At 44.5% G+C, this 57,671-nt stretch carries 58 protein-coding genes and 1 other annotated feature (2 of these 59 only partly in view); of the genes, 51 read left to right on the top strand and 7 right to left on the bottom strand.

The features are described 5' to 3' along the window. The 5 genes from AC6I1H_RS04995 to AC6I1H_RS04975 all read left to right on the top strand — a co-directional run. Positions 1–137, top strand: partial view of a type II toxin-antitoxin system VapB family antitoxin gene (locus AC6I1H_RS04995; RefSeq protein WP_497739875.1) — the 3' portion only. Its footprint begins 70 nt before the window's first position; 137 of the gene's 207 nt are visible here — the last part of the coding sequence; its start codon lies off the left edge, out of view; its stop codon occupies positions 135–137. Then, a complete protein-coding gene (gene vapC, locus AC6I1H_RS04990; protein WP_497739874.1) occupies positions 127–534 on the top strand; it encodes a type II toxin-antitoxin system VapC family toxin in 408 nt (135 codons plus the stop codon). Before AC6I1H_RS04995 ends, vapC begins: the two co-directional genes overlap by 11 nt. A gap of 155 nt (positions 535–689) precedes the next feature. Continuing rightward, on the top strand, positions 690–1,517 hold the full coding sequence (locus tag AC6I1H_RS04985) for a L,D-transpeptidase family protein (protein WP_497739873.1): 828 nt from the start codon (positions 690–692) through the stop codon (positions 1,515–1,517). A gap of 151 nt (positions 1,518–1,668) precedes the next feature. Next, a complete protein-coding gene (locus AC6I1H_RS04980; protein WP_497739872.1) occupies positions 1,669–2,259 on the top strand; it encodes a nucleoside recognition domain-containing protein in 591 nt (196 codons plus the stop codon). 20 nt (positions 2,260–2,279) lie between these two features. Further along, complete coding sequence (locus AC6I1H_RS04975) at positions 2,280–2,816, top strand: spore maturation protein (protein WP_497739871.1); 537 nt, start codon at positions 2,280–2,282, stop codon at positions 2,814–2,816. On the opposite strand, the gene AC6I1H_RS04970 is transcribed toward AC6I1H_RS04975, so the two are convergent. Further along, positions 2,809–3,522, bottom strand: a complete 714-nt coding sequence (locus AC6I1H_RS04970) for a tRNA lysidine(34) synthetase (RefSeq protein WP_497739870.1) — start codon at positions 3,520–3,522, stop codon at positions 2,809–2,811. The genes AC6I1H_RS04975 and AC6I1H_RS04970 overlap by 8 nt on opposite strands. 17 nt (positions 3,523–3,539) lie before the next feature. Then, positions 3,540–4,583, bottom strand: a complete 1,044-nt coding sequence (gene ltaE / locus AC6I1H_RS04965; RefSeq protein ID WP_497739869.1) for a low-specificity L-threonine aldolase — start codon at positions 4,581–4,583, stop codon at positions 3,540–3,542. A gap of 228 nt (positions 4,584–4,811) precedes the next feature. On the opposite strand from ltaE, the gene AC6I1H_RS04960 reads away from it, so the two are divergent. The 32 genes from AC6I1H_RS04960 to AC6I1H_RS04805 all read left to right on the top strand — a co-directional run bounded on the left by AC6I1H_RS04960 (position 4,812) and on the right by AC6I1H_RS04805 (position 37,473). Further along, positions 4,812–5,378 carry a Uma2 family endonuclease gene (locus AC6I1H_RS04960; protein WP_497739868.1) on the top strand — a complete coding sequence of 189 codons (567 nt, stop codon included), beginning with the start codon at positions 4,812–4,814 and terminating at the stop codon, positions 5,376–5,378. A 71-nt stretch (positions 5,379–5,449) separates the two neighbouring features. Next, the gene (locus AC6I1H_RS04955; protein ID WP_497739867.1) at positions 5,450–5,725 is read left to right on the top strand and encodes an acylphosphatase; all 276 of its coding nucleotides are present in this window, start codon (positions 5,450–5,452) and stop codon (positions 5,723–5,725) included. 32 nt (positions 5,726–5,757) lie between these two features. Further along, positions 5,758–7,092: a replication-associated recombination protein A gene (locus tag AC6I1H_RS04950; RefSeq protein WP_497739866.1), complete on the top strand. Its 1,335-nt coding sequence runs from the start codon at positions 5,758–5,760 to the stop codon at positions 7,090–7,092. Positions 7,093–7,099: 7 nt separating this feature from the next. Next, positions 7,100–7,282, top strand: coding sequence for a hypothetical protein (locus AC6I1H_RS04945; RefSeq protein ID WP_497739865.1), 183 nt, complete (start codon positions 7,100–7,102; stop codon positions 7,280–7,282). 122 nt (positions 7,283–7,404) lie between these two features. Continuing rightward, positions 7,405–8,541, top strand: coding sequence for a protein-glutamate methylesterase/protein-glutamine glutaminase (locus AC6I1H_RS04940; protein ID WP_497739864.1), 1,137 nt, complete (start codon positions 7,405–7,407; stop codon positions 8,539–8,541). Between the two features lie 17 nt (positions 8,542–8,558). Beyond that, a complete protein-coding gene (locus AC6I1H_RS04935) occupies positions 8,559–9,521 on the top strand; it encodes a P1 family peptidase (protein WP_497739863.1) in 963 nt (320 codons plus the stop codon). After that, positions 9,518–12,277 (top strand): sigma-54-dependent transcriptional regulator, encoded by a 2,760-nt coding sequence (locus AC6I1H_RS04930; RefSeq protein ID WP_497739862.1) that lies wholly within the window; start codon positions 9,518–9,520, stop codon positions 12,275–12,277. Before AC6I1H_RS04935 ends, AC6I1H_RS04930 begins: the two co-directional genes overlap by 4 nt. A gap of 146 nt (positions 12,278–12,423) precedes the next feature. Then, entirely contained in the window at positions 12,424–13,671 is a 1,248-nt protein-coding gene (locus tag AC6I1H_RS04925; protein WP_497739861.1) for a PTS sugar transporter subunit IIC, read from the top strand. 12 nt (positions 13,672–13,683) lie between these two features. Continuing rightward, positions 13,684–13,989: a PTS sugar transporter subunit IIB gene (locus tag AC6I1H_RS04920; protein WP_497739860.1), complete on the top strand. Its 306-nt coding sequence runs from the start codon at positions 13,684–13,686 to the stop codon at positions 13,987–13,989. A gap of 13 nt (positions 13,990–14,002) precedes the next feature. Continuing rightward, a complete protein-coding gene (locus AC6I1H_RS04915) occupies positions 14,003–14,326 on the top strand; it encodes a PTS lactose/cellobiose transporter subunit IIA (RefSeq protein WP_497739859.1) in 324 nt (107 codons plus the stop codon). A 21-nt stretch (positions 14,327–14,347) separates the two neighbouring features. Then, a complete protein-coding gene (locus AC6I1H_RS04910) occupies positions 14,348–15,304 on the top strand; it encodes a DUF7916 family protein (RefSeq protein ID WP_497739858.1) in 957 nt (318 codons plus the stop codon). Between the two features lie 320 nt (positions 15,305–15,624). Next, entirely contained in the window at positions 15,625–16,374 is a 750-nt protein-coding gene (locus AC6I1H_RS04905; protein WP_497739857.1) for a hypothetical protein, read from the top strand. Positions 16,375–16,797: 423 nt separating this feature from the next. Further along, positions 16,798–18,045, top strand: a complete 1,248-nt coding sequence (locus AC6I1H_RS04900; RefSeq protein WP_497739856.1) for an enolase C-terminal domain-like protein — start codon at positions 16,798–16,800, stop codon at positions 18,043–18,045. 61 nt (positions 18,046–18,106) lie between these two features. Continuing rightward, the gene (locus tag AC6I1H_RS04895; RefSeq protein WP_497739855.1) at positions 18,107–19,138 is read left to right on the top strand and encodes a TRAP transporter substrate-binding protein; all 1,032 of its coding nucleotides are present in this window, start codon (positions 18,107–18,109) and stop codon (positions 19,136–19,138) included. A 75-nt stretch (positions 19,139–19,213) separates the two neighbouring features. Next, on the top strand, positions 19,214–19,687 hold the full coding sequence (locus AC6I1H_RS04890) for a TRAP transporter small permease (RefSeq protein ID WP_497739854.1): 474 nt from the start codon (positions 19,214–19,216) through the stop codon (positions 19,685–19,687). 18 nt (positions 19,688–19,705) lie between these two features. Continuing rightward, positions 19,706–20,992 (top strand): TRAP transporter large permease, encoded by a 1,287-nt coding sequence (locus tag AC6I1H_RS04885; protein WP_497739853.1) that lies wholly within the window; start codon positions 19,706–19,708, stop codon positions 20,990–20,992. Positions 20,993–21,051: 59 nt separating this feature from the next. Further along, positions 21,052–22,074, top strand: a complete 1,023-nt coding sequence (locus AC6I1H_RS04880; protein WP_497739852.1) for an alcohol dehydrogenase catalytic domain-containing protein — start codon at positions 21,052–21,054, stop codon at positions 22,072–22,074. A 46-nt stretch (positions 22,075–22,120) separates the two neighbouring features. Then, positions 22,121–22,885 carry an SDR family oxidoreductase gene (locus AC6I1H_RS04875; RefSeq protein WP_497739851.1) on the top strand — a complete coding sequence of 255 codons (765 nt, stop codon included), beginning with the start codon at positions 22,121–22,123 and terminating at the stop codon, positions 22,883–22,885. Between the two features lie 122 nt (positions 22,886–23,007). Beyond that, positions 23,008–23,691 carry a GntR family transcriptional regulator gene (locus tag AC6I1H_RS04870; protein WP_497739850.1) on the top strand — a complete coding sequence of 228 codons (684 nt, stop codon included), beginning with the start codon at positions 23,008–23,010 and terminating at the stop codon, positions 23,689–23,691. 269 nt (positions 23,692–23,960) lie between these two features. After that, positions 23,961–24,815, top strand: coding sequence for a VIT1/CCC1 transporter family protein (locus AC6I1H_RS04865; protein WP_497740712.1), 855 nt, complete (start codon positions 23,961–23,963; stop codon positions 24,813–24,815). A gap of 143 nt (positions 24,816–24,958) precedes the next feature. Then, positions 24,959–25,248 (top strand) — a binding site (T-box leader). A gap of 42 nt (positions 25,249–25,290) precedes the next feature. Continuing rightward, on the top strand, positions 25,291–28,428 hold the full coding sequence (ileS, locus tag AC6I1H_RS04860) for an isoleucine--tRNA ligase (RefSeq protein ID WP_497739849.1): 3,138 nt from the start codon (positions 25,291–25,293) through the stop codon (positions 28,426–28,428). 150 nt (positions 28,429–28,578) lie between these two features. After that, positions 28,579–29,451, top strand: coding sequence for a DNA-3-methyladenine glycosylase family protein (locus tag AC6I1H_RS04855; RefSeq protein ID WP_497739848.1), 873 nt, complete (start codon positions 28,579–28,581; stop codon positions 29,449–29,451). A 143-nt stretch (positions 29,452–29,594) separates the two neighbouring features. Further along, the gene (locus AC6I1H_RS04850) at positions 29,595–29,768 is read left to right on the top strand and encodes a hypothetical protein (RefSeq protein ID WP_497739847.1); all 174 of its coding nucleotides are present in this window, start codon (positions 29,595–29,597) and stop codon (positions 29,766–29,768) included. A 310-nt stretch (positions 29,769–30,078) separates the two neighbouring features. Then, positions 30,079–30,744, top strand: a complete 666-nt coding sequence (locus AC6I1H_RS04845; RefSeq protein ID WP_497739846.1) for an SdpI family protein — start codon at positions 30,079–30,081, stop codon at positions 30,742–30,744. A 26-nt stretch (positions 30,745–30,770) separates the two neighbouring features. Next, a complete protein-coding gene (locus AC6I1H_RS04840) occupies positions 30,771–31,037 on the top strand; it encodes an autorepressor SdpR family transcription factor (protein ID WP_497739845.1) in 267 nt (88 codons plus the stop codon). Positions 31,038–31,207: 170 nt separating this feature from the next. Continuing rightward, positions 31,208–31,399: a hypothetical protein gene (locus AC6I1H_RS04835; RefSeq protein WP_497739844.1), complete on the top strand. Its 192-nt coding sequence runs from the start codon at positions 31,208–31,210 to the stop codon at positions 31,397–31,399. 222 nt (positions 31,400–31,621) lie between these two features. Further along, the gene (locus AC6I1H_RS04830) at positions 31,622–32,740 is read left to right on the top strand and encodes an ABC transporter substrate-binding protein (protein ID WP_497739843.1); all 1,119 of its coding nucleotides are present in this window, start codon (positions 31,622–31,624) and stop codon (positions 32,738–32,740) included. Between the two features lie 70 nt (positions 32,741–32,810). After that, on the top strand, positions 32,811–33,662 hold the full coding sequence (locus AC6I1H_RS04825) for an ABC transporter permease (protein ID WP_497739842.1): 852 nt from the start codon (positions 32,811–32,813) through the stop codon (positions 33,660–33,662). Continuing rightward, positions 33,641–34,462, top strand: a complete 822-nt coding sequence (locus AC6I1H_RS04820) for an ABC transporter ATP-binding protein (protein ID WP_497739841.1) — start codon at positions 33,641–33,643, stop codon at positions 34,460–34,462. Before AC6I1H_RS04825 ends, AC6I1H_RS04820 begins: the two co-directional genes overlap by 22 nt. Positions 34,463–34,478: 16 nt before the next feature. After that, positions 34,479–35,117: a sporulation membrane protein YtaF gene (gene ytaF / locus AC6I1H_RS04815; protein WP_497739840.1), complete on the top strand. Its 639-nt coding sequence runs from the start codon at positions 34,479–34,481 to the stop codon at positions 35,115–35,117. Between the two features lie 160 nt (positions 35,118–35,277). Next, positions 35,278–36,570 carry a sensor histidine kinase gene (locus AC6I1H_RS04810; protein ID WP_497739839.1) on the top strand — a complete coding sequence of 431 codons (1,293 nt, stop codon included), beginning with the start codon at positions 35,278–35,280 and terminating at the stop codon, positions 36,568–36,570. A gap of 33 nt (positions 36,571–36,603) precedes the next feature. Then, positions 36,604–37,473 carry a response regulator gene (locus AC6I1H_RS04805; RefSeq protein ID WP_497739838.1) on the top strand — a complete coding sequence of 290 codons (870 nt, stop codon included), beginning with the start codon at positions 36,604–36,606 and terminating at the stop codon, positions 37,471–37,473. A 44-nt stretch (positions 37,474–37,517) separates the two neighbouring features. On the opposite strand, the gene AC6I1H_RS04800 is transcribed toward AC6I1H_RS04805, so the two are convergent. Genes AC6I1H_RS04800 through AC6I1H_RS04790 form a run of 3 tightly spaced genes read right to left on the bottom strand, consistent with a single transcriptional unit; the run spans position 37,518 to position 41,046 of the window. Then, on the bottom strand, positions 37,518–39,464 hold the full coding sequence (locus AC6I1H_RS04800; RefSeq protein WP_497739837.1) for a TRAP transporter permease: 1,947 nt from the start codon (positions 39,462–39,464) through the stop codon (positions 37,518–37,520). After that, positions 39,445–40,017, bottom strand: a complete 573-nt coding sequence (locus AC6I1H_RS04795; protein WP_497739836.1) for a DUF1850 domain-containing protein — start codon at positions 40,015–40,017, stop codon at positions 39,445–39,447. The genes AC6I1H_RS04800 and AC6I1H_RS04795 overlap by 20 nt, the downstream gene beginning before the upstream one ends. Before the next feature lie 21 nt (positions 40,018–40,038). Next, complete coding sequence (locus AC6I1H_RS04790; RefSeq protein ID WP_497739835.1) at positions 40,039–41,046, bottom strand: TAXI family TRAP transporter solute-binding subunit; 1,008 nt, start codon at positions 41,044–41,046, stop codon at positions 40,039–40,041. 282 nt (positions 41,047–41,328) lie between these two features. Here AC6I1H_RS04790 and AC6I1H_RS04785 point away from each other — a divergent pair, with 282 nt between their 5' ends. The 5 genes from AC6I1H_RS04785 (at position 41,329) to AC6I1H_RS04765 (ending at position 45,672) form a co-directional block, all read left to right on the top strand. Beyond that, entirely contained in the window at positions 41,329–41,904 is a 576-nt protein-coding gene (locus tag AC6I1H_RS04785; RefSeq protein WP_497740711.1) for a LemA family protein, read from the top strand. Between the two features lie 108 nt (positions 41,905–42,012). Next, positions 42,013–42,882 (top strand): TPM domain-containing protein, encoded by an 870-nt coding sequence (locus AC6I1H_RS04780; protein ID WP_497739834.1) that lies wholly within the window; start codon positions 42,013–42,015, stop codon positions 42,880–42,882. Positions 42,883–43,293: 411 nt separating this feature from the next. Beyond that, positions 43,294–44,952 (top strand): FAD-dependent oxidoreductase, encoded by a 1,659-nt coding sequence (locus AC6I1H_RS04775; protein ID WP_497739833.1) that lies wholly within the window; start codon positions 43,294–43,296, stop codon positions 44,950–44,952. A 13-nt stretch (positions 44,953–44,965) separates the two neighbouring features. Continuing rightward, positions 44,966–45,187 (top strand): sulfurtransferase TusA family protein, encoded by a 222-nt coding sequence (locus AC6I1H_RS04770; protein ID WP_497739832.1) that lies wholly within the window; start codon positions 44,966–44,968, stop codon positions 45,185–45,187. A gap of 11 nt (positions 45,188–45,198) precedes the next feature. Further along, a complete protein-coding gene (locus AC6I1H_RS04765; RefSeq protein WP_497739831.1) occupies positions 45,199–45,672 on the top strand; it encodes a DsrE/DsrF/DrsH-like family protein in 474 nt (157 codons plus the stop codon). Positions 45,673–45,768: 96 nt separating this feature from the next. On the opposite strand, the gene AC6I1H_RS04760 is transcribed toward AC6I1H_RS04765, so the two are convergent. Continuing rightward, a complete protein-coding gene (locus AC6I1H_RS04760) occupies positions 45,769–47,160 on the bottom strand; it encodes an IS4 family transposase (protein WP_497739830.1) in 1,392 nt (463 codons plus the stop codon). Positions 47,161–47,401: 241 nt separating this feature from the next. Here AC6I1H_RS04760 and AC6I1H_RS04755 point away from each other — a divergent pair, with 241 nt between their 5' ends. After that, on the top strand, positions 47,402–49,057 hold the full coding sequence (locus tag AC6I1H_RS04755; protein ID WP_497739829.1) for a uridine kinase family protein: 1,656 nt from the start codon (positions 47,402–47,404) through the stop codon (positions 49,055–49,057). Here AC6I1H_RS04755 and AC6I1H_RS04750 read toward each other — a convergent pair. Beyond that, a complete protein-coding gene (locus tag AC6I1H_RS04750; protein ID WP_497739828.1) occupies positions 49,045–49,365 on the bottom strand; it encodes a hypothetical protein in 321 nt (106 codons plus the stop codon). The genes AC6I1H_RS04755 and AC6I1H_RS04750 overlap by 13 nt on opposite strands. A 245-nt stretch (positions 49,366–49,610) precedes the next feature. Between AC6I1H_RS04750 and AC6I1H_RS04745 the strand changes: the two genes are divergently transcribed. The 8 genes from AC6I1H_RS04745 to AC6I1H_RS04710 form a co-directional block, all read left to right on the top strand. Continuing rightward, positions 49,611–49,811: a cold shock domain-containing protein gene (locus AC6I1H_RS04745; RefSeq protein ID WP_497739827.1), complete on the top strand. Its 201-nt coding sequence runs from the start codon at positions 49,611–49,613 to the stop codon at positions 49,809–49,811. A gap of 154 nt (positions 49,812–49,965) precedes the next feature. Next, positions 49,966–50,505 (top strand): ribosome hibernation-promoting factor, HPF/YfiA family, encoded by a 540-nt coding sequence (gene hpf / locus AC6I1H_RS04740; protein ID WP_497739826.1) that lies wholly within the window; start codon positions 49,966–49,968, stop codon positions 50,503–50,505. Positions 50,506–50,679: 174 nt separating this feature from the next. Next, positions 50,680–51,342 (top strand): hypothetical protein, encoded by a 663-nt coding sequence (locus AC6I1H_RS04735; protein WP_497739825.1) that lies wholly within the window; start codon positions 50,680–50,682, stop codon positions 51,340–51,342. A gap of 236 nt (positions 51,343–51,578) precedes the next feature. Continuing rightward, positions 51,579–52,838, top strand: a complete 1,260-nt coding sequence (locus tag AC6I1H_RS04730; RefSeq protein WP_497739824.1) for an HD-GYP domain-containing protein — start codon at positions 51,579–51,581, stop codon at positions 52,836–52,838. Then, positions 52,828–53,397 (top strand): DUF5317 domain-containing protein, encoded by a 570-nt coding sequence (locus AC6I1H_RS04725; protein ID WP_497739823.1) that lies wholly within the window; start codon positions 52,828–52,830, stop codon positions 53,395–53,397. Before AC6I1H_RS04730 ends, AC6I1H_RS04725 begins: the two co-directional genes overlap by 11 nt. Positions 53,398–53,512: 115 nt before the next feature. Continuing rightward, positions 53,513–56,026 carry a preprotein translocase subunit SecA gene (gene secA / locus AC6I1H_RS04720; RefSeq protein WP_497739822.1) on the top strand — a complete coding sequence of 838 codons (2,514 nt, stop codon included), beginning with the start codon at positions 53,513–53,515 and terminating at the stop codon, positions 56,024–56,026. A gap of 26 nt (positions 56,027–56,052) precedes the next feature. After that, positions 56,053–57,157, top strand: a protein-coding gene (prfB, locus tag AC6I1H_RS04715) for a peptide chain release factor 2 (RefSeq protein WP_497740710.1) whose coding sequence is annotated in 2 segments (ribosomal slippage) — positions 56,053–56,127 and positions 56,129–57,157 — 1,104 coding nt in all. Because the reading frame shifts where the segments join, the coding sequence is not laid out codon by codon here. A 144-nt stretch (positions 57,158–57,301) separates the two neighbouring features. Then, positions 57,302–57,671: the start of an ISLre2 family transposase gene (locus AC6I1H_RS04710; RefSeq protein WP_497739052.1), read on the top strand. Its footprint extends 1,040 nt past the window's final position; 370 of the gene's 1,410 nt are visible here — the first part of the coding sequence; the start codon lies at positions 57,302–57,304; its stop codon lies beyond the right edge, outside the window.

The following is a 57,671-nucleotide window of genomic DNA, read 5'->3' as shown; positions in this document are numbered from 1 at the left end:
TGACTGAAGCAGTAAATAAAGCACTGGAAGATTTTATTCGCCGGAGCAAACTTGAGAGGCTGGCCAACCGTATAGGCAATACCGACCTGGCTTTAAATCAGTCTGAACTGGAGGAAATGCGGAAAGATGAGTTTTAAGTATCTAGTTGACACTTCTATATGGATCGAAACTTTAAAAAAAGATGGTGATTCAAAAGCACAAGGATGGATGAAAATGGCATTGTTAGAGGAAAAAGTTGTAATTACTCCTATTATAAAAGCCGAGATATTATCCGGTGCAATAAATGAAAAACAATTTGCTCAGCTTAAAGAAGAACTTGACTCATTGATTGTCCTGGATAAGGAATCCGCTGTATGGGATAAAACCGCATTTCTAAATTTTACTCTACACCGGAAGGGGATAAATATACCACTGACCGATGTCTTGATTGCAACATGGGCTTTAATATACGATTGCATTTTAGTCCATCAGGATAAGCATTATGAAATGATAAAAGATGTTGAAAAGAGTTTAAAAACACTTTGTTTTTGTTAAAATTCTCAAAAACTTTTTAATTTTGAAGTGGGAAGAAAAAGTGGAAAAGCAGAATATAGTTTTAAAAAAGGCGCTTGAATACAGCGCTTTTTTTTAATATTCCAGTCAAGTTCCGGAATTTTTCTCATAAAAATAATAAGGGTGAGGTGTGAGAAATGAGAAGATGCCATGTCTTATTTGGCCTTTTGTTGATCCTATGCGGCTGGATTATATTATCAAACATGGAAAAGCAAGAAGAGGCAGAGGCTGCAGGCACGATTATCGAAAATCTGATTGAAAGATCCAAAAAACTGGCTTTTTTCAGGTATTTCGAGAAAGATTCAGCGCCCGAGGTGGTCTCCACAGACCCTATGAGGGGCAGCAAGGCAGTACCTGTCTATGTTCACGTGATTATCAATTTCAATCAGGATATGAAAGAAGTGCACATAATAGTTTCGGGGATGGCAGGAGATGTTGAAGTAACTGGGAGGACTGCTACATACAAGCCCCATACGGTATTTATGCCGGGGAAAAATTATGAAGTAACCGTGCACGGCAAATCCGTGACAGGAGAGGAGATGAAACCATATAGTTTTAACTTTTCTACAGCCGATATAGGAGATAAATTGTGGGTAGAAGTGAATCTCCGGCTTCTCCAGAAGGTTGTTGTCTACCGGGGAGACAGAGCGATAAAATCCATGCTGGCATCGGGAGGCTTGCCAGGGCCCGAAAACGAGACGCCACTTGGCTTTTTTACCATAAAGAACAGGGGAGAGAGTTTCTGGTCGGAGAAGTTCAAGGAAGGCGCTCTGTACTGGGTCAGGATAAAAGATGATTACCTTTTTCATTCAGTGCCCCGTGACGCCGAAGGCAATATTATAGAAGAAGAACACAGAAAACTGGGCATTCCCGCCAGCCACGGATGCATAAGATTGAAGGATGAGGACGCAAAATGGTTTTATGAAAATGTTCCCGACGGGACAATGGTTGTCATTCATGAGTAGAATTCGGGTACCCACCGAAGGTGGGTGTTGTTCTAAACTCAAGAGCGGCGACGGCACAGCTTTTCGGTGCTCTTGGCCATCTCCGACAGCGGACTTGGTTTCTACATAAAATCAAATTTATACACATAAAAAGAAAGAAGGTATTTTGCTTATGAACCTGATTTTTACTTTTCTTATTCTGAGCGGCATACTGGTGTCTTTTATGAACGGCAGGATTGATGTGGTGGTGAGTGCGGCGGCGTCATCGGCAGAAGCCGCAGTGGAAAGGGCCATTAGCCTGATCGCGGTGGTCAGCCTGTGGCTGGGAATAGCACGGGTGGCAGAAAAAGCAGGACTCATTGATGTCATGAGCAGAGCCATAGCCCCCTTTTTCCGATGGCTTTTTCCGTCAATACCTGAAGGCCATCCGGCGCTTGGATGCATTTTAATGAACCTTTCGGCCAATATGCTGGGCTTTGGCAGCGCCGCCACGCCTTTCGGGCTCAAGGCCATGCAGGAATTGCAGTCGTTAAACGAAAAACCCGATACCGCCTCGGAAGCCATGTGCACTTTCCTTGCCATAAATACTTCAAGCGTCACACTCGTTCCTGCCACGCTGGTTGCATTGAGGGCTTCGGCCGGATCCAGAAATCCGTCGGAAATAGTGGGCGCCGTGCTGTTTGCCACCACATGTTCTACTCTGGCGGCCATAGCGGGCGATTATGTTATGAGAATCATAAACAAAAAAATCGTACTGAAATAAAATTACGAAGGGGTGATAATTTGACGGCCGAAATGATGGGGTCCGGCGTATCCTGGGTCATACCCGTTTTAATTTTTGTGGTTTTTGTATACGCCAATGTTAAAAATATAAGGATTTTCGAAACCTTTGTGGAAGGAGCCAGAGACGGATTTTTTATGGCTGTAAGGCTTATACCCTATTTGATAGGCATATATGTGGCCGTCGGGATTTTCAGGGAATCGGGAGCCATTGATATTCTTGTGAATTTGCTTTCACCTATTCTTTCTCTGGTAAAAGCCCCTGCAGAAGTGCTGTTTTTATCCATAGTCAGGAGCCTGTCGGGGCCAGCAGCCCTGGGAATGATGCTGGAAATATTCGACACTCACGGGCCTGATTCCTTTATCGGCAGGCTGGCTTCCACTCTTATTGGCAGTACAGATACCACTTTTTATATCATTGCGGTGTACTTCGGATCGGTAGGAGTGCGAAAAACCCGCTACTCCATACCGGTGGGACTTTTTGCGGATTTTGTAAGCTTCTTGGCATCGGTCTACATAGTAAGAAAAATGTTTAAATAAAGAAATTCTTGCGCTTCATGGCTGCGAGTATGTTTGGGCGGGCTTTAGGGTAAATTTCTTCCATGCGATCCAGCAAGACTTTCATTTCATTGCGCTTGGTGGTTCCCGATACAGGGCAGGGGTTTTCAACGACCGGCAGATTTTTGGCGCCGGCAATAGTTTTTATGGTTCTTTCTTCGAGATAGATGAGCGGCCGTATCAGTGTAAGGTTTTTGCGCGAAAGATAAGTTTTTGGTTCAAAGGTGGCAAATCTTCCGGTGAAAATGAGGTTTAAAAAAAGCGTTTCCATAATGTCATCGGCGTGATGAGCCAGGGCCACCTTGTTGCAACCCAGCTTTATGGCGGCGTTATCCAGCGCCCCACGGCGCATTTTGGAACAGAGGGAACAGGGATTGGATTCCTTCCTTACATCAAGCACCAGAGGGCCAATTTTTGTTTCCACAATTTCGAGAGGAACATGTAACTCATTACAATATCTTTGAATGCGCGAATAATCAATACCCCATCCCAGATCTACGAATACCGCCAGCATGTCAAAATGGAAAGGTGAATATTTTCGCACCGCATCCAGTATGAATAAAAGGGCGGAAGAATCCTTTCCCCCCGATACTCCCACCGCGATTCTGTCATTTCTGTCTATCATGCGATAATCTATGATTGCTTTTTTTACCTTTGTTAAAAACCATTTGCCATAATTTCGGTCCATGAATTCCTCCGTTGGGATCAAAGGTTTTGCTCTTTTGCTATCAGTTTTACAGCCTCTATAGTCTTTTCCACATCCTGCTTTTCTATGCCATAATGTGTTACAAATCTAACAGAGGTACCGTAGCCCCCATTTATTTTTATACCGTAACCATAGAGCCGGCGGGCAAACTCCTTACCGTCTATGCCAATGCCGCTGATATCGCAGATTATAATATTAGTCTGTACTGTGTCCATGTCTATCTTAATTCCAGGTATGGTGTTGAGTCCTTCAGCCAGGAGCCGGGCATTGTCGTGGTCTTCCTGCAATCTTTTTGTCATTTTTTCCAGTGCTACAATGCCCGCCGCTGCCAGAAAACCGGCCTGGCGAAGGCCTCCACCCATCATCTTGCGGAACTTGCGAGCCCGGCTTATAAATTCTTTACTTCCCACCACCATGGAGCCTACCGGAGCACAAAGTCCCTTAGAAAGGCAGAACATCACAGAATCCGCGTATTTTGCGATTTCCTTTACGGGCACCTTGAGATATGTGGCTGCATTAAATATCCTGGCACCGTCCATGTGTACCGGAATATCATATTTATGGGCCACTTCATAGGTCTTCCGCAGCACATCCATTGGGATTACAGTGCCGCCGGCCCGGTTATGGGTGTTTTCTACGCAGATAAGACTGGTCCTGGGCTGATGGATATCGTCTTCCCGGATGGCTGCTTCTATATCTTCAGGGTTCATGGCCCCGTGTTTGCCCTTTATCAGCCTTGCCTGCACGCCGGAGAGATATCCTAAACCTCCCACTTCATAGGTTATAATATGGCACTTTTCCTCCAGAATAATCTCTTCTCCCGGCCTGGTATGGGTCATCACACAGACCTGATTCCCCTGGGTGCCGCTGGTGACGAACATGGCGGCTTCTTTGCCCATCATATCGGCCGCCATTTCTTCCAGCTTATTGATGGTGGGATCTTCTCCGTAAACATCATCTCCTACCTCGGCCTTATACATAGCCTCCCGCATCTCCTGGGTCGGCATGGTGACGGTATCGCTCCTCAAATCGATAAATTCCATATTACGGCCTCCTGCTCGCTTCGATTTTGTATGCTTAACAATAATTCTATATTAAAATTTAAAATCCTGCCGGACATTTGCCGAAGCAAAATTTATTGATTTGTATCAAAAAATACTGGTATAATAGGTTAGGGGACACACTTCCTTTTCTGAGGCAGGAAACTGCAGGAAGTGGAGGAATGCTCCCAATGTATATTTTAAAAAAATCCGGGCAGGAGGCGGCTGATTATGAATTACAGGATAAATATTCCCGATAAAGAGTTTTATACCTATGAAGATTATGCAAAGCTGCCGGAAGGTGCTCCATATCAATTAATAGGGGGTAAACTCATTATGACTCCTTCACCTACTCCATATCATCAATACATCTCCTCAAGAATAGAAAAAAAACTTATTGATTTTGTGGAGGAACGGGATTTGGGTCTGGTTTTTTATGCTCCTTTAGATGTTTATCTTGAAGAAAAGGAAACCTACCAGCCGGATATTATCTATATTTCCAAAGAAAGATTAAATATCATCGAAGACAAGATAAAAGGCGCACCGGACCTGGTGATGGAGATTTTGTCACCTTCTACCGCATATTATGATTTGCGTAAAAAAGCCAGGATTTATGCTCAACACGGGGTAAAGGAATACTGGATTGTGGACCCGGAGGAAAAATCCATAGAGATATATAAAAACAATAACGGCGTCTTTGAACTGGCACAAAAAGCGGAAGAGGAAGGAATAGTCAAATCTCTTATTTTAGAAGGTTTTGAGCTGGAAATAAAAGAAGTTTTTGTCAGTTTTAAATAATGAATCACCGTTAATAAATTCTAATTTAACATATAACCTCATTTCTGACTTCTCATTCAAGGAGTGATTTCATGAAGAAAACCGCCCATATTCGTGTATACGGCATAGTGCAGGGAGTGGGATTGAGGTATTCGGTCTTTCGAAAGGCTGCTGCGCTTTCGCTTACGGGGTATGTAAAGAATCTTTCCGACGGCAGTGTGGAAATTGTGGTTGAAGGGGAAGAGAAGGATATACAAAGCCTCCTGGATTACATAAAGACGGGCCTTCGATGGGCTCAGGTTGATGATGTAGAGGTAATATGGGATGAATATCGAGGAATATACAAAGATTTTGATATCAGGTATTAGTTTGTCATTTAGCGTTGAAGGTGATAGTTAAAATGGAACAGGGCTCTCTTTTTGAAAATAATTTAAAAGTAAATTCACCTCTGGCAGACAGAATGAGGCCCAGAAATCTTGATGAATTCGTGGGGCAGCGGCATCTTTTGGGCAGAGACAGGGCTTTAAGAAAACTCATAGAAAATGACAGCATCACTTCAATGATATTATGGGGACCGCCGGGTGTGGGCAAGACCACACTGGCGAGGATTATTGCGGAGAAGGCCCACGCCCACTTTGAAACCTTCAGCGCTGTGCTCTCTGGCATAAAGGAGATAAAAGAGGTTATGAAGGAAGCCGAAGAACGAAGGCGCTATGGACGGCGAACACTGCTTTTTATCGATGAGATACATCGTTTCAACAAATCCCAGCAGGATGCTTTTTTGCCCTATGTGGAAAAGGGCGATATCATACTGATAGGAGCCACCACGGAAAATCCTTCCTTTGAGCTAAACAGCGCACTTCTTTCCCGTTCCAAGGTATTTGTCATGAATCCCCTCAGCCCCGAAGACCTAGTGCTCCTGTTAAAAAGAGCCGTGTCGGATAAGGAGCGGGGCCTGGGCAAGCTCAAAATTGAGGCGGAAGATGATATTCTGTATAGAATTGCCAATTTTGCCAATGGTGACGCGCGAATAGCGCTCAACACCCTTGAGCTGGCAGCGTTGAGCTGCCGGCCGGACGAAGACGGGACATTGCGTATAACCCAACCGGTGCTGGAAGATGTCATGCAGAAGAAAACCCTGCTGTATGATAAAAAAGGAGAGGAACACTACAATCTGATTTCTGCGCTCCACAAATCCATGAGAAACAGCGACAGCGATGCTGCCGTATACTGGCTTGCCCGGATGCTGGAGGCGGGGGAAGACCCCCTTTACATAGCGAGACGCATGATCCGTTTTGCTTCCGAGGATGTGGGCCTGGCGGACCCGAGAGCTCTGGAACAGGCGGTGGCAGCCTATCAGGCGGCTCACTTCCTGGGCATGCCGGAGTGCAGTGTAAACCTCGCCCAGGCAGCGGTATATCTGGCGCTGGCTCCCAAATCCAATGCCCTCTACATAGGATACAATGCTGCCAAAAAAGATGCCCTGGATACTTTAGCGGAGCCAGTCCCCCTCCACATCAGAAACGCCCCTACAGGACTTATGAAACAGCTAGGTTATGGCGAGGGCTATAAATACGCCCATGATTTTGAAAACAAAATAGCGGATATGGATTGCCTGCCGGAGAATCTGAAAGGGAAACAATATTATTTGCCCACGGAACAGGGGATGGAGAGGAAATTCAAGGAAAGAAAAAACTACCTGGAAACGCTGAAAAAGGTTGAAAGGGACGAATAAAGAGCGATTGCAGCTTAAAATGGTGAATGTGGAGGAATTCGGCAAACAGATTGAAAATGAAGGTGGATTCTGGGTATGGCTTTCGGAGCATCTTTCGACTCACCCGAACCTGTCGAAACGTATAAGGGCATTGCAAGGGTTTTGTTCAGCAATTGTTGCCGAAAAAACTGACAGTGTTTTAACCACGTAAAAACTTATGATTATTAAATTAATGCAGGTTTTCGGTTTTATGTTACTTTTATCTGCAGCTGGTATCGTGTCGCAGCCCGGTTTGCCCTTTTCTGAGACTACCAAAAATATGGGGGGCATAGAATGGTTGAGAAGATAAAAGTAATGGTGGTGGACGATTCTGCTTTCATGCGGAAATTCATTTCAGACATGATTAATGCGGAGAAGGACATGGAAGTGGTCTTTTCTGCAAAGGATGGAATGGAAGCTGTGGAAAAAGCTCCGACGGTGAGACCGGATGTCATTACCATGGATGTGGAGATGCCTCGTAAAAACGGGCTTGAAGCTTTGAAGGAATTAATGGCGAGCGAAGAATGTTTCCAGGTGATAATGCTCAGCGGCTTGACCACCAAGGGGTCTTCGATAACAATGGAGGCTTTGTCGCTGGGTGCTTTTGATTTTGTTCAAAAACCTTCAGGCTTCACATATTTCAAGATAGACCATATAAAAAATGAACTGGTGGAAAAAATAAGGTATGCCTGGCAAAGAGGCAAAAAACTGAGAGAGAAAAACGGCAACCGGAGTTGTTTGAAATTGCGCTGGCAAGAAAAACACGATGCCGGTGGAAACAGAATAAAAGATGTGGCTGCTTCCTCAAATCAATATGCTGACAAAACCGCATCACCTGCCGAAACATTGAAACTCTCAAAGAAGCTCGAAGCCCTGGCTCTGGGAGCTTCCACCGGGGGTCCGAAGGTGCTGTATGATGTGATAACGGGTTTGCCCGGCGACATCGATATACCGGTATTTGTGGTACAGCACATGCCTGCTGGATTTACAAGGGCTTTTGCGGAAAGACTGGATATAAACAGCCCTCTGACCGTCACGGAAGCAACGGATGGTGAACCCATAACACCGGGGAAGGTATATATCGCGCCGGGAGGTTATCATATGACGGTGGCCGGCGATAGAATCAAGCTTGACACATCTGCTCCGCTGCACGGCGTAAGGCCGGCTGTGGACAGGCTGTTTATTTCCGCCGCCGAAAGATATAATAATGCCCTGCTCTGCTGCATTTTGACCGGGATGGGAAAGGACGGGGCGGCCGGAGTGAAGGAAGTGAAATCCCGGGGAGGAACGGTCATAGCCCAGGATGAAGCCACTTCGGTGGTTTACGGCATGCCGAAAGCGGCGTACGATACGGGGTGCGTGGACATGGTTTTGCCTGATTTCAAGATAGCGGAGGAAATAACAAAATTGATAAAAAAAGCCGGGAGATAAAAAAGGAGGCCTCTTGTGTGGATTGCTTAACTGACGTAAGAGGAATCAGAGTGGGTCACGCCGAAGACCTTCAAGCGGCCACAGGTTGTACGGTGGTAATTTGTGAAAGCGGAGCTGTGGCGGGAGTGGATGTGCGCGGAGGAGCACCAGGGACGCGAGAGACGGACCTGCTTGACCCGAAGAATCTGGTGGAAAAGGTACATGCCGTCTATTTGAGCGGCGGAAGTGCCTTTGGCCTCGACGGAGCTTCCGGGGTGATGCGCTATCTGGAAGAGCGGGGGATCGGGTTTGACACAGGCATCGCGAAAGTCCCCATTGTGCCGGGAGCGGTAATCTTCGACCTATCAACAGGAGACTCCAAAAAACGGCCTGATTTTAAAATGGGTTACGAGGCGTGTCTGAACGCCTCGGATAAAAACGACATGATGGGCAACGTGGGCGCCGGCACAGGCGCCACTGTTGGCAAGTACTTGGGAGACGAATTTTCCATGAAAGGAGGCCTGGGCACAGCCTCCATAAGAGCCGGACACCTTTTGGTGGGTGCTTTGGTAGTGGTGAACTGCCTGGGGGATGTGGTGGACCCGGAAAACGGAACCATTATCGCAGGGGCACTGAACATGGAAAAGACGGGTTTTGCCAATACCATAGAACTGATGAAAAGAGGCTTTTCGAGCGGTGCAGGCTTCGGGCGAAATACCACCATAGGGGTGATAGCCACCAATGCCAGGCTTTCAAAGGCAGGCGCCAATAAGGCCGCATCCATGGCCCACAACGGCCTCGCCAGGACTATAAGGCCGGTGCATACCATGTACGACGGGGATACCATATTTTGCCTTTCTGCAGGAGAAATCGATGCGGATGTTTCCACCGTTGGAGCCCTTGCGGCGGAAGCAGTGGCCAAAGCCGTGATCAGGGCGGTGGAACAAGCCGAAACTTTGTACGGAAGAATATGCTGCAGGGATTTGAGGGGGCCATCATGAGAAGAGCCGATATGGTTTTTGAAACGGTAATAAAACTTTGCGGCAAACAGTTGCGGGAAAGAGGGCGTGTTTCAGGGGTTACGGCCCTGGAAATTGCCCGCGATTTAAATTTGTACAGGTCAAATGTTTCAGCAGACTTGAATAAGCTTGTGAGAAGCGGGAAGCTGGAGAAGGTGAAGGGCAAGCCCACACTATACAAACCCGTTGGAAACTCGCAGGCAGAGCAGGCTGTTAATAGCGGGTCGCCGGAAGAAGCCTTTCAAAATCAGATGGAAAGACCGACGGTTTTTGATAGCATAATTGGAGCGCATTCGAGCCTGAAAACCGCCATACAACAGGCTAAAGCCGCCGTTTTATATCCGCCCGACGGACTTCATACTTTGATTATAGGGGATACCGGTACCGGCAAGAGCATGTTTGCCGAAATCATGTACACTTATGCCAAAGATAGGGGAAGGCTAAAGTCAAATGCGCCTTTTGTAGCACTTAATTGTGCGGACTATGCGAACAACCCGCAGCTTCTGGTATCCCAGCTTTTTGGGGCAAAAAAGGGGACGTACACTGGCCTGGATCAGGATAAAATCGGGCTGGTAGAGAGGGCGGACAATGGAGTTCTCTTTCTGGACGAAGTTCACAGGTTGCCGCCGGAGGGGCAGGAAATGTTGTTTTACCTTCTGGATAAGGGCATGTACAGGCGACTGGGCGAAGCTGAAGCTTACCGCAAGGCAAAGGTGTTTATAATCTGCGCCACTACGGAAAATATCCAGTCAACGCTGCTAAAGACATTCCTCCGGCGAATACCGGTAATTATCAGGTTGCCGGCCTTAAAAGACTGGTCACCGGGCGATAGACTGGAACTTGTAAAATACTTTTTCAGGTGTGAAGCAAATCTTTTAAAAGCCCCCATAACCGTTGAGGCAAATTCAATCAAACTGCTGCTATATTATGATTGCCCGGGCAATATCGGACAGTTGAGGCAAGACATCAAACTGACCTGTGCCAGGGCTTTTTTGGAATATATGCCCGGCAAAGACAAATCCCTTCGTATAGAAAGCCATTGCCTGCCTGAACCCGTCAAGGAAGGATTTGTGAGGAACAAAGGATACAGGGATCCTAAGGATATCGGCCTGGATGACGGAAATATGGTATTTTTGCCCGACGGTTCGGATCAAAAATACACCGCAGGTTCTGAAGGCGTATTGAACATATATGAAGCGCTGGAACAGCGGGTCAAAGCGTTAAAATCCAAAGGAATGAGCGACAGGGATATCCGCATGGTGATAAGCCTTGAAATGGATACATACATCAAGCGATACATCAGTTATGCCGCCAGGTTTGACAGGGACAATGCGACCCAATTGTATAAAATAGTGGATAAAAGGCTGGTGGACATAGTACGGCTGTTTCTGAGCTACGCTTCAAAAAGGCTGAACAGGACATTTTCAAACAAAATCCTTTTCGGGCTTTCAATACATATGTCTATTGCCATTGACAGGCTGAAAAGCGGAAAGATGATTTCCAATCCTCATCTAGAAGAGACAAAAAGGCTTTATGCGGCGGAATTTGACGCCTCCAAAGTCCTGCTCGAGACAATCGACAGGGAATTCGGCATGAGGCTCCCGGAGGACGAATTGGGTTTTGTGACGATGTTCCTTGTAATCGAAGATTATGCCAGAACCCTGGACAAGGCGCGTGTGGGTGTCGTCGTGGCAATGCACGGCGACAGTACGGCGACGTCTATGGCTGGTGTTGTCAACAAACTTTTGCAGGAGGAATGCGTGGTTCCCTATGACATGCCGCTTGAACAGCCTCCGGAAGTTGCCCTGGAAAATCTGACGGATCTGGTTGTCAGGGCTAATGAAGGAAGTGGCGTTGTTATGCTTGTCGATATGGGCTCCCTCGCCCTGTTCGGCGATATTATATTTAACAAAACGGGAATACCCATAAAGACCATTGATATGGCCAGCACTCCGATGGTGCTCGAAGCCGCGAGAAAATCCCAGATGCTGTCGCCGCTTGAAGATATATATGATTCTGTGATAAACTTCAGCCCCTACATAGGAAAAGCATATCTTAAATCAGAAGACTTCGATCGGGCAATAAAGGAGGATGTAATAGTAACCGCATGCATAACGGGCAGGGGGACAGCCTTGAAGCTGAAGGAAATCGTGGAGGGGTATTTGCTAAAGCTTGGAGCGGATGTGGATGTAATACCCGTGGAAATCACCTCTATGAAGGATTATGAATATAAAATCCAGACGATGAAACGAGAAAAAAATGTTCTCGCCGTAATAAGCACCTTTAAATATGATGATGCCTCGGTAATGTATATTCCGGCAACGGATATTCTGGCGAAAGATGGCCTTGATTTGTTGCGGCAGGCGGTGGAAAATGATGAAAACCTGCAGTTCCTCGAGCAAATGAAACGTTCAATGCAGGGAAAAATTGGAATTGATGTTGACAAATTTATGCATAATTTCACCTGTTTTTACCGCAAACTCAGGGTCCAGGGGATAGTCCTTACTCCGGATACGCTGGCAGGACTTGCCCTGCACATGGCCTGTGCGCTGGAAAAAATTTTGAGAGGGAATTATGAAGGCAATGCGGATGAAGCGGACGCAGCCAGATTCTTAAAACTGTATGACAATCAATATTCTTTAATAAAAGGCGCACTGTCGGAAATGGAAGATAGCTTTGGAATAACGTTTCCTCCATCTGAATATGTAAACGCAATTCGCTTGATACACTTTATTTAATACACTTCTTTACCCCTATATACACTTTGAAATACCTGCGAAAGTACAATACACATGCAATACACATTCGATGGCAACGGCAATACAATGATGGCATGGCCCTTGCAGAATCAATATAATACAAAAATATAGAAGAGGTGATTTTAGTGAAAGCCATCATTAAATTTCTGGAAGAACGTTTTATGCCGTTTGCCGGAAGGCTTGCGGAGCAAAGGCACTTGAAAGCGCTGCGGGAAGGCATTGTCGCAGTAATGCCACTTTTGCTGATTGGGTCCTTATTCATGATCATCGCTTATCCACCCGTTCAGAGTCTTGACAAAGCGGTGGAACCCTTCAGGAACGACCTTCTGAAAGTAACAAACGTTACCTTCGGGATCATGGCCCTGGCGGCCTCTTTCACGATCGCATATTCCCTTGCCAGGGCTTACAAAGTGGATCAACTCGCATCCGGGGTATTGAGCGTTTCGGCCTTTCTTCTTTCAATACCGGCTGCTGAAGGAGGAGGGCTTGCCACGGCATGGTTTGGAAGTAAAGGCCTGTTCGTGGCCATGCTGCTGGCGCTTTTTGCCGTGGAGATACAGAGGTTTTTCATGGAAAGAGACATGTTCATTAAGATGCCGCCGGAGGTTCCGCCATTTGTGGCTAGGTCCTTTGCGGCACTGGTGCCCGGATTTGTCATTTTATTTGCGGTATGGGCAGTAAATACGGCATTGATAAAAAGTGTGAATCTGGCACTTCCGGAGGCGATAAACAACGTTATCGGCATTCCCGTAATGAATCTAGGATCTTCGCTGCCCGCCACGCTGATTGCGATTATAGTGATTCAACTGCTGTGGTGCGTGGGCATACAGGGCGCGGATATCGTGGCAGTTTTTCTGGGGCCTGTCTGGCTTGCCCTGTCGGAGCAGAATGCGGCGGCCAAGGCTGCCGGGACGGCATTGCCGAACATCATATCAAATCAGTATATCTACATCTTTGTATTTGTGGGCGGGGCCGGAGCCACATTTGCACTGGCACTGCTGCTGCTCAATACAAAATCCGCCCAGTTGAGGGCCATCGGGAAAGCAGGAATCTGGTCCACATTTTTCAACGTTAACGAACCCATAACATTTGGGATGCCGATTATTATGAATCCGGTAATGTTCATCCCGTTTATACTGGCTCCTGTGGTTGCGGGAATAATTACATATATGGCTATGGCATTGAATTTGGTGGCAAGGCCATATGCAATCGTGCCATGGACCACTCCCGTGTTTATAAGCGGTTTCCTGGCTACCGGAGATTGGAAGGCCATTTTACTGCAGATGGTAAATCTTGTGGCAACTGCAATCGTTTATTATCCTTTCCTCAAGCTCTGGGACAGGATGAAGCTGGAGGAAGAATCACAGCGCTAGGAGGTAATCTTAATGAACATATTGCTTGTATGCGCCGGAGGAATGTCTACCAGTTTGCTGGTTGAAAGGATGAGAAAAGAAATAGAAAAGAGAAACCTGAAAGAAGTAAAGGTGGATGCCAACGCGATTGAAAACCTCGAAAAGATTATCGATGATTATGATGTGATACTGGTTGGCCCGCAGATAAGGTACAAAGAACCCTATATAAAAAATCTGTGCGACGAGCATAAAAAGCCGTATACCATTATTCCTCCGGCCATATACGGATTGGTGGATGAAGCAAGGATTCTTGATTTTGCATTAAATCTCAAAAAATGAAGAGGAGACAAGAATGGACTACGAAAGGATAGTGTTTGCAATCATCGCTCATGCGGGCAATGCCCGCAGCCTCTGTTTCGACGCACTTAAATTTGCAAAAGAAGGTCTATTTGACAGGGCCTATCAGAATATAGCCCAGGCAAAGGAAGAACTGCTCCAGGCGCATAATATCCAGAGCGATCTGCTGCATAAAGAGGCTGCCGGAGAAAAGCACGACTTCGGGCTATTGATGGTTCATGCACAGGACCATCTCATGTGTGCCATGCTTGCAAAGGATCTGGTGGAAGAATTCATGGATATGTACAGGGCCATGAATGATAAAAGCAGGAACAGTTAAAACAAATGTGGAGGTTTTGCCGTGAAGAGGATATTTGAATTGAGTTTCGGCGATATTATGAGCTATTCTAAAAAAGATCTGCTCGAATCAATAAAGGCTTCAGAAGGCAGGGCTTTAATGGCTGAAACCGATATAGCAAAGCAGCCCATTGTCTACGGGGTGAGCAACCCTGAACTGGCTGCGGCCTTTGGCGCCGATATGATCACACTTAATCTGTTCGATTTTGATGCTCCTTTTATTCTGGGCATTGACGACTGCGACATGAAAATCTCCGGCATTCATGATATTGCCGGTATGGTGGATGAAGTCAACAAACGAATATGCCGCAACCAAACCGATGGAGAATATGTAAAAAAAGCCAAGGCAATCATCGGGAGGTTCCTCGGGGTGAACATGGAGCCGGTGCCAGACGGGATTGATTACCCCCGGGGCAGGAAATTGACGAGAGAAAATCTGATAAAAGCCAAGCAACTTGGATTTGACTACATAGTAATCACTGCCAATCCAAAGACCGGAATCACAAATCGCGACATATTGGAAGGAATTAATGCAGCTGCCGAAATACTTGGAGACGATACTGTAATTATTGCGGGGAAGATGCACGGAGCAGGCGGCGGGAACATTTACGACCCGCAGGTAATCAGAGATTTTGCCGGCGCAGGGGCGGATATCGTTTTGATATGCGCGCCGGGCACCGTGCCGGGAATGGATCAGGACTTGTGCCGGCGTCAGATAGAAGCGATCCACGAAACGGGGAAGCTGGCACTGACGGCCATAGGGACTTCCCAGGAAGGGTCAAGCAGCCAGATTATAGAGCAGATCGCGTTGATGTCGAAAATGGCCGGAGCCGACATTCAGCATATAGGAGATGCCGGCTATGGTGGAATCGCCCTGCCGGAAAACATTATGGCCCTTTCCGTTGCAATCCGCGGAAAGCGGCACACCTACAGGCGCATGGGATACTCCATGAGGAAATAAAGACGACTTTTACAATTTACTAGCTCTGTATGTGCATGTATTATGGAATAAGCTGGTAGCGCTCAGATGACAGGCTCGTGCCACAAACGGCGTGCTGAGCGTGTCCTCGGCCAATATAATGCCGCAGATTTATTCATAAACAGGCGGTGGTGCCATAACCACCGGCTTTTTTATATAGCAAGAAAGGTCGCTCTATAGGCGGTTCCGATTTATTCCGCTGACCACCAGTTGCTGTATAATACTGAAATGGCCGTCTTCAATACCGTATTGCAATGCGGGGATAAAAATGTTAAAATATTCTAAAGAGAGGAGGAAGGGTTATGGCAATGGCTGATCCCAAAAAGGAAGTTGCCGCCGGGATGGACGAGCCGCAGCATAATGAGCCTAAAATAACAGAAATGGGTTATTTTTATTTATCCCAGCAGTTAATAAATATATCGCAAAATGTGGCCGACCTCAGAAAAGAAATAAGCGATGTTCGAAACAGCATTGATATAAGATTCGACAGCCAAAGAAAAGAAACCAATGATTTAAGAAACAACATTGATATAAAATTCGACAATCAGAAAAAAGAAATCAACGATTTAAGAAACAACATAGATGTAAGATTAGACAATCAGAAAAAAGAAATCAATGATTTAAGAAACAACATAGATGTAAGATTAGACAATCAGCGAAAAGAAATCAATGATTTAAAAAATAACATCGATATAAGATTCGAAAGCCAGAGAAAAGAAATCAACGATTTAAAAAGCAGCATTGACGCAAGGTTTGATAACCAGGACAAGGAAATTAATGCTTTAAGAAGCAGCATTGATGCAAGGTTTGACAACCAAAAAAAGGAAATTGATGATTTAAAAAACAATATTGATATAAGATTTGACAATCAGCGAAAAGAAATGATGGATTTAAGAAAAGAAATTGATCAAAAAATCAACGATCTCAGAGCCGAAATAAAGGAAAATAACCGGGACTTAATTCAGGAAATGCGGAACCTGCGTTTATGGTATATAGGAACCCTGATAACCATAGTACTTGCCGCAGCAGGCTGGTTTTTAACAAGATACTGATAAGTCTTTAATATCGCCATGCATTTGAGTTTATGCAGTGGGATAAAAAAATGATTTAAACCGTTCCGTTTTTCAAATTAATAAAACGGAACGGTTTTTATATATTCTTTGCAAATTTGCGTTCTTATTTTAAATTTTTATTTTATTGGATAGCAAAAATTATATTGACAACTTACATACTAATATGTTAATATGTAAGTAAATCTGAAGCTGCTTAATAGTAACAAGATTATATTACTGAGGTAATGTGCTCAACTTTTTTGCAGGTAATATAATTTGGAACAATATATACCTATTCCACCAAAGTATTAAATTGCCAAGCAAAATCAAAATATAAATACAAGTCACAACTAAACTTTTATTCGAGCGTAAAAATTTATCATAAACCTTGAAATTACAAGTCAACTAAAAGGAGGCAATAGTTTGAGCACGAAGATCAAGGATATAAAAGTCATTCTTACTGCCCCACAAGGAATAAATCTGGTAGTTGTTAAAGTTGAAACAACAGATGATGGCCTTTACGGCCTTGGCTGCGCAACATTTTCATACCGTCATTTGGTTGTTAAATGTTTGGTTGAGGAATATTTAAGACCGCTGCTTATTGGTAGAAATGTCGAAGATATAGAAGAGATATGGCAGCTTATGCATCAAAATGCTTATTGGAGAAATGGACCTGTAGAAAATAGTGCGATTTCTGGCGTGGATATGGCACTTTGGGATATTAAGGGCAAAATGGCTAATATGCCATTGTATCAACTATTTGGGGGCAAATGTCGCGAAGGCGTGCCAATATATCGTCATGCGGATGGTAAGGATGTCAATGAAATATGTGAGAATATAGCGCGATACAAGGAGCAGGGAATTATGCATATCCGTTGCCAGTGCGGTGGATATGGAGGGGGTAAATACGGAAAAGCTCCTATAAATACACCAAAAGGGGCGCAGGATGGTATATATCTTGATCAGAAAAAATATATGCGCGATACAATTAAACTATTTGAACACATCCGCAGTAAAATCGGCTTTGATGTAGCCCTTTGTCATGATGTTCACGGTCGGTTAAGTCCGAATCAAGCGATCCAGTTTGCTAAAGCTCTTGAGCCTTATGACTTATTTTTTCTGGAAGATGCAGTTTCATTGGAACAGGGAGACTGGCTACGACAGCTTCGCAATCATACATCAATTCCTCTGGCGCAGGGTGAATTATTCAGCAATCCATATGAGTGGAAGACGCTCATAACCGAACAATTGATAGATTATATTCGTGTACACATTAGCCAAATAGGTGGCATTACACCAGCAAGAAAGCTACAAATATTTGCAGAACAATTCGGTATAAAGACTGCCTGGCACGGACCAGGTGATATGTCTCCAGTAGGCCATGCAGCCAATATACACCTCGATCTTGCAGCAAGAAATTTTGGTATCCAAGAATGGTCAGGTACTGAACCGCCAAACTTTATCATACAAGAGCTCAAAGGCAAGTCCGAAGCGTTGCTGGAAGTATTTCCAGGTCTCCCGGAGTTAAAAAACGGCTTTGTGTATGCCAATAACAAACCTGGTTTAGGTGTCGATATTAATGAAAAAGAAGCCGCTAAATACCCGTGTGAGAATACTGTCACAACCTGGACACAAACAAGACTGATGGATGGCTCCTTACAAACCCCTTAAAGAGCCTTATGACAATAAGGCCATTAAATATAAAAAATATAAGTTCAAGGAGAGGGTTAACATGGTTATGATGAAAAAAGTAATTAGTATTTTATTGGTGGCTTTATGCGTTGCTGCATTGCTAACCGGCTGTGGAGCTAACTCCGATTCGAAACAGAATCAGAATTCAGGCGAAGGTCAGTCGGTATCAGGAGCTATTGAATTGAGAATGAGTCAGACATCGGCTTCCGATGGTGCCATAGGGCAATCTATGGAAAAGTTTGCTGAAATGATAAAAGAAAAGACAAACGGCAGATATGTTATACACACCTTTCATAATGGGCAGTTGGGTGGAGAGCGTGACAATGTTGAGGCATGCCAGATAGGTAATTTGGATATTGCTGTTGTAAACCAGAGTGTATTGGGAAATTTTGTACCTGAAATATCAGCTATTGATTTACCATACGTCATTACAAGTTATGAGCATGCTGATAAGGTATTTCTTGGCGAAATCGGCAATAATTTTTTAGCCAGGTTAGATAGCGTCGGACTTAAAGGCTTGGGTATCTGGGAATCGGGATTTAGAAACCTCACAAATAACAAGAGGGATATCAATTCGGTAGAAGATGTAAAAGGTCTACGCATAAGGGTAATGGAAAATAAGATACACCAGGATTTATGGAGGACATTAGGCGCAGACCCGGTTCCAATGGCATGGGGAGATGCTTATACCGCGCTGCAGCAAGGAGCAATCGATGGCCAGGAGAACCCTTGTACCGTAATTGATAAAAATAATGTAGCTGAAGTCAATAAAAAACTTGCTATCACGGAACATTGCTATTCAACTGTGTTCATTATAATGAGTCCAAAGACATGGAATTCACTTAGCGATGAAGATAAAGAGATTTTTAAAGAGGCCATTAAAGAAGCTGGTAATTATGAACGCGAGTTAAGTCGTAAGATGGATAAGGAAGCAGTTGCTAATCTTAAAAACAAGGGAATGGTTGTTACCTATCCTGATAAACAGGAATTCATCGATGCTTCTCAGCCAGTAAGAGATGAATATGGAAAGGAATACGCAGTTCTTCTTGAAAAGATTGAGGCATTAAAATAATTTTTTATTTAAGGCGCGCTTTAAAAAGCGCGCCGTCCAAAATTTAATGTATATAAAATTGGGGAGAGATTTATTTTGGACGTAATATTGCAGTTTTATAAAAGGTTTCAAAAAGCAGTTGAAGGGGTTATAGGGCTAACTTTAGTATTGATCATGGTGGTTATTTTTGTACAGACTTTTACAAGGTATGTTGTTTTTTACAGTCTTCCATGGTCAGAAGAATTGTCGCGTTATTTGTTTGTTTTCATGATAATGCTTGGCATCAATATCGGTATAAGTAAAGACATGATGGTACGCATTGACTTAATTGATAATTTTTTGCCGGCCAAGGCAAAATATTATTTCGGCTTGGTGCGCGACATAGTTTCGCTGATTGCTGCCTGCTATCTTTTTTACAGCACTATTGGCATGATTAAAATCGGAGCATTCCAGAAAAGCCCGGCAATGAACATACCGATGAATATTATGTACAGCATTATGTTTGTTGGATTTTTATTGGCTGTGTTTTCGGTGGCAGTCAAGATTATTGAACGCCTCAGGAATAAGTAGAGGGAGGTTGTTTTATAAATGACAATTCCTGCGATCATGTTGGTTACAGTATTACTTGTATTGATGGGGCTGGGCATGCCGATAACTTGGGCATTAGTATCTGCATGTATCTCGGCCATAATTTTTGATCCTTCTCTTTCATTCATGGCCCTTACACAAAAGATATTTGTAGGATGCGATAACTTTGCCATGTTGGCAATCCCCGCTTTTTTCCTGGCCGGAGACATAATGGCTAAAGGCGGATTATCTAAAAGATTGGTTTCTTTTGCTGATTCTTTAGTTGGATGGATTTCTGGAGGGATTTCGCTAGTTTCAATTGTAGCATGCACTTTTTTTGCGGCGATTTCCGGCTCATCTGTTGCAACAACTGCTGCTATTGGCAGCCTTATGTATCCTGAAATGGTAAAAAGAGGTTATCCTAAAGATTATTCTGCAGCCGTTCAGGCAATAGGAGGAACACTCGGCATTGTAATACCGCCCAGCACGGTTTTTGTTATTTATGGAAATATAACCGGAGTTTCGGTGGCAAAACTTTTGATGTCTGGAATGATTCCGGGTATTATTACAGGGGTATTTCTTTGCGTTTATGCATATTATAAGGCAATAAAGTACAACTATCCAAGGGAGGAAAGATTTTCATTTGTTCGTTTCCTGCGTTCTTTTAAAGATGCAGTTTGGGCATTAATAATGCCTTTGATAATTTTGGGTGGAATATATGCGGGCATCTTCACACCGACTGAATCTGCTGTGGTTGCAGTATTTTATGGTTTTTTGGTATGCATTGCTATTTACAGAGAAATAAGCGGCAAGGACCTTTGGGAGATAGTCCGAAGTACCGCTATAAGCACTGCAAATCTGATGTTTCTTGTTGTAAGCGCTCAAATGTTCGGATACTTAATCACTTACTACAGAATTCCTGTGTTTGTTACTAATGCTTTTATGACGGTTGCAAGCAATGGGTATGTGTTTATGGGATTGGTTATTGTACTGTTGCTCATTTGCGGTATGTTTTTAGAAGTTGGCGCTACCAATCTTATTCTTGGTCCTATTCTCGCACCGATTGCCGTTAAGTTTGGTATTGACCCGGTACATTTTGGGATGGTTTTTGTGTTTCTGCTTGCGTTAGGACAAGCAACGCCGCCATTTGGCACAACAATGTTCGTTTCCTGCGGCATAAGTAACGAGCCTGTTAGCAAAGTTGCAAAATCGCTTATTCCTTTTGTTATTGTGGAGGTAATCTGTGCAATTTTATTCGCATATATTCCTATATTATCATTATTCTTGCCGTCGCTGGTTTCCCATTGAGTTATTTTTTATTAGTTACATGGCATATTATCAAAAATTATGAAGGGATGTGTGTTTAGATGAAAGAAGTTGTTATTACAAAGCCTCGTGAATATGTTATACGAGAGGTACCAATTCCTGAGCCGGGGGATTATGAAGTGCTAGTTCAAATGAAAGCAGCAGGAGTATGCGGTTCTGATTTTCATATTTATCATGGTACCAATCCCTGTACAACCTACCCAAGAATTTTGGGGCACGAGAATGCAGGGGTTGTGGTCAAAGTGGGACCTAAGGTTACAAAAGTTAAGGTTGGTGACCGGGTGGTAATCGATTTGATAATAACCTGTGGTGAATGCTATCAATGCAAAATAGGCAGACCAAACGTTTGTGAAAATGTAAGGGTGCGTGGAAGTAGTGCTGACGGAGGTTTCCGTGAATATATAACTGCGCCAGAAGATGATGTTTATGTATTTCCGGAAAGCATTCCTTTTAAAGATGCGGCGCTTGTAGAACCATTTGCCATAGGGGCGCATTGCACAGCTCGTGGAAGAGTTGTTCCTGAAGACATAGTGTTTATTCTGGGTACAGGTACAATTGGTTCTATAATATTACAAACATGTAAAAACAAGGGATGTACTGTTATTTGCTGTGACATTAATCAGGATATGCTTGAACGTGCAAAAGCTTATGGAGCGGATTATGTTATAAACAGTAAAGATGAGGATGTTGTCGCTCGAGTGCAGGAAATTACAAATGGAAAGGGAGTCACAATAGCATTCGATTCTGCCTGTTTCCAGGGGTCTTTAACAAAGCTTTTTGAGCCTGGGTTGGTAAGAAACGCTGGTAGAATTGTAAGCCTTGGTTTTACAACAGCCCCAGAATCAATATCGCAGGCGTTATTGGATCAGCGAGAATTAGATCTAATAGGGTCCAGGATGTCGTGCTATCAATTTGAATCTGTCATTGATAAATTTGTCAATAAAGTATTCAATTTAGAGGGGATTGCCACAACATTTATCAAATTTAGTGAAATAGATAAGGTTTTTTATTACATGGATAATCCCGATCCCAGTGTAAGGAAGATGGTAATACTTTTTGACTGATATTTTTATTAGATAACACCATTTTAAGCCAAGGGGAGAGATAATTGTGGTTCATCCGTTGTTCGATATAACTGGAAAAAAGGCAATTGTATCAGGTGGCACCAGAGGTCTGGGCTATGGCATGACCGAAGGACTTTTGGAAGCAGGATGCGAGGTTGCAATTATTGGTTCTTCTGACAGGGTTTTTAAGACAGCCGAGGAGTTTTGCAATAAGGGATACAAATGCTATGGAGTTAAGGCTGATCTGAGACATCGTGAAGAAGTATACAATTCGTTCAATCAGGCATTGGGAAAGCTTGGCGGCGATTTGGATATTCTTGTAACAGCAGCAGGAATTCAGCGAAGACACTCTGCTGAGGAATTTCCTATTGAAGAATGGGATGAAGTAATCAATATTAACTTGAACGCAGTTTTCATACAATGCCAGCTGGCGGGACGCATTATGCTTAAAAAAGGATATGGTAAAATCATTAACGTTGCATCTATGGCAAGTTTTTTCGGTGGCCAAACAGTTCCTGCTTATTCTGCGGCAAAAGGAGGAGTTATGCAGCTGACCAAAGAGTTGACTAATGATTGGGCTGGAAGGGGAATTAATATAAATGCGATTGCCCCCGGGTATATGGCAACGGATATGAATTCAGCCTTACTTGCCAATGAAACTAGAAGAAGGCAGATATCGGAAAGAATTCCGGCTCAGCGCTGGGGATTACCCGATGATTTGAAGGGAGTTACTATTTTTCTGGCATCTAAGGCAAGCGATTATGTGAACGGGGCAATCATTCCTGTAGACGGTGGGTATCTTGTAAAATAGCATCATTTTTATATAATTCAATCGCATTGCTGAAAAGATCAGAAATTGCTCAAAAATACATTGACTTTTCACAAGGCAGCACATATAATCATTATCAGAAAAAGGGAAAGTGGGTATATGTAGTGCTTGAAGTATTAGAAAGAAGCAGAAGGGAAACCGCAAGAGAATATGTAATTAGGGTATTGCAGCATAACATTGTAAATTTAAACCTAAAGCCTGGGCAGGCCATAAGTGAAAATGAAATTGCTGAACTGCTTGGTGTAAGCCGCACTCCTGTAAGGGAAGCCCTTATAGAGCTTTCCAGAGCTTCGATAGTGGAGATATATCCCCAGAAGGGGACATATATTTCGTTGATTGATATGGAAATGGTGGAGGAATCCCGCTTCATGCGGTGCGTACTGGAAAAGGCAATAGTAGAACTGGCCTGCGATATGCTTTCCGAGAATGATTTTGTTGCTCTGGAGGATAATCTCAGTCTGCAGGATTCCTGCGTGAACCGCAGAGACTACAAGCGTCTTCTAAATCTTGACAACAAATTCCATGAGCTTTTGTTCAAAGCCTGCAACAAGGAAAGGACCTATAATCTTATCGCGAGCATGATGACACATTTTAACAGGGTGCGCATCCTAAACCTCGCAGAAATGGATATGCAAAGGACTGTAAACGACCATAAAGAAATATTACAGGCCATAAAGGATAAAGACAAACAAAAGGCGGTAGCTTCTATGGAAAGACATCTCACACGGGTGATTTTTGACCAGAGCTATCTAGCAGAAAAACATCCGGAATACTTTAAAAAGAAATGAGTTTTTTGTTTGTTGTGGATTATAGCCTCCCATATACAGCCTGCCATCAGCATGGGAGGCTGTTTTCATTGAGGCAGGCATTAGCGCGTCCTCAGCGGGCACTGATATTAAACGATTAATAATGACAAATTGTGCATTTGGAATTGTTTAATCAGTCAGAACATGGTAAAATAACTTTATGTGAGTAAGGAAATATTGATCAATCTGAGTGATGACAGGGGGTGAATTTTTTGGGCGAGGAAGTAAAAAAATCGCTTTCCGATGAAGCAATGGTTGCGGCCCTTGCTATGCAGCAAAATGAGATTACCGAGTATGCAACTTACAAAGCGATTGCTGCACGGCTGAAAGACGACAAGAATAAGCAGATTTTGGAGAAAATCGGCGACGAAGAAAAGATTCATTATGAAATATGGAAGGGCTATACGGAGCGGGAGATGAAGCCGCAGGCATTGAAGGTATGGTGGCGGAAACTGCTGGCGGTTTTGCTGGGGTTTACTTTTACGATTAAACTTATGGAGAACGGCGAGGCCATAGCGCAGAAAAACTACGCTGCGCTGGTGGAGGAAGTGCCGGAATGTAAAAAGATTCAGGAACAGGAAAATGAGCATGAGAATGCGCTTATGGGAATGCTCGAAGAGGAACGGCTGCAGTATGTCGGTTCAATGGTGCTAGGGCTTAACGATGCATTGGTTGAACTGACCGGCACGCTTGCGGGACTTACGCTTGCACTGCAAAATACCAGGATCATTGCGCTGTCGGGACTCATTACCGGAATTTCCGCAACGCTATCTATGGCTTCCAGCGAGTTTTTGTCGGCAAAGAGCGAAGGCCGCGATGACGCACTTAAATCCTGCGTTTATACAGGCATTGCCTACTTGGTAACAGTGGCGCTGCTCATCCTGCCTTATCTGCTGTTTACGCCCCAAAACTACCTGTTTGCGCTCATGACGATGCTGGCTGTGGTGGTGCTGATTATCGCTGCTTTCAATTACTATATTGCAGTGGCGAAAGACCTGCAGTTTAAACGCCGTTTTGTGGAGATGGCGCTTATCAGCCTCAGCGTTGCGGCACTGTCGTTTGTCGTAGGACTGGTTGTGAAAAATGTGCTGGGGGTTGATATTTGATAAGAGCATGGAGAAAGATTGTCCCTGGCTTTTATATTGTGGTCTTTAAGAAGGTCGAACCAGACAGTACGCATTGACAATGCGCGATAAATACGATAATATAAATATCTAGAAAATATTGCAGCAAAATAAAATAGAAAAGCATCAAATCGATGACGGGGACAGTAGGCGGCGGAAAACTTCCCAGCGAGCGGGGGAAGGTGAAAGCCCCGCAGGATACCAATGGCTGAAGATCACCCCGGAGTGCGGTCCCGAAACTTATGGAGTAGGTTCCGACGGCAAGACCGTTATTTTTCTAAAGAGGATATAAAGCTTCATGGAGAAGACAGTGAAGTCACCGGAGCATTTAAAATGCACTGAAAATGATTCCGAACGTATTTTCCGGGCTTTATATCCATAAGGGTGGTAACACGGGAGAAATCTCGTCCCTTCGGGGGCGGGATTTTTGTTTTACATTAAAATTAGGAGGTTTTGTATGTTCAGGAAAGTAGAACCCACTATGAATTTTGCTCCCATAGAGGAGAAGATACTGGAATTCTGGAAACAAAACGATATATTCAAAAAGAGCATCGAAAACAGGAAGGATGCCCCCGATTATGTGTTTTACGAAGGACCGCCTACAGCTAACGGCATGCCCCATGCGGGCCATGTTTTGACTCGGGTGGTAAAGGACCTGATACCCCGCTACAGGACCATGATGGGCTACAGGGTGGACCGGAAGGCGGGATGGGATACCCACGGGCTTCCCGTTGAGCTGGAAGTGGAGAAACAGCTGGGCATCAGCGGAAAGCCGGAAATCGAGAAATACGGCGTGGAGGATTTTATAAAGAAATGCAAGGCCAGCGTGTTCACCTATGAGCAGGAATGGCGCAGGATGACGGAGAGGGTGGGCTTCTGGATAGATATGGACCACCCGTATGTCACATATCACAATAACTACATCGAATCCGTATGGTGGGCGTTAAAGAAGATATGGGAAAAGGGCCTTTTATATAAAGGCCATAAGGTGGTGCCCTACTGTCCCCGATGCGGCACTTCGCTTTCCAGCCACGAGGTGGCCCAAGGGTACGAGGAAGTGGAAGATCCATCCGTATATGTAAAATTTCCGGTAGCGGAGGAGCCCGGTACCTTTTTCCTGGTATGGACCACCACGCCGTGGACCCTCCCTTCCAATGTGGCACTGGCGGTCAAAGATGACTATACCTACGTAAAGGTGGAACACAACGGAGAAAAGTTGATTCTTGCCGAGGGAAGGCTTCAGGTGCTGGATGGGGAATACAAAGTGCTGGAGAAATTCCCCGGCGAGAAACTGGCATCCATGAAATATAATCCGGTATTCCCCTTCTTTGAGAAAGAAAAGGAAAGGGCCTTCTATGTGGTGACAGCCGATTTTGTAACCCTGGAGGACGGTTCCGGAATAGTCCATATCGCTCCCGCCTTCGGTGAAGACGACTCCAGGGTGGGCCAGAAGTACGGCCTGCCGGTGCTGCAGCCAGTGGACGCTCAGGGGAAATTTACGGCCGAAGTCGGTCCCTGGGCGGGCATGTTTGTAAAGGATGCCGACAAGGGCATAATAAAAGATTTAAAGCAGAGAAATATTTTGTATAAAGCCCAGAAGTACCTGCACAGTTATCCCTTCTGCTGGCGCTGCGATACTCCGCTTCTTTACTACGGGCGCAGCAGCTGGTTTATAAAGACCACGGCCATCAGGGACAGGCTCATGGAAATAAATAAAAAGATCGGGTGGCATCCGGAACACATCAGGGATGGCCGCTTCGGCAACTTCCTGGAGAATGTCATAGACTGGTGTCTGAGTAGAGAGCGTTACTGGGGGACACCCCTCAACATATGGATATGCAAGGATTGCTGCCGCCAGCATGCGGTAGGCAGCATAAAAGAGTTAAAAGAAATGAGCAAAAACCCCATAGGAGACATTGAACTCCATAAGCCCTATGTAGATGAAGTCGTGCTGGCATGTCCCGATTGCGGTGGAGAAATGAAAAGGGTGCCGGAGGTCATAGACTGCTGGTTTGATTCCGGGTCTATGCCCTTTGCGCAAAACCATTATCCTTTTGAAAATGAGGAGTATTTTAAAAACCATTTTCCCGCAGACTTCATTGCCGAGGCCATAGACCAGACCAGAGGCTGGTTCTACAGCCTTCTGGTGATTTCCACGCTGCTCTTTGACGAATCCCCATACAAAAACGTTTTGGTAATGGGCCATGTGCTGGATGAATTCGGCCAGAAGATGAGCAAACACAAGGGCAATGTGCTGGACCCGTGGAAGGTTTTGAATGAACAGGGGGCCGACGCCATGCGGTGGTACCTGTATGTGGCAAGCCCGCCGTGGAGTCCCAGCAGGTTCTATCAGGATGCCGTTAGCGAAGCGCAAAGGAAATTCCTGGGCACACTTTGGAACGTCTATTCTTTCTTTGTACTTTATGCAAATATTGACGGATTCGATCCAAAGAAATATTCGCTTTCGCCGGAAGAAAGAAGCGAAATGGATCGGTGGCTCCTGTCAAGAGTCAACAGCGTCAATAAAAAGGTCAGGGAAGAGTTGGATGAACTGGATATCACCGGTGCCGCCAGGACCCTGGAAGACTTTGTGGATGACCTTAGCAACTGGTACGTGCGCCGCTCGCGGGAGCGCTACTGGAAATCCGGGATGGACAGCGATAAAATAGCGGCTTACCTTACACTGTACGAGGCTCTTGTAGATTTCATCAAATTGTCTGCGCCCTTTGTGCCGTTTATCACCGAGGAGCTTTATCAAAACCTCGTGAAAGTTCCGTATCCTGAAGCTCCTGAGAGCATTCACCTGTGCGACTATCCCGAAGTGAATGAGGCGCTCATCGATAAAATCCTGGAACACAAGATGGAACTGGCCAGGAAAATAGTGGAACTTGGCAGGGCCGCGCGGAACAAAGGGAAGATAAAGAATCGGCAGCCACTTCGCAAGATGATGGTGCAGCTTCGCAATCCCGAGGACGAGGCGCTGCTTTTGGACCTTTCTGATGTTATAAAGGAAGAATTAAATATAAAAGAAATTGAATACATCCATGTGGCGGAAGAATATTTCATCTATTCGGTAAAACCCAGGTTCGATCTGCTCGGTCCAAAATATGGCAGGCTCATGTCAGCCATCGCAAAAGAAATCGCAGCGGCAGATGCGGTTAAACTTATCAATAAAGCCCGGGCGGAGGGCGAAGTTTTATTGGATGTAAATGGAGAAAAAGTAATCATAGCCGCAAATGAACTTGACATCAGAGCTCAGGACAAAGAAGGATTCTGCGCCGAAGGCGAAGGTGGGTACTATGTGGTGCTGGATACTACCATTACCCATGATCTTATGTTGGAGGGCATAGCCCGGGAACTGACCAGCAAGATTCAGAACATGAGAAAAGAAGCCGGCTTTGAAGTGGAGGATAAAATTCACCTGTATTACACCGGCGACGAAACTATCGATGAGGTAATGGAGAAGTTCGGCAGAGACATTCAGACCGATACATTGGCGCTGTCGGTGGAAAGAACTCTGCCGCCGGAAGATGGCTTTTCCAGGGTATGGGATATAAATAACCACAAGGTAAATATAGGGGTTAAAAAGGCCTGAAAAGGAGCAAAATGAGTCAGGGGACGGTTCCTTGACTCACTTAAGTGAGTCAAGGAACCGTCCCCTGACTCAACAACTGACTCACTGACTCACTGAGCCCGGGAGAAAAATTATGGAGAGGAGAAAAGCACTGGTTTTACGGCGGCAGTTATGGCATTCATTATAGAAAACATACATCCTTTTAATCTGGAAATTATGCTCGATGGAGGTCAAACTTTTCTGTGGAACAGGCAAAAAGATGAATCGTATATAGGAGTAATAGGCGGCAGAGTATTAAAAGTACGGCAGCAGGATGATTGCCTGATATTCGATTCTTTTCCTGAAGATGAAAATATTGCGGACCGCGTTCGAGATTATTTCGACTTGGACAGGGATTATAACTCCATAGAAAAATGGTTATTTCAGTATGATGAGCTTATCCCTGCCGTAAGATACTGCAGCGGCAACCGCATTCTCCATCAGGATCCGTGGGAGACCACTGTATGTTTCATTACTTCTGCGAACAACAGCATACCGAATATTAAAAAGACAATAGCGCGAATCTGCGAATATTTCGGCGAGCCACTGGAATACGAAGGGAAAACCTATTACGCATTCCCGCCTCCGGAGGTTCTGGCCAAAGTGCCGGAAGAGGAATTGAGGAAGACCCGGTGCGGTTTCAGGGCGAAATACATCGCAGAAACCGCCAGAATGGTAGCCGGTGGTGAAGTGGATCTGTATAACCTGCATAAACTTCCTACACAAAAAGCCCGGGAACAGCTCATGAGATTCCCCGGAGTGGGCCGGAAGGTAGCCGACTGCATCCTGCTGTTTTCCATGAGGAAATTCGATGCCTTTCCCATAGATGTATGGATAAAAAGAGTGCTGGAGCACCTCTACTTTAAAGGACAAAATATGTCGCAAAACAAACTCCAGGAATTTACCGCACAAAGATTCGGCAGTATGAAGGGGTTCGCCCAGCAGTACCTGTTTCATTATACCAGGACTTTATGGGGAAAAGATGAATTTATGGAAAATGCATAATTCCATGGTCCGGTAAAGTTGGAATGAACCTTAACTATAATAAATTAATTGTACAAATCAACAAAAAATTTTAATAAAGTATAGCATAAATAAATATAATGTGCTATAATAATAGTATCGAAAAATTGTTGGAGGGGATAAGCATGAGTCCGGAACAAACTATTATTATAGCAAAAAGTTGCGATGAGTATGAGAAAAGCAGCAGCGTAAAATATCCCGCCAGATACCTGGCACAATTTGAATCCTGCAAGAACTGCACCCACTGGAACCTGGGAAGATGCCCACAGGCACAGGATATTTTAAAAACCATAGATTAACTGCCGGCTGCGGAAACCCGCAGCTTTTTTATTGTAATTTATGGATAATGCAAAAAATTGCAGAGACGCTGCTTACGGCAACCCGGCTGGCTGCCAGCAGCCATCATTTAAGATTAATATAAATTTATGATATGGATGTTATATTTTCTGTAGGGGCAGAGCTTTGCTCCGCCCGCTCCTTTATGATATTGACAGTTCGGATTTGATGCCGTATAATTTATTTAGAAGCTTTTCTAAATATCAAACTACACTCATATGTCGTTATATATTGCTATATGTATTATACTAATACTTTCGAGGGGGAGTTGAAATGAATAACAGAGAAAGATTCCGCATACCTGTAGACTGGTGGATGGCCGCTTTGATCCTTGCTCTGTATGTCTTGGGTTTTATACTGTATCCGAAACTGCCGGATATGATGCCCAGCCACTGGAACCTTGAAGGGGAAGTAGATGGTTATACGGCAAAAACCGGCCATATTATTTTTTTCCCGACCCTCATACTCGGGCTGTATTTATTGATGTCCTTCGCTCCTAAGATAGATCCGAAGGCAGAAAACTATAAAAAATTCCAGGGTGTGTTCCGGGGGTTCAGGATACTGATAGTCCTGGTCCTCGCGGGGATATATGTGGCTACTCTTTTATATGCCCTGGGTATTCCGGTATCCATCGGGAAAGTATCAATTTTCACCATAGGGATGATGTTGATATTTGTTGGCAATTACTTTGGCAAGGTGCGCCACAACTACACCTTTGGTATAAAGACACCATGGACACTGGCCAATGAAGAGGTATGGAACAGGACACACCGTGTATCGGGACCTCTCTGGGTAATAGCGGGTTTAATCTGGATATTCAGCATATTCCTGCCGGGAAAGCCTGCGTTTGTCATAGATATGATAGCACTAGGAATAGCCGGGGTGTATGGGTTTATCTATTCCTATTGGCTTTTTAATAAACTCAAAGATATTTCGTAAGCTTTTGTGAGGAAGGTGCCGATTTTATGAGCTTAAATATCATATTTAAAGCCCTTTCCGACCCCATACGCAGGAAAATCTTGATTATGCTGAAGAAAAGGGATATGACGGCTGGTGAGATAGCAGAACAGTTTAATATAACAAAGCCCAGCATTTCCCACCATCTCAATATACTGAAACAGGCGGGTATGGTTATAGACGAAAGGAAAGGCCAGAATATATACTATTCCATCAACACATCGGTGTTTGAGGATGTAGTGAGTTTCGGGATGGGCCTATTACAAGACAAATAAAATATTATCTTTTCTGCAGGGTGAGTCAGGGGACGGTTCTCTGACTCATTTTTGAGTCAAGGAACCGTCCCCTGACTCAAACCGGCTCAGATAATCATCCAGCGGACGAAGCGGTTACAACATCAACCGACAGAGGAACGCCGGAAGTTTTACCGTCCCTCAGAAAGCCTTTGAGGGAAAAAATCAGCGGCATAGATGTGCTGCAGATGAAAGATGCCGCAAGAGCCTTAAAGATAAGCGGCATATATGTCGAAACCGGCATGGGCTGCACCGGCCCCGTCATCCTCGTGGTAAAAGAAGATTTAATACAGACTCTCGAAATACTGAAAAAGGTGCCAGGCACTCACTTATTCACTTATTGAACTTTCAGACATTATTTGAATGCGAGTAGTAGCGGCACTAAGGGTGGGCTAATATCAACAATTGTAAAAAGATGCAGGACATTTCCTGCGTCTTTTTAATTTTAATGCGGAAGCGGCACTAAGGGGGTCGCTATTATTATTTTTAACCCAGTAACCCCATTCTGTCCTGATGAATATTATAAAGAAGGTTAAATTTTAAATCTTTTGGGAGGAGTGATGATTTTGAAGCGGTTTACATTTCTACTGGTGTTTGTGATGTTGTTTTCGATTTTGGCGGTAGGATGTGGACAGCAGCCTGTGCAAGAGCAGCCGAAACATAAGCAGGAGACGGCGCAAACTTCTCAACAGCCTGCTGCGACTGAAGCCGGGATGGCGGAAAAGAAGATGGAACTTACCCCGCTTTCGCCGGCGGTCAAAGTCACGGTGGGTCTGAAACAGGTGGTTTCCGATGCGGGTGTTCTAATCGGCATTGCCAGAGGCTATTATAAGGACCTTGGCATTGAAATCGAGATGGTACAGTTCAATACCGGCCAGGATATGATCAATGCCCTGGGGGCGGGGCAGCTGGATGTAGGATGCACGGTCACCGCATCGGGCCTCTTTAACGCCATGCTGAGGGGTATACCGATTAAGATAGTGGCGGACAAAGGTATCAATGTGGCGGGGCAGGGATATTATCGGTTGATGATAAGAAAAGACCTGGCTGATAAAATCAAGGACTTTAAAGATTTGAAAGGGAGAAAACTGGCTGTGGTCGGCACCGCATCCCTGGATGAAATAGCACTGGACCGGGTGCTGAATAAAGGCGGAATGACCACAAAAGATGTGGACCTTCAGGTCATCAGGGCTTTTCCAGATATTGTGGCTGCAATGAGCAATGGGAGCATAGACGGCGGCATGGTGATAGAACCCTTTGTTACGGCCGCCATCTCAAAAGGAATTGCAGATCCTTGGAAAGACCCTTCGGAATATGACCCGGACGCTCAGACCGCCCTCCTTGTATACGGGAAGAGCATGCTGGAAAAGCCCGAAGCGGCAAAACGGTTCATGGTGGCGTATATAAAATCCCTGAGGGATTACAACGACGCCTTCTTCAAAAATATAAACCGGGACGAAATAATTTCTATCCTTTCCCAATATTCTACGGTCAAAGACAAAGAGCTATATAATAAGATGTATCCGGTGGGCCTAAATCCCGATGGATATGTGAGGATGAAGGGTATACAGATGGACCTTGACTGGTACAAACAGAGGGACCTTTTAAAAGGTGATTTGAAAACTGAAGACGTGGTGGATAACAGTTTCTGCGATTATGCAGTTCAGGTCCTTGGGAAGTATTAGAATCCAGTGGGTTTGCGGCCGAAAACCTGAATAGTTTTCGGCTGCTATCTGGAAGGGAGTTGCATCACGAATGAGCATGGCGGAAGAACAAATCCGCAAGACCTTTGGACGGGTAATAGTAAAAGAAGAAAAGGCTAAAGTCAAAAGCAAATCATGGGCCAGTAAGGAATTGCTGTTAAAAGTCCTGGCTTTATTGTCCCCTTCTCTGATTCTCGTTTTGTGGGAGGTTCTGGCAGGGCTCGGCGTAATTGATGTAAGGCTTTTCTCCAGCCCTTCCAAAATATTTTCCGCACTGATTCCAATGTTATATTCGGGAGAACTGCTTTACCATACCATGGTAAGTACCCGGAGAATAGTTCTGGGATTTTTGGCGGGAGCTGCACCCGGTGTGATTCTGGGGCTTTCCATGGGATTGTTTCCACCGGTGAGGGCAAGCCTCATGCCGATGGTGGCGGCCACTTTCCCCATTCCCAAGCTGGCGGTCATGCCGCTTATTCTCATCATTTTCGGCCTTGGGGAGACATCCAAAATCTTTACCATTGCCATAGGCGTGTTTTACCTTGTTTTGATAAATACCATGGCGGGAGTTTTAAATATAGATGAGATTTATCTGGATGTGGCTAAAAATTTTGGAGCAAGCCGCTTCCAGTTCTATATGACCGTAGCCCTGCCCGGAGCGCTTCCCATGATATTCGCGGGTTTCAAACTGGGGATGGGCACCGCACTGCTGCTTATAGTCGCTGCGGAACTTTCGGCGGCAAAGGCCGGTGTGGGGTGGATGGTATGGAGAGCTTACGACATGTTCGACATTGAAAAGATGTTTGTGGCTCTGATTACTATGGCATTTCTGGGATATGTGTTTTCTTGCATGCTGGACCTCATAGAAAGGATTGTGATACCGTGGAAGAGCGGAAAGGGTTGAAAGACATATATCCCACCGAGGCCATACTTACCGAAAACTTGACAAAGGTGTTCAAAGTACGTGGCGGCAGCGTCGTTGCTCTTGAGGATGTCAACATTTCCGTAAAAGACGGAGAATTTCTGTGCATTGTAGGGCCCAGCGGCTGCGGCAAAACCACGTTCTTGAGGATACTGGCGGGTCTTGAAAAACAGACTTCGGGAAGGGTTTACATGCGTTCCAAGGATCCTGAAAAACCCCTCACATCCATGGTTTTTCAGGGAGATTCGGTATTTCCGTGGATGACCGTCGCGGAAAACGTGGCTTACGGGCTTAGAATAAAAGGCGTTCCGCCAAAAGATCGAAGGGAAGCCGCAGCCAGGTATTTAAAGCTTATGGGGCTTTCAAAGTTTGCAGACGCATATCCTTATCAGCTGTCGGGCGGTATGAAACAGAGGATAAATGTGGCCAGAGCTTTTGTGAGCGACCCGGAAATACTGTTGATGGATGAACCCTTTGGCGCACTGGATGAACAAAACCGCCTGATTCTTCAGCAGGAACTCCTGAAGATATGGGAAGGGAGCGGCAAAACTTCGCTGTTTATTACCCACAGCATCGATGAAGCACTTATCCTCGGGGACAGGGTAATGGTAATGACGGCACATCCCGGAAAAATAAAGGCCATAGTGGATGTGGACATAGAAAGGCCCAGGGAGATTCTCTCTCTGAGATCATCCCCAGGGTTTGCGGCACTTTACCGGGAAATCTGGCATCTTCTTCAGGAAGAAGTCGAAAAGGCTAAAGCAAAGGAACTTGCAATATGAAAAAGGAGAGATGCTTTTGGATATATTGTCCAACATAGTGCTCGCAATTGCGGTGAGCGTTGATGGTTTTTCCATAGGTGTCATTTACGGCATGAGGGATATTGAAATACCGTGGTTTTCTCAGCTCATCATTGCTCTTTCCACGTCTTGCGCCCTTTTTGTGGCCATGATCTTCGGGAAGGCTGCGGAAGCATTTTTAAACCCCGATATGGCGAGGTTTATAGGCGCCTTTATCCTGCTTGCCGTCGGCATATGGTCCCTGATGGAGGCGGTAAAACGAAGCGTTTCTTCCGGTCGGGACCGGGCAAGGGCCATCGCCACTTTAAAAATCAAGCCTCTGGGGCTGGTAGTGACGATTTTAAGAGAACCTGTTATTGCCGACAGGGATATATCCGGAGAAATTGACCCAAAAGAAGCCTTCCTTCTGGGAACCGCTCTGGCCATGGACGCTTTCGGCGCCGGAATCGGCGCTGCTGCGGCGGGATTTAATGCGGCGCTTGTCATCATTCTTGTAACAATAATGAGTTTCCTATTTTTATATGCTGGGCTCTACATCGGGACTAAAAGAATGCCAGGCATGGAAAACTGCTGGGTGAAGTTCTTGCCCGGGGGCTTGCTTTTTGCCCTGGCGTTGACAAAAGTTTTCTACAGGTGAATAATCTCTGGATTTTAAGCCGGCTGAGAAATCCGGCTTTTTTTGATATAATAATAATGATTCGGGGATAAAAATCATTTTCCTGCCGGAGATGGCCCGGCAGCGAACTTAGTTTCTACACCTGAATCGATAAATATATTGTCGGCCGGGAGGTAATAAATTGCATCTTAAGCGGCATTATAAAGATTTGATGATTACAGCGGGGCTTACCGCGGTCATCGGAGAAATATATTTTTACCCTTTTGGCACGGCGTTCCGGTTTACTGCGGGAGTCATTGCCATATCGTTCATGATGTTATATTTTTTGAAAATTCCGGAGATGGTACTGATACCTTTTGCAGGAGCAGCAACGGTTGTCTTCAGGATTTTTTTGAGCATGGGCATACAGCAGAAACTTTTTGCGGAAGCCTTCAGTCTGCACTATCCTGCATTCTTTTTTTATTTATCCTATGCCGCTTTTTTGAAATTGGGCAGGATAAGGGAGCTTCTGGACTCTCCGGTCAACTTTATTTCAGTGATGACTCTTTCGGATATGGGAGCCAACTTCATTGAACTTTATATAAGACACGAGTTGAATCTTTTATATTTTCAGGGTATCTTCACTTCCATACTCGGAGTGGGATTGATTCGCAGCATCATCACCTTCAGCCTCTACTGGCTGATGGAGAGATACCGCCTGTTGATAGTCAGCGAAGAACATCAGAAGCGGTATGCAGAACTTTTGGAATTTGTATCGGAACTGAAATCCGAGCTATTGTATATAAAAAAAACCACTGGGGATCTGGAATATGCAATGAAAGAGGGCTATGAGATATATCGGTCGATTAACCCGGGACTGAGTGAGGATGATATAATAAAATTAAAAAAGCAGGCTCTCAATCTCGCAAAAGATATTCACGAAATAAAAAAGGATTATCTCAGAATAGTATCGGGAGTCAGAGAGCTTTTGCCTGAAGAAATGCAGGAAGGGATGCGCATCAGCACCATTGTAGCCATAATTAAATCCAACACTGAAAGATGGATGAAAAATGCCGGTAAGGAATCGGAATTGAAAACCTATATAGTGGGAGATCTTTTAGTAAAAAACTACTTTTCCATTTTTTCCATTATAAACAATCTTGTGTCAAATGCTCTCGACGCCATAGACGATAAAAATGGATATATCGAAATTCAGGCCATCGTAGACGAAGGATATATTTATATAATCGTAGCCGATAATGGCAAAGGAATTGACGAAAGGGATATGCCCTATATATTTGAACCGGGTTTTTCCACGAAATTCAATGAAGATGGTTCCATATCAACAGGTTTGGGGCTTACTCACGTAAAAAACCTGGTGGAGGATATAGGAGGAGAAATACTGGTGAAGTCCAAAAAAGGTAAAGGCACAAAATTCGAGATTAAGCTTCCTTTGAATGAGAACTTTGTTATAGATTTAGAAGGATACGATTAAGGTTAAATATTTGATGGGAAAGGAGGGGGGACTATGGAATTCAGGCTGATTATAGTGGACGATGATAAAGCTGTAAGGCGGATTCTGGCAGGGATTATAGAAAAACACGACCTGGGGGAAATAGTGGGAGAGGCCCAGGAAGGAGAAGAAGCAGAAAGGAAGATAGCAGCATTAAGACCCGATATAGCTCTTATGGATCTTTTGCTTCCCGGCAAAGACGGCATTGAGGTAATACGAACATTGAAACAGAGGAATATAAAAACATATTTCATAATGATTTCCCAGGTGGAAGACCAGGCTATGATATCTCAAGCCTACAGGAGCGGAATAGAATTCTTTATTCATAAGCCTATAAATGTAGTCGAAACGGTAAATGTCATATCGAAGGTAGAAGAACTGATAAGGCTGAAGACTACCTTTGAGCAGATAAAAAAGACGGTTACAAATATGTCCAAAGACGAGCTGAAGGGAACAAAAAGAAAATGCGGTTTGAGCAAAATAGAATTTTTTCTGGCAGACCTGGGGATACTGGGAGAATCTGGCAGCGATGACATTAAAGCAATCATAGAAAACTACGACAGGCTGAAACAAAAAATGGTAAATATGCAGGATGTTTACAATTTTTTGAGGGAGTACTATGAAGTAAGCGATAGGAGAAAATCTTCGGATGTCAAGGCTATAGAGATGAGGATAAGAAGGGCTATAGATAAAGCTTTGAAAAATGTGGCTTCCATGGGTATCGAGGATTATAACAACGAGCAGTTTTTAAGATTTTCATCCACTTTATTCGACTTTTTAGAGGTAAAAAAAGAGATGGACTTTTTAAGAGGCAAAAACAGCAACGGTGGTAAGATTAATGTAAAAAAGTTTCTCGAAGGTGGCGCGCTTCTCTGTCAGGAATAACGAAAACACCTTCCGGAAAAAGGAAGGTGTTTTCGTATATTTATTTAAGATGCCGCATGGACTTTCTTTTTGGCTGCTTTTTGTTTTTGTATGAGGTATCCGAAAATGAGTATTACAAGGCCTAAGAGGTCAGTTTCGATACCCGGCGTTACAAGGAGAATACCTCCTGCAAAAAACAGTATCCTTTCCAAAAAAGATTGTTCTGTGATGAAGTACCCGCATACCCCGCTGCCAACACCGATGATTCCGATGATGGAAGTAACAATGATTTCCATTATATCAAAGGTACTGACATTTATCATAAGCATCGAAGGATGGTACACGAATACATAAGGCACCAGAAATGCCGCAATAGCCAGCTTTGATGCCTGAATACCAGTCTTCAAAGGATTTGCCCTGGCTATACCGGCCCCCACAAAGGCCGCCAGAGCCACCGGTGGGGTAACATCGGCGATGATGCCGAAGTAAAAAGCAAACATATGGGCCGCCAGTACCGGTACATTCATCATTATGAGAGCCGGCGCGGCTATGGTGGAAGTTATAACATAGTTTGCCGTTGTCGGCACACCCATGCCCAGAATGAGCGAAGTTATCATGGTGAAGAAAAGGGTTAAAAACAGATTGCCGTTGGCGAAATCCACCAGTGTGGAACCCAGCTTGAGACCCAGGCCCGTCTGAGTCACGACGCCGACGATGATGCCGGCGCAAGCCGTAGCCGCTACAACCCCCAGAGCGCTTCGGGCTCCCTGTTCAAGCCCGCTGACTATGTCGCGGAAGCTGATTCTGGTGCTTTTACGGAGCATTGAGGAAGCAATGGCCAGGATTATGGCATAAAAGGCGGCTTTCATGGGAGTAAAACCTTCTACCAGAAGGTAAATTATAGCAAGGAGAGGAATGAGGAGATGCCCCTTTTCTTTAATGACAATACCGAGCTTTGGCAGTTCATCTTTTTTCATTCCCCGAAGTCCCAGCCTTTTGGCCTCAAAATGCACCTGGGTCCAGACTCCGAAGTAATATAACAGAGCCGGTATTATGGCCGCCTGGATTATTCTGAGGTACGGTACGCCGATGAACTCCGCCATCAGGAATGCTGCAGCTCCCATGATGGGGGGCATAAGCTGGCCGCCGGTGGAGGCGGTGGCTTCCACAGCTCCCGCAAATTCAGGCTTATAGCCGAGACTTTTCATCATGGGTATGGTGAAGCTTCCTGACCCGGCAGTATTGGCCACCGAGCTTCCTGAGACGGTGCCTTCCAGTGCCGAGGAAATAACGGCCACCTTTGCAGGGCCTCCGGCCGCCCAGCCTGCTACGGCATTGGCCAGATCAATAAATAATTGGCCCAGGCCTGTTTTTTCTAAAAAAGCTCCGAATAGTATAAATAGGAATATGAATTGTGAAGATACCCCGATGGGTATACCGAAGAGGCCTTCGGTGGTAAAAAATTGATGTTGGACAAGACCGGGGAGGTCTACTCCTCTATGGGCCAGCGCGCCGGGTATATGACGGCCGGTGAGTGCGTATACAATAAAGAGTGAAGCCACTATCACCATGGGCCACCCCACTACCCTCCTGACTGCATCCAGGACCAGCAGTATTCCGGCAAGCCCAATAATATAATCAAGGGTTGTGACAGTGCCGGCCCTCAATACCAGCTGTTGATAGAAGACGACTATATATAGAGGAACTGCCGCCCCCAGTATGGCAAAAATCAGGTCCACCGGATGGACCCTGTCCCGCGGCCATGAGCTCCTGGCAGGGTATAACAGGAATATAAGGCAAAGGGCAAAGGCCAGGTGTATGGACCTTTGAACCATGGCGTCCAGAACACCAAAAGCTGCGGTATAAAGCTGGAAAAGCGAAAAAGTAATGGCCAGGGCAGTTGCGATTTTGGCGAAAAAGCCTGTCAGCCTTCTGTAATCGGATTCTTTATCCACCTTTTTTAATATCTCTTCACTATCCAAAGCGGCCTGTTCAAAGTCTTTTTCGTTCATCTGGCATTTCAACTCCTTTAGACAGAGCTTTTGTTGTCTTTTTTAAACTTATGAGGTTCCATTTTTCAACAGCCTTGATATTTATACTTTCTTCCGGCTTTGTAAAGGATAACAGAGGATATGTTTTACCGTCAATAATAATTACATGCCCGGGTATGGGAGATACCATAATTGAGATGGAGGGGAATTTCCTGTTCAAACCGGTTATCCTGAACTCCCCGTTTTCATTGGAAAAATGCCCATTTTCGTCAGTAAAAGGGAGACCTACTCCGAGTGAATAGTATCTGGTCTCTTTCAATACGAGATTATTATCATCATCAATGTAATACACCTCGTAAACCGGAGTTTTTTGTACAGAGTGTATAAAACTCAGGGTAAATTTCCTGTCCGGAACCGGGAGGAGAAATTCCCTTTTGTCGGCATTGATTATGGAAAGGTATATTCCATGAACTATCCTGTATTTTGAAAAAAATCCCGCTAAAATAACCATAAAGATTATGACAATAATTTCCCATCTCGGTTTCATAAAATACTGAGCATTGGACTTATCCAATGCTCAGCAACCTCCTTCGAGTTATTTTTTTTCTTTGAAGTATTTTTCGGCTCCCGGATGAAGTGTTATAGACATACCTTCCTGTCCTGTTTCGGGTTTAATCTTTTCACCTACGGAATGGGCTGCTTTGATTCTGTCAAGGTTATCGTACATGGTCTTCACCAGGCTGTATGCGGTGTTTTCATCCATTTTAGAGCTTACTGCCAGCATTGACATAACCGATACGGCTTTAACATCTTCGGTCTGGCCGCTGTAAGTGTTGGCCGGGATTACAGTCTTTGTATAGAAAGGATATTGTTTTATTAATTTATCAGCAAAAGCATCGTCCACCGGAATCAGTTTTATCTTGTGCTGAGCTGCTATGTCTGTTACTGCCGCCGTCGGGAAACCGGCCGTCAGGAAAGCGGCATCGATGTTGCCGTCTTTCAGGTTATTGGCGGCTTCTGCAAAGGAAAGATACTGAGCGTTTATATCATTATAGGTGATACCCGCTGCTGCCAGTATCTGGCGGGCATTGGCTTCAGCGCCGCTGCCGGCGGCACCCACGGCCACTTTTTTGCCTTTGAGGTCTTCGATACTGTTAATGCCTTTGTTTTCCAATGTTACTATCTGGATGGTTTCGGGATATAATGCCGCAAGGCCTCTTATATCCGCATACTTTTTATCTTTGAACATTTCAGTGCCGTTGGCAGCATAGTAAGCTATGTCGTTTTGAACGAAGATTACATCCACCTTACCGTCTTTCAACAGGTTTACATTGGCCACCGAGGCTCCGGTGCTCTGGGCAGTGGCATTCATACCCTTTATGTTCTTATTCCATATTTCTATCAGGGCTCCACCCAGAGGATAATAGGTTCCGGCTGTCCCACCGGTGGCGAGATTGATAAAAATCTGACCTCCCGAGCTCTGATTTGAGCTCTGCTCCGAGCTCTGGCCTGAACTCTGGGAGCCACCGCTGCCGCTGCATCCGGCCAAAAGCACTGCTGCCAGCAGAATAGCCAGTGCAAGAGCCATCAACTTTTTGCTCATGTCTTTTCCCCCTTAACAAAGTATTTATAAAATTACATCGTTTTTAATTTTATCTTGCAAGTAACTGAATTCAACAGATTCCTACTGAATACCACAAAAATAATATCCATGTATACAGTATAATTATTCAATAATAAACAAAAATTCCTAACCATATCTCGCATTAAAATAATTATCAAAAAAACCTGTGACAGATTTTATGGTTTTACGATATAATTAATAAAGGGTCTTTCCCGGCAAATAATATAAATTAAGTAGGAGGGGTCTTAGTTGAAAAATGGAATTCTAACAGCTGTTATTGCCATAGTGGTGATACTGGCTGTGGTCGCTTTGTTTATCTTCGGCACTTACAATGGGCTTGTGGGCGCCGAGGAAAATGTCAACAGCAAATGGAGCCAGATCGAAAACCAGCTTCAAAGGAGAGCTGATCTTATTCCCAATCTTGTGAACACTGTAAAAGGTTATGCCGCCCATGAGCAAAACATATTTACCGAGGTCACTAAAGCGCGGGAGAAATTGATAGGTGCGGGGAGTGTGGCAGAAAAAGCCCAGGCTGATGCGGAGCTAAGTGGAGCACTTTCAAGGCTTCTTGCGATAGCTGAGAATTATCCCAACCTCAAAGCCGATGCCAATTTCCGGCAGCTGGCCGATGAACTGGCCGGCACCGAAAATCGCATTGCAGTGGCCCGCATGGATTACAACAATGCGGTCCAGGCTTACAACAGCAGGATAAGGAGATTTCCCACAGTTATAATAGCCGGTATGTTCGGATTTGAGAAAAAAGATTACTTCAAGGCTGAAGAAGGTGCAAAAGAAGTGCCCAAAGTCGACTTCAGCACCCAGGGCAGCGGCAATTGAAAATACGTGAGTCAGGGTGAGTCAGGGGACGGTTCCTTGACTCATCTTGATGAGTCAAGGAACCGTCCCCTGACTCATCCCTTGACAACGGGAAAGGAGGGGTCCGAATTGAGGAAAATTGCATTTAAAGTCGCATCAGGAAAAAGGCCGGCAGGATGCGGAAAGTATTTTAATAAAGCTACGGTAGTTGTGCTCATGGCAGTCGTGATTATTTTGAGTCTATCGGCTTTTTCCCCCGGGGCAGAGGCTGAACCCATACCCCCGAGACCCGACACCATAAATTATGTTTATGACTATGCCAATATCATAGACAGTTCCGATGAGGACAGCATGCGGCAAATTGCCCTGGCTATAGATAAAAGGACCAAAGCACAGTTAGTGGTAGTTACCGTAAATGATTTAAACGGCATGGCTCTAGAGGATTACTCACTGAAGCTATTAAGGGACTGGGGAATAGGCGACAGGCAAAAGAACAACGGTATTCTGCTCCTTGTAAACAAGGAAAACCTTCTGACGGGCAAGCGCGGCAGAATAAGGATAGAGGTAGGCTACGGACTAGAAGGAGCCATAAATGACGCCAAAGCAGGAAGGATTCTGGACAATTTCGCCCTGCCGGCTTTTGAAGAAAAGCAGTATTCAAGAGGCATTACAGATACCTTCATGGCCCTGGCAGGTGAAGTGGCAAAAGAATACAACCTGGACTTGAGCAGTGGAGAATTATCGCGGCTTGAAAATTATAGCCGGCAAGGTGATGAGGAAATACCCATAGGAGTAATTGCCGCTATAATTGTATTCATAGTTATATTATTCATCTTTATTCCCCGGACGGGGAGAGGCAAACACTTTAAAGGTCCTTTTGACGGTCCGTTCTTCGGGCCCTTCGGAGGCGGCTTCGGTGGGGGCGGAGGCTTCGGTGGGGGCTTCGGCGGAGGCGGCTTCGGTGGCGGTTCCGGCGGAGGCGGTGGCGCCAGCAGATAAGCAGTTGTCAAGGGGACGTTGACAACCTAAATTTAAGAAGACCCTATTAACAGTTCTGATAAATAATGTGTTTGATTGGTACCGTTGCAAAGTTTATAAAAATCTATATTATTCAATATGAACCGGATTTATAGCCCGCTTTCTTAAGAAAGCGGTTTTTTTCACGTTTGTACGAGACTTGAATATATTTAAAAAACATAATATTATAATATATAGAAAGACTAATCAACAATGATATAACTTATGACCCCGGCAACCATACTAAGTCAGGCTTTAGATCATCAAGTACCAGGTACCGGGGGGTACTATCATTCCTGATGATTTTATTTCTTATAAAAGCCGTTTTTAAAAAGCGAAAGTTATCACAAATATTTGGCTTATAGGCCGAAATAAAAAGGGAGTGAATTTTTTATGAAACAAAAACTTGTTGTAATCGGAGGCGTGGCTTCAGGGACAAAGACCGCCGCCAAAGCCATCCGGGAAAACCCGGACCTGGAAATCACGGTGCTCACCGAAGAAGATTACATTTCCTATGCGGGATGCGGTTTACCCTACTATGTCGGAAATGTAATCAAGGAGAAAAAGCACCTCACCGTAATGAACCCCGAGAAATTCAAAGAAAAGGACATCACAGTGCTACTGCACACCCGGGCTGAAAAAATCATTCCGGGAGAAAAAAAGGTCATCGCAAAAGACCTGGTCAGCGGCGAAGAAAAAGAATTTCCCTATGACAAACTGGTGCTGGCCACCGGTGCAAAGCCCATAGTGCCACCTATTCCCGGCATAGAACTCAAAAATGTGTATACCCTCCGCAGCGTCACCGATGCCTTCAAGATTAGGGATGCAGTGGAAAAACAAGGCATCAAAAAGGCCGTCGTGGTAGGTGGAGGATTTATCGGTCTCGAAGTGGCAGAAAACCTCACCCTTCAGGGAGTAAAGGTAACATTGGTGGAACTATTAGACCAGATTCTTCCCAATTTCGATAAAGAAATAGCCCTGCTGGCAGAAAAACATCTAAAAGAAAAGGGAGTTGACATATTTACATCAGAAAAAGCCATTTCCATCGAAGGCGAAGATGGAAAAGCAACAGCTCTTCTCACCGATAAAAGAAAGATAAGCGCAGACATGGTGCTCCTGTCCATCGGTGTGAAGCCCAACACTCAGCTCGCAGCCGACGCGGGCGTTGAACTGGGCGTAAAGGGCGCCATCAAAGTGAACGAAAATATGGAGACCAATATACATGACATATATGCCGTAGGCGACTGCGCGGAAAATATTAACCTTGTCACCGGCAAGCCCGCATGGTTCCCCATGGGGTCCACCGCCAACAAAATGGGCAGAGTGGCAGCGTTAAACCTCTATCCAAAAGGTGAAAAAGAAAGCCTCAAAGGCGTTTTGGGGACCACTGTGGTGAAACTTTTTGATATTAATGTGGCAAAGACCGGCCTCTCTGAGAGGGATGCAAAAAATGAAGGATACAACATCATAACCGTCATTGTTCCCGCCCATGACAGAGCCCACTACTACCCCGGAGCCAAAAATATCATCACAAAACTCGTGGTGGACAAAGCCACCCACAGGTTGCTGGGTGCCCAAATCATAGGTGAAGGAGTGGTGGATAAACCCATAGACATAGCCGCCACCGTTATAACCCTCAGGGGAACGGTGGAAGACATGGCCAAACTGGACCTGGCCTATGCTCCGCCTTTTTCTTCAGCCATGAGCTCCACCATAGTGGCCGCCAATGTGGCAAGAAACAAACTTCTGGGAAAGCTGGAGGGTATTTCACCGTTGGAGCTAAAAGACAGGCTCTCCGATCCGGGCCTGCAGATTATAGATGTGAGGGAAGAGGCGGAATACCTGGTGGGAGCCATTCCCGGTTCGAAGAATATCCCATTAAAAGAGATAAAGAAAAGAGCCGGAGAGATCGACAAACAACGGGAAACGGTAGTTGTCTGTAAAATCGGCTTAAGGGCATATCTTGCCTATATAACTTTAAAGCACCTTGGTGTAGAAAATCTGAGGATGCTGGACGGCGGTGTCGCCGCATGGCCCTTTGAACTGGAATAGGGAGGTGTATATTATGGCAGAGATTAAGGTTGATGCAAAATGCCTGCAGTGCCCCGGACCCATCGTGCAGCTCTTCAATGCCGTAAAATCAGCGCAGAGCGGCGATGTGATAGTGGTAGAAGCCACTGACCGCGGGTTTTACAAGGATGTCCAGGCCTGGTGCAGGAAGACCGGAAATGAGCTTTTAAGCCTCGAAGACGGCGATGTAATAGTCGCAAAGGTAAAGAAAGCCTAGGAGGTGTGCCCGTGGGAAATAAAAAAACAATCATAGTTTTTTCAGGGGACCTGGACAGGGCCATGGCAGCCTTTATCATTGCTACAGGGGCTGCTGCCATGGGCGACGATGTGACCATGTTCTTCACTTTCTGGGGCCTCAACATCCTCAGGAAAGCAAAGAAAGTGCGGGTTCAGAAAGATTTTTTGGAGAGAATGTTCGGTTTCATGATGCCCCGGGGCCCCGAGAAACTGGGGCTTTCCAGGATGAACTTCGGCGGCCTTGGCGCAAAAATGATGCGGTATATAATGAAGAAGAAAAATGTCAACACTCTTACGGAACTCATGGAAAACGCCCGGGCTCTGGGAGTTAAGATTATAGCCTGCACCATGTCTATGGACGTGATGGGTATAAGGAAAGAAGAACTCATAGACGGCATCGATTTCGCCGGAGTCGCGACATATCTGGGCGAAGCCGACGAAGCAAATGTGAACCTGTTTATTTGATTTATATCTTGTGCAGCCGATAGAATCGGCTGCTTTTTTATTTTATTTAAGAAAGCTCTCAGTATGAATCAAAATTGCTTTATAATGTGGTATAACTCAACTTTCGCAGGAACAAAGTGCCAACTTTTCCTTAAGGAAAGTGGGCAGACAAGACATAAAATAATCTAAAAACTCACTGATTGCTTCCTTTGAAAGCACGAGCTTTTCACGCAAAGCAGTCTTAAGAGCATCAATCAATAGCTGCAAAGCTTCCATGAACTTTATATCCTGAAGCTCATCACAGAAGTAATAGAACAAGCCTCCTATAGTCCGCAAATCCTTGTTATTGCGGTTTTCAACAGCCAGCATGATGTACCTTGCAAAAACAATAGTAGTATGGGCAACAATAGAATCATAAGAACGCCCCTGGAACTCTTTTGCAAGATTAAGGTAAGACTTGCATATCTTGAAAAATATCTCAATATCCCAGCGCTTGCCATATATCCTTATGATTTCTTCATCAGAAAGCGTTGTATCTGTAGAAATAATGGCAAGCCAGTTGCGAGATCTGTTGCGATCCCTTACAAATACAATCTTTGCAAGAACTTCATTACCATAATTGTCAGTGCCGATACCAACTACAACTGATGAAAGTATCTTTGCCTTACCGCGTTTTTTTCTTACGCAAGAATATATAGACTGAAGGCTCATTCTTTTGCCTTGAAAACTGTAATAAATTTTCTTCATGTTCTTAACCATGGCTATGACGTTAAGGTTTAATCCGAGGATCTTCAACAATATGCTTGGGTAAGTAAACCAGCTATCAAACAGCACATATTTTGCAGGGATGTTATTCTCCACTGCCTGTTTTAGCAGGTCTATCATGGCATCGGTTTCTTTCGCGAGTGAAGAGATTCGGCGCTTGTAGCCTATGCTCCTTTTATCAATTTCACTGTTCATAGGTTGCAACCTGTTTTCAGAAGTTTGTGCACTCAAGAGGTTGAAGCCGAGCGGGATGAAGGTATTTCCATCAGACCATCCAAGGGTGAGAAGTCTGAATCCCTTAACGTATTTTTGTGCCACATGGTCTCTTACTCTGGCTAAAAGTTCGACAACCTTGCTTCTATTCCTACTGTATATAGAATCGTCTATTATTAGGACATTGACACGGTTGTCCGATGTCAAACCTACCAACTTGCTGCGGATTATGGATGATGCCAGCAACATAAGAAACTTCTGCCAGTTATAATATATAGAGTTCAGGAATCTATATATAACATCCTTGGCAAAGGGCAAATTGGAATTTTGCGACTCCAGAATCCTGTAAAGATTCTTACCGGAGAATACAAGAGTGAACAGGAACTTGAAAACAGCATAGCATGAAATTCCCTTTTCCTTATAGAAATTGCTCTGTTTTAGTAGGAACCCTATTCGATTTTCTTTTAAAAAATTGTCAACAGTTGAGGAAAAGCGGTTTTCATTTTCGTTATAATGTGATATAATGGACATTGCAAGGATCTTCCTTTCTTGTGTATTTTGTCCAATTCCATTATATCACAAAAGGAAGCTCCTTGCATTTTTGTTTGCTTATTTTTATTGATTTATCAAGGTTTGTACCTATAGTTTGATCTGCGAAAGTTGAGTGGTATAATAAGTAAAGCAAACTTAAATGCAATGCTTATACATTGTTAATTATTATATCATTACCATGAAAAAAATTAACACCAATTCATAGAAGGGAAGGTCGCCGATGAGGATTACTGTAATCGGACTGGGTGAAAAAAATTTTGACGGGCCGGTGGAATTAAAGGAATTGGCCCGGAAGTATGAAGAAAAATCGGAATATCCTGTCGCTTGCGCCATAGTAAACAACAATCTTAGGGAGCTTACATATACTTTAAATGAAGATGCCACGGTGGAGTTCTTAAATCTGTCCACGGAAGTCGGCATGAAGATATACGTCAGAACCCTTACTTTTTTGTTCATAAAAGCCTGCCATGATATCTTTCCCGATTGCAGGGTTCACATTGAACATTCCCTTGGAAACGGGCTTTACTGCGAGATTTATCGGAAAGAATCCCTGGATGAGGAAGATGTGGAGAAAATTGAAAATAGAATGAGAAAGCTGGTGGATGAAGATATTCCTATCAAGAAACAGAAGATGCTCACCGAAGAAGCGGCCCTGATGTTTAAAAAAATGGGCCTGGAAGATAAAGTAAGGGTATTAAGATACAGAAAAGACCCATATGTCAATCTATATGAAATTGACGGCATGAAGGACTATTTTTACGGGTATATGCTTCCGTCCACAGGATATCTGAAATGGTTCAAACTCAAATTCTATCTTCCGGGAGTCATACTGCAGTTCCCTTCCAGATCAAATCCGGTGGAAGTAGCGCCCTACCGTGAACAGGCAAAGTTGGCAAGGGTTTTCCGGGAAGCCGAGCAGTGGGCTCATATTCTTAACATTGCCGATGTCGGGGCTCTAAACGATTGTATCACTTCTGGCAAATCTGGGGAGATAATCCGTATAGCCGAAGCCCTGCATGAAAAAAAGATTGCACAGATTGCGGACACCATATATGAAGACCGGGATAAAATGAGGCTGATACTCATCGCGGGCCCATCTTCATCGGGCAAAACCACCTTCGCCCATCGCCTGATGGTGCAGCTCAAGGTAAACGGTTTAAGGCCCATATCGATTTCCCTTGACGATTATTTTCTCGAGCGGGAAAAAACTCCTCTGGATGAAGAAGGCAAACCCGATTTCGAAGCGCTGGAAGCCATTGATCTGAAGCTGTTCAACCAGCAGCTTACCAGGCTCATTCAGGGGAAGGAGGTTCTGCTTCCGAAGTTTAATTTCCATACCGGCAAAAGGGAATATCATAACATGCCGATAAAAATAGAAAAAGACCAGCCCATTATTATCGAGGGCATTCATGGCTTAAATGAAAGATTGACCTCGTCAATACCGAAAGAAAATAAATTCAAAATCTATGTTAGCGCCCTTACCCAGCTCAGCATAGACAACCACAACAGAATCTCCACCACCGATACCAGGCTTCTCAGGCGTATTGTCAGAGACAGTTGGGCGAGGTCCGCCGATGCAAAAAAAACCATATCAATGTGGCCTTCGGTTTTAAAAGGCGCAGAAAAAAACATCTTCCCGTACCAGGAAGAAGCGGACGCCATATTCAATTCCGCCATGGTATATGAGCTTGCGGTATTGAAAAAATACGCCGAGCCATTGTTGAAAAAGGTGAAATGCACAGAACCCGAGTATATAACAGCCAAGCATCTGTTAAAATTCCTGGACTACTTTGTACCCATAGAAGATGAAAGAGATATTCCGCTCACCTCCATAATTCGGGAATTCATCGGCGGCAGTTGTTTTTACAGAGAATGAGATTTATTGCCTTCCGGCGCATCCCTGGCAGGTCCCGACGGTCGATGCCTGGGTGCGTGAACCACAGTAATATTGCTGTATATCATTTCCAGTTCATATTTGCTGCAATCCTCATTCAAACATTTTTTGCGCACTTCCGCCCTGGGCACCACTACGGTAACTTCATGGGGCACTTCAATGTCCAGGCTTCTTCTCAGCCTTATTATGAAACCGGGCAGGATTACCATCAAATTATCATCCTGCCGGGGGCGGTCTTTTAAGCGGTTGATCCATTCCTTGATGCTCAAAATGTAATTTTTTATTTTCAAAGCGTTTCCCCCTTTTAAGATTGCTGTAATCTATTGCGTCGCCTTTATTAAAGAATATTCTCGAATAGAGAAATGGGTGATTTTATCACTGACATTTAAACTTTATACTTTTGAAAAAGCCCATCATACTCGATATTGCGGGAATGCGCCCGTATTTTGCATGATTTGACTTTAACCTTTCGGTGTGCTATATTTTAAGAAGTGGGAACCACCACTTCTATTCATTTTTTAGGAGGAATGCATAAGTGCAAGGTAAAGTCAAATGGTTTAATCAGGAAAAAGGTTACGGGTTTATCGAGGTTGAAGGTGATAAGGACATTTTTGTCCATTATACAGCCATTCAACAGGAAGGATTTAAGACACTGAAAGAAGGCGAAAAAGTAGAATTCGACGTAGTGGAAGGCCAGAAAGGTCCGCAGGCCGCCAATGTCGTGAAAGTTGATTGAAAGAAAAAGCCCGGTTTTGTTCCGGGCTTTTAATTTTTGTACAAAAAGAAGGATTTTTATGACGGATGAGGAATAATAATATATATTATAATATAACTCTCTTTACAAAAACTTAATAAAAACTTAAATATTCCCAGAAGGGAGCGAAATTTTTATGAAGGTAACGGTCAGCGGTAAAAATGTCGCGGTCACAAATCCACTGAAAGAATACGCGGAAAAGAAAGTGGGAAAGATCGAAAGATTCTTTGAAGGCAATGTGGAAGCACAGGTTACATTGAATGTGGAGAAAGACAGACACATAGTTGAGGTCACAATACCCGTTAACGGTATAATACTGAGGGGCGAGACCGAGACACATGACATGTATTCTTCAATAGATATGGTAGTAGACAAACTTGAGAAACAGATAGAGAAATACAAGACAAAGATCGCCCGAAGCCTCAGGAAATCCCCGTTTAAATTTAACGGAACAAACGGTGATTCCATAAATGTGCAAAAAACTGGAGACGAATCCAGAGTGGTAAGAGTGAAAAAGTTTGCCATTAAACCGATGGACCTGGAAGAAGCCGTATTGCAAATGGACCTTCTGGGCCATGATTTCTTTGTCTTCCTGAATTCCGACACCAATGAAGTAAATGTGGTGTATAAACGTAAAGACGGTGACTATGGACTCATCGAACCGGAATTGTCATAATTTTAAACGGCCTGCCAAAAGCAGGCTTTTTTTTGAAATTTATTCTTTGATTAGCAGGAAATAACAAATTTAAGTAGAATTCATTATATAGATTAGATACCGCGAGAGTTTTTTGAGGGAATGTATTAAGGGGGACTTTGTAAGAATTTTTGTGAGAAACTGCGGGGTGTTCGGATGTCGGAAAATATTGACAAGGAGCAATTTGTCAAACACTGTGAAGGAGTTATCAAAAGCATTAAAGATGTCGTTTCGGCCAAAATAATCACTACCCCTGAAGGCAAGATATCCGAGATTCATGTTATAGCAGGTTCTAAAAGAAACCCCAAGCAGATCGTGAGGGACATTGAATCTGCCCTTATAGCCACGCTGGGTTCGGAAATCGATCACAAAAAGATCAGCGTGGCGCAGATCAACAACGATAATGAGAGTATATTTGATGTGCGCTTGAAAATAGACGGTATTGGCGTAAGAAATTATAAATATAATTATGAAGCGGCGGTCACTTTAAGCGACCATAATGGAAATATATATGAAGGAAAGGCAGGTGGCCCCGGTTCCAACTTTGGACGGCTGCGCACAGTGGCGGAAGCCACTTTAAACGCAATTCAGCAATTTCTGGGAGACTCTTTCGTACTGTCCCTTGAAGATGTTATAAGTTTCAAAATTGGAGGGAGAGAAGCCGTAGGAGCCCTGATTTCCATGTTCATTGAGGGAAGTGAAGAGCATTTTTTGGGCAGTGCCATAATAAAACAGGACAGAATAGAATCTACAGTGGCGGCAGTATTGAATGCAGTTAACCGGAAAGTAAGCTTCCTGATAAAAGAAAATACAGTTTAAGGGCCGACAAATAATGAGCGAAGCGGTTTTATAGCCTGCTTGAATAGCGGTAGAGCAGAGCACCGAAAAAAAGGGGGCTATAAAATGAAGCTAAATGCAACACTTTTTAAAATCTTATTGGCGCTTTTTACGCTGGTATTAGCAGGTGGAGCAAATTTCAAGTTAGGTGGTTAATCTTAAATTTTATGTCGGCCCCTATTTATTATATATTCATAAGTTCATAAGGTGAATAACACATGAATAAACATATGAGCTATAAAATTATATATTTTAGTTTCGTAATTATATTAGCGATAATTATATTATATCAATCATGGGATAATAATCTTTTACATAATGTACCAAGTTTTTTGATTTTTGTATTTCTTGCCTCGATGGCCGAGATATTACCAATTAATCTTCCAAAAGATGCTGAAGTGACTGTTGGTTTTGCTATTTTTATGGGTGCCATACTTGTATTAGGAGCAAAAATAAGTGTATGGGTTGCTTTTATTGCTGCAATTTTACCAGAAATAACAACAAAGCGTTTTTTAAGAATACCTTATAATTCATTTGTTAATATAAGTATTTATATTATTATGGTTGGTGTTTCAGGTTATTTATTTGAAATAATGGGAGGAATACCTGGACACATAAATTTATTTAGAGACATAATTCCTATTTTAACATTAATATTAAGTTATCTTGTTATCAACATAAGTCTTATTGCTATTGCTCTTTCTATTTTACAAAAGGAACCTATTCTCTATATTTTTATGAACAATTTCAAATGGGCTTTACCTAATTATATTGCACTAGCTCCTTTAGGGATTCTTTTAGCGATTATTTATATAAATGTAGGAAGCCCAGGAGTCTTCCTTTTTTTGGTGCCCCTTTTGATAGCCCGCCATTCTTTCCAGCTTTATATGAATATGAGAAAAATTTATCTGGAGACGATCCAGGCGCTGGCTACAGCAATCGAGGTAAAAGATCCATATACAAAAGGCCATTCCGAAAGAGTGGCTTTATACGCATCTATCATCGCCGAAGAAATGAATCTGTCAGAGGATTTCGTGAATACCTTAAACTTTGCGGCCTTGCTCCATGATATAGGCAAAATTGGCATTCCCGATGAAATATTGAACAAACCCGGCAAACTTTCTGAAGAAGAATTTGATAAAATTAAAATTCATCCGGTGCTGGGGGCCAACATAGTGAAAAAAATTGACTTTTTAGCCCAGGCTTCTTCATATATAAGATTTCATCATGAAAGGCAGAACGGTCGGGGCTATCCCGAGGGATTGGAAGGCGACAACATTCCGCTGGGGGCCGCCATACTCGCTGTGGCGGACGCCTTCGACGCCATGACTTCCGACAGGCCTTACAGAAATGCATGGAATCTGGAGGATACACTCAATGAAATTGAAAGAAATTCCGGCATTCAATTCAGACCCGATGTGGTTGAGGCTTTGAAAAACGCTATAAAAAAAGGGAGAATTAATGTAAATGCTGATTGACTTTCTGGTGATATCCATCATCATAGGCCTCTTAAGAGGAGGCAATTTTAAAAACCTTTCGGCCATACCGCTCAGAAAACTGGAACTCATTTTTGTTTCTTTTATAATTCGTTATTTACCGCTTATCTTAAAAGGAAATATTTTTGATTTTGCCGCAAGGTATAACTTCATAATATCGTCAACCTCCTATTTGCTTTTGATTTATGCTCTTTTTTCCAACTGGCATATAAAAGCTATGAGGCTGGTAACCATAGGAGTTGTGTGCAATTTTATCGCGATAGTTGCAAACGGCGGCAAAATGCCTGTATCAATCCCAGCTCTGGATATGGCCGGGCTGAACGAATTAAAACCGCTGCTTTTTGATCCGTCCTACCTTTATCATAAGGCCATTGATTCGGCTACAAAGTTAAGTTTTTTGGGCGATATTTTCCCCCTCCCTCCCCCCTACCCAAGGCCCAGGGTTTTCAGCGTCGGGGATCTGTTGATGGGGATCGGCATATTTTTGATCATTCAGCGGGCGATGTTGAAAAAAAGTGAAGCAGGTGGTAAAATAATATAGAAAATTTATGAGGAACCTCACAGGTTCCTTATAAATTTTGAATGGCATAAATTGTATGAAGAGCAATCGGGAACGGTTTTTCATAGACTAAACCGGAGGAAGGCGAGATGGTAAAATGCTCGGCATTTTAAACAGGATACTGGGAAATTCCAATGAAAAGGAAGTAAAAAAGCTAGGCAGGATAGTGGAGGAAGTAAATAGATGGGAACCGGACATGCAGAAACTCTCCGATGAAGAACTGAGAAAAAAGACAGACGAGTTCAAGGAACGTCTTGCGCAGGGCCAAACCCTTGAAGATTTGCTGCCGGAAGCGTTTGCCGTGGTGAGGGAGGCCGCCCGGAGGACTCTCAACATGCGGCCGTTTGATGTACAGGTGCTGGGCGGCATCGTGCTGCATCAGGGCCGGATAGCCGAGATGAAGACCGGCGAGGGCAAAACGCTCGTTGCAACCATGCCGGCGTATTTGAACGCCCTGACGGGCAGGGGCGTCCATATAGTTACGGTAAACGATTACCTGGCAAGAAGAGACAGCGAATGGATGGGCAAGATTTATAATTTCCTGGGGCTTGAGGTGGGCCTCATCGTCCATGACATGGATTATGAGTCAAGAAAAAAGGCATACAGTGCCGACATAACCTACGGCACCAACAATGAGTTCGGCTTTGATTATCTCAGGGACAATATGGTGCTCTCAAAGGAGCAGATGGTTCAGAGGCCGCTGAACTATGCTATTGTCGACGAAGTTGACAGCATCCTTATAGATGAAGCCAGGACTCCTCTCATCATTTCCGGGCAGGCGGAAGAGTCTACAGAAATTTATTACAAATTCGCAAGATTCGTCCCAAAATTAAAAGAGGGTGAAGATTACACCGTAGATGAAAAGGCTCACAGCGTCATGCCCACAGAAAAAGGCATAAAAAAGGCCGAAAATTTCCTGGGTGTGGCAAATCTATACGATGAAGAAAACATGGAGTTGCTTCACCATTTCCAGCAGGCGCTGAAAGCCCATGCGCTCATGAAGCTGGATAGAGACTATGTGGTGAAAGACGGCCAGGTCATCATAGTCGACGAATTTACCGGCCGCCTGATGTTCGGGAGAAGGTACAGCGACGGCCTGCACCAGGCTATTGAAGCCAAAGAAGGCGTAAAGGTGGAGCATGAGAGCAAGACTCTTGCCACCATCACGTTCCAGAATTACTTCAGAATGTATAAGAAACTGGCGGGCATGACGGGCACCGCCGCCACCGAGGAAGAGGAATTCCGGAAGATATACGGGCTGGATGTGGTGGTCATACCCACCAACAAGCCCATGATAAGGGTGGATTACCCCGATGTCGTATATAAAACCGAAAAGGGAAAATTCGAAGCCGTGGTCAATGAAATAGTGGAGTGCCATAAAAGGGGCCAGCCGGTGCTGGTGGGCACCGTTTCAATAGAAAAATCCGAGCTGTTGAGCGCCATGCTTAAGAAGCGGGGAATACCGCACGAAGTATTGAACGCCAAGTATCACGAAAAAGAGGCGGAGATAGTGGCTAAAGCGGGCCAGAGGGGGGCGGTCACCATCGCCACCAACATGGCGGGCCGCGGGACCGATATCGTGCTCGGAGAAGGTGTAGCGGAACTGGGGGGCCTTCATATAATAGGTACTGAAAGGCATGAGGCCCGCCGCATAGACAACCAGCTTCGGGGCCGTTCCGGCCGCCAGGGCGATCCGGGCTCATCCAGGTTTTACGTATCTTTAGAGGATGACCTTATGAGGCTCTTCGGTTCCGATAACATCAAGGGCATCATGGACCGCCTGGGCCTGGAAGAAGACCAGCCCATAGAACACTCCCTGATTACCAGGGCCATAGAAAACGCCCAGAAAAAGGTGGAAGCCAGAAACTTCGACATAAGGAAACACGTTCTGGAATATGACGATGTGATGAACACTCAGAGGGAAGTCATATATTCCCAGAGGCGCAAAGTCCTTGAAAAAGAAGATTTAAAAGACAGCATAAAGCAGATGATAACCGATGTCGTGGACCGGCTGCTGGATATATACGCCGGCAGGGAAATACACCCCGAGGAATGGAACATCAAGGGGCTAACCGAATACATGGCAGATATATTCCAGATTAAGGATGCTTTGGATGCTGCCAATCTTGAAAACATGTCCCGGGACGATGTCCGAAATGCTCTTATAGAAAAAGCCCTGGCCGCTTACGAGAAAAAGGAGCAGGAGCTCGGCAGCGAAACCATGAGGGAACTGGAAAGGTTCATCATGCTCAAGGTCGTGGACCAGAAATGGATGGACCATATAGACGCCATGGACCAGCTTCGCGAAGGCATCGGCCTTCGAGCCTACGGCCAGAGAGACCCGGTCATAGAGTATAAAATCGAAGGGTATGACATGTTCCAGGAGATGATCGCCAGCATCCAGGAGGACACTCTGCGCTATTTGTTCAGGGTCCAGGTAAAATCTACTCCAGTGAGGGAACAGCAGAGGATATATAACGTTTCCTACTCTCATGGAGGCGGCGAAGAGAAAAGGCAGCCCATAAGAAAGGAAAAGAAGGTGGGGCGCAACGACCCGTGCCCATGCGGCAGCGGCAAGAAGTATAAAAAGTGCTGCGGACGCAATGTATAATTATCATAATTAAAAACGAAAGAGGGATGGACGTGATCGAAGAGTACAAAGTAGAACTTGAATCCGCCCGGCGGATTTTGTCGGAACTGAGGGATTCTCTTTGAAATAGAAAAGCTCAAGGAAGATATAAAAGAACTGGAGAATGATACTATTGCCCCGGACTTCTGGGACGATCAGGAGAACGCTCAGAAGATTTTACAGAAGCTGAACGGTCTGAAAGACAGGATTGAGAAATTCCACAGGCTGGAAAAAAAGCTGGAAGATGTGGATACGCTCATAGCGCTGGCCGAGGAGACGGGAGATCAGGAGATTCATGGGGAAATAAGACAGGAAACCGCCGCTTTAAAAAACATGCTTGAGAAGGCACGCATAGAAACCCTGCTTTCAGGGAAATACGATGGGAACAACGCCATTGTGTCGCTCCATGCAGGAGCAGGAGGAACCGAAGCCCAGGACTGGGTGCAGATGTTGCTCCGGATGTATACGCGATGGGCCGAAGACAGAGGTTACAAAGTGAGTACCATCGACATCCTACCGGGAGAAGAAGCGGGCATAAAGAGCGTCACCATAATGGTGGAAGGGCCGAACGCATACGGATATCTCAAATCCGAAAAAGGCGTCCACCGGCTTGTGCGCATATCGCCTTTTGATGCGGCCAACCGCCGCCACACTTCTTTTGCATCGGTGGATGTAATGCCCGAGATCAACGACGATGTCGAAATCGAGATAAAACCCGAAGATCTTAAAATAGACACGTACAGGGCGAGCGGGGCCGGGGGCCAGTATGTGAACAAGACCGAGTCTGCCGTCCGCATCACCCACCTCCCGACAGGAATAATCGTGTCGTGCCAGACCGAGCGCTCACAGCAGAGCAACCGCAACACCGCCATGAAGCTCCTGAAGGCGAAACTGTTCGAGCTGCGCCAGGAAGAGCAGCAGAAGGAGATTGACAAACTCCGGGGCGTGCAGAGGGAGATAGCCTGGGGCAGCCAGATACGCTCCTATGTCTTCCACCCGTACAGCCTGGTCAAAGACCACAGGACAAATGTGGAGATAGGGAATGTCCAGGCCGTCATGGACGGTGAAATAGACGAATTCATAAACGCTTACCTGAAACAAAATCAGGCTTAATGTGTGCATTTGTGTGAAGACTTTCGAGATAGTGTAAAATTTTATTAGGTCAAAAAGCAGGAAAACGGCAGGCGTACGTAGAAAAAAGACCTCACCATCCTCCAACAGGATGAGTTAAAAACTCAACAGAAAGGTGAGGTCTATATGAGAATAATTCAACTTGTATTACAAAAATTCCTGCTTGTTGTAGAAAAAATAATTGAATTACTGGATGGCAAATGCACCTATCCAGAATTTGAAGCGGAACTGCGAAAACTGCTAAATGAGCTGGGGCGGGAAATCTGTACAGAAGTACTTAATGAACTTGATAAAAAAATATATAAAGACAAACAACAAAGGAAAAACTGGGTGGTGGTTCAAAAAGATTGTCAAAGGACAGTAACAACAGCATTTGGAGATGTCACATATCAAAGGCGGTACTATAAAAATAAACAATCAGGGGAAACCGCATACCTTACAGACAAAGCAGCGGGTATACAAAAATATGAGAGGATAGATGCTGCCCTAAAAGCTG

The organism is Biomaibacter sp. TOL, from assembly GCF_059717795.1.
Note: the sequence above shows the minus strand (reverse complement) of the source record. Positions and strands in the feature narration are given on the sequence as shown.

Bases quoted from the DNA above. Each gene is read 5' to 3' on its own strand.
- AC6I1H_RS04735 (WP_497739825.1), top strand. From the start codon at position 50,680: ATGTCGGAAAATATTGACAAGGAGCAATTTGTCAAACACTGTGAAGGA.
- AC6I1H_RS04950 (WP_497739866.1), top strand. From the start codon at position 5,758: ATGGAACAGGGCTCTCTTTTTGAAAATAATTTAAAAGTAAATTCACCT.
- AC6I1H_RS04930 (WP_497739862.1), top strand. From the start codon at position 9,518: ATGAGAAGAGCCGATATGGTTTTTGAAACGGTAATAAAACTTTGCGGC.
- AC6I1H_RS04840 (WP_497739845.1), top strand. From the start codon at position 30,771: ATGAGCTTAAATATCATATTTAAAGCCCTTTCCGACCCCATACGCAGG.
- AC6I1H_RS04755 (WP_497739829.1), top strand. From the start codon at position 47,402: ATGAGGATTACTGTAATCGGACTGGGTGAAAAAAATTTTGACGGGCCG.
- hpf (WP_497739826.1), top strand. From the start codon at position 49,966: ATGAAGGTAACGGTCAGCGGTAAAAATGTCGCGGTCACAAATCCACTG.
- AC6I1H_RS04960 (WP_497739868.1), top strand. From the start codon at position 4,812: ATGAATTACAGGATAAATATTCCCGATAAAGAGTTTTATACCTATGAA.
- secA (WP_497739822.1), top strand. From the start codon at position 53,513: ATGCTCGGCATTTTAAACAGGATACTGGGAAATTCCAATGAAAAGGAA.
- AC6I1H_RS04920 (WP_497739860.1), top strand. From the start codon at position 13,684: ATGAACATATTGCTTGTATGCGCCGGAGGAATGTCTACCAGTTTGCTG.
- AC6I1H_RS04805 (WP_497739838.1), top strand. From the start codon at position 36,604: ATGGAATTCAGGCTGATTATAGTGGACGATGATAAAGCTGTAAGGCGG.
- AC6I1H_RS04730 (WP_497739824.1), top strand. From the start codon at position 51,579: ATGAATAAACATATGAGCTATAAAATTATATATTTTAGTTTCGTAATT.
- AC6I1H_RS04980 (WP_497739872.1), top strand. From the start codon at position 1,669: ATGAACCTGATTTTTACTTTTCTTATTCTGAGCGGCATACTGGTGTCT.
- AC6I1H_RS04905 (WP_497739857.1), top strand. From the start codon at position 15,625: ATGGCAATGGCTGATCCCAAAAAGGAAGTTGCCGCCGGGATGGACGAG.
- AC6I1H_RS04845 (WP_497739846.1), top strand. From the start codon at position 30,079: ATGAATAACAGAGAAAGATTCCGCATACCTGTAGACTGGTGGATGGCC.
- AC6I1H_RS04970 (WP_497739870.1), bottom strand. From the start codon at position 3,522: ATGGACCGAAATTATGGCAAATGGTTTTTAACAAAGGTAAAAAAAGCA.
- AC6I1H_RS04790 (WP_497739835.1), bottom strand. From the start codon at position 41,046: ATGAGCAAAAAGTTGATGGCTCTTGCACTGGCTATTCTGCTGGCAGCA.
- AC6I1H_RS04850 (WP_497739847.1), top strand. From the start codon at position 29,595: ATGAGTCCGGAACAAACTATTATTATAGCAAAAAGTTGCGATGAGTAT.
- ileS (WP_497739849.1), top strand. From the start codon at position 25,291: ATGTTCAGGAAAGTAGAACCCACTATGAATTTTGCTCCCATAGAGGAG.
- AC6I1H_RS04800 (WP_497739837.1), bottom strand. From the start codon at position 39,464: ATGAACGAAAAAGACTTTGAACAGGCCGCTTTGGATAGTGAAGAGATA.
- AC6I1H_RS04895 (WP_497739855.1), top strand. From the start codon at position 18,107: ATGGTTATGATGAAAAAAGTAATTAGTATTTTATTGGTGGCTTTATGC.
- AC6I1H_RS04725 (WP_497739823.1), top strand. From the start codon at position 52,828: ATGCTGATTGACTTTCTGGTGATATCCATCATCATAGGCCTCTTAAGA.
- AC6I1H_RS04825 (WP_497739842.1), top strand. From the start codon at position 32,811: ATGAGCATGGCGGAAGAACAAATCCGCAAGACCTTTGGACGGGTAATA.
- AC6I1H_RS04775 (WP_497739833.1), top strand. From the start codon at position 43,294: ATGAAACAAAAACTTGTTGTAATCGGAGGCGTGGCTTCAGGGACAAAG.
- ltaE (WP_497739869.1), bottom strand. From the start codon at position 4,583: ATGGAATTTATCGATTTGAGGAGCGATACCGTCACCATGCCGACCCAG.
- AC6I1H_RS04880 (WP_497739852.1), top strand. From the start codon at position 21,052: ATGAAAGAAGTTGTTATTACAAAGCCTCGTGAATATGTTATACGAGAG.
- AC6I1H_RS04855 (WP_497739848.1), top strand. From the start codon at position 28,579: ATGGCATTCATTATAGAAAACATACATCCTTTTAATCTGGAAATTATG.
- vapC (WP_497739874.1), top strand. From the start codon at position 127: ATGAGTTTTAAGTATCTAGTTGACACTTCTATATGGATCGAAACTTTA.
- AC6I1H_RS04760 (WP_497739830.1), bottom strand. From the start codon at position 47,160: ATGTCCATTATATCACATTATAACGAAAATGAAAACCGCTTTTCCTCA.
- AC6I1H_RS04770 (WP_497739832.1), top strand. From the start codon at position 44,966: ATGGCAGAGATTAAGGTTGATGCAAAATGCCTGCAGTGCCCCGGACCC.
- AC6I1H_RS04955 (WP_497739867.1), top strand. From the start codon at position 5,450: ATGAAGAAAACCGCCCATATTCGTGTATACGGCATAGTGCAGGGAGTG.
- AC6I1H_RS04940 (WP_497739864.1), top strand. From the start codon at position 7,405: ATGGTTGAGAAGATAAAAGTAATGGTGGTGGACGATTCTGCTTTCATG.
- AC6I1H_RS04915 (WP_497739859.1), top strand. From the start codon at position 14,003: ATGGACTACGAAAGGATAGTGTTTGCAATCATCGCTCATGCGGGCAAT.
- AC6I1H_RS04985 (WP_497739873.1), top strand. From the start codon at position 690: ATGAGAAGATGCCATGTCTTATTTGGCCTTTTGTTGATCCTATGCGGC.
- AC6I1H_RS04865 (WP_497740712.1), top strand. From the start codon at position 23,961: ATGGTTGCGGCCCTTGCTATGCAGCAAAATGAGATTACCGAGTATGCA.
- AC6I1H_RS04885 (WP_497739853.1), top strand. From the start codon at position 19,706: ATGACAATTCCTGCGATCATGTTGGTTACAGTATTACTTGTATTGATG.